Origin of the sequence: Chromobacterium sinusclupearum (assembly GCF_002902845.1) — a bacterium.
GTDB classification, from domain to species: domain Bacteria; phylum Pseudomonadota; class Gammaproteobacteria; order Burkholderiales; family Chromobacteriaceae; genus Chromobacterium; species Chromobacterium sinusclupearum.
In genome coordinates this window covers 91,499-146,562 of the sequence record NZ_PPTF01000078.1, presented here as the reverse complement: position 1 = coordinate 146,562, position 55,064 = coordinate 91,499, and the positions used below count along the sequence as shown (strand labels likewise).

Genomic DNA, 55,064 nt, shown 5'->3' with positions numbered 1-55,064 from the left:
GAGTTTGGCGGCGCGGCTTTCCGGCGCGAAGGCCGGCTCGTGCTGGTAGATGGCAGCGGTCGGCAGCGCCGGCCGGCCGGCGTAGACGGCGTCGATCAGGTCCAGGTCGCTGCGCACGATCACGCCGCGCGGCTCCAGCGCCGCTTGCAGGGCTTTGGCCGCAGCCAGGCTCAACACATCGCCGTCCACCGCCAGCGTCTGGCCTGCTTTTAGCGTATCGGCCAGCCATTGCAGATGCAGGCTGCTGGCGGCGGTGTCTATCTTCATCAAGGTAATGCCGGTGCCGGCCAGTTCTTGTTCCGCCTGCACCCAGTAGCGGCTGTCCGCCCACACGCCGGCGAAGTCCGCGCTGACGATCAGCGTGCCCATCGAACCGGTAAAGCCGGACAGCCAGCGCCGCGCCTGCCAGCGTTGCGGCAGGTATTCCGAAAGGTGCGGGTCGGACGAAGGCACCAGACAGGCGTCTACGCCGGCCTTGGCCATGGCGGCGCGCAGCGAGGCGATGCGTTGCGGGATGGTGTCCAGTTGCGGGGTGGTGGGGGTGTTCATGCCGGCTCCGGAGAAAATATTGTATCCATTCTGTTGCTAAAGCGAAGACCGCGCAAGGGGATGAGCGATGCTTATGCGAGCATGCCCGTCGCCTCGCGCGGGAAACGGTCTTGAGCCGTTGCTGAGGCAGTCAGGGCGCTTAGCGCTGCTTCAGCCGGCGCAGCCCGGGGCGGCCTGCAATATGGCAGAGCTGAACAAAATTATGCAGAAAATGCTTCATCACGGCTCCTGTATTTTTGGAATGCGCCACCATGCTTCTGGCGGCAGGATGAATGATATCGGCATTTAATGCGTTTGTAATGAGGCTGCCAGGCGTTCTTGCCGAGAAATGCGTTTAAGCGCAGCGCATGTGATTTATTCACGATGATTCATTCGTAATGATCTATACTGGACCAGCAGTATCGGATCCTCCGATGCTCAGCAAGGAGCGTGTCATGAGCAAGTCCAGACAAAGCACCAAGGAAGCCAAGAAGCAGCCGCAGATGACCCTGAAGGAAAAACGGGCCGCCAAGCACCAAAAGAAGCATGCGCCGGACGGCGCGCCGATCATCATCCCCCACTAGGCGGGACGATGAAGCCGCCGCAAGCATGCGGCAAGGTTGAGCAACCTGACCGCCCGGAGAGGGCGGATATTCCCGGCCACCAAGCCGGACCAGCGGACAAACCTCCCAGCCCATATCCGGCGGGAGGTTTTTCATTGCGGCCTCAGGTGTTCGCCAGCATGACGCTCAGGGCGGCGTAGTCGTAGCTGGTGATTTCGTAGCCATTGCCGTCCGGGTCCTTGAAGTACAGCGACCATGACAGCTCGTGATCCACGGCCTCCAAAGCCCGGCCTAGCGCTTGTTGCAGGTGGACGCGCCAAGCCATGAAGCCTGCGGCATCCGTCGCCAAGGCGATGGTTGAGGCCGGGGCGATGGCCGCCCGTTCAAACAAGGCCAGTTTGACCCTGCCGGCGGCATCGGCCAGCGTCAACGGCCCGCCGTCCCGGCTCCAGCTCTCCAAATTTTCCAGCCTGGCCAGGCCCAATACCCGGCCATACCAGATTTCTGCGGCGGCGCGATCGCGCACGTAGACATGGATATGGTCTATGCCCTGGGTTGCGGGGATCATGTTGTTGCCTCCGTCTGGAGCTGGTTCAGTTGGCAGGCTAGCCGGGCCACGCGCCGGCCAAGGTGGCGGGCGGTTGCCAAATCGGCTGGATGCAGGTCTGGATTGGCGGTATTGGCGATGGCGCCCCATTGGCTGCCCATGCGGTTCAGACCTTGCGGGCCATGATGGCTTGGGAGGTCCAGGCCGCACCACAACATGCCGTGCTGCGAAGCCAGCATGGCAAAGTAGCTCAAGGTGCCGTGCTGATCGCCGTTCAGTCCCGAGCCGGTGGTGAACCCGGCTGCTATCTTGCTGGCCAGAGCCTGATCGCGCCACAGTTCGCTGCTGGCATCGGCAAACGCTTTGAATTGCGCGGCCGGGCCGCCCATATAAGTGGGGCTGCCAAAAATGATGGCATCCGCTTCGCGCAGCGCTGCGGAGATGCGCTCTATGGGATAGCGGCCATCGACGATGTGCTCGGGCCGGATGCGCAGCAGTTCGGCATGGCCATGCTCCGCGGCGCCTTGGCAGACCGCTTCGGCCAACTGGTGGGTGTTGCCGCTGCCGGAAAAATAGAGGATCAATACGGTGCTCATGTCGGGTTTTTCTGTTGTGGTGGATTTGCTAGTATTCATGTTCAAGTTAACTTGAAGTCAATGCGCATGAATGACACGATCACGATAGGCTACCTGGCCAAACGCAGCGGCGTGGCCGCCAGCGCCCTGCGCTTTTACGAGTCGCGCGGGCTGATTCGCAGCGTGGGAGAGCCTGGCAAGACGCGGCGTTTCCGCCGCGATGCTTTGCGTCGGGTATCGTTTATCCGCGCGGCGCAGACGCTGGGATTGAATTTGCAGGAGATAGGCGAGGCGCTGGCCAGGCTGCCGCAGCAGCGCACGCCGACGGTGGACGATTGGGCCAGGCTGTCCATGGCGTGGAAGCCGCTGCTGCAAGCGCGCATCGATGCCCTGACGCGGCTGCGCGATCAACTGGACGACTGCATAGGCTGCGGCTGCCTATCGCTGCAGAAGTGCAAGCTGTTCAATCCGGACGACGCCGCCGGAGGGCAGGGGTGCGGCGCGCGCTTTCTGCTGGACGAGCCGGCGGCGGAATAGGACTTAGGGCCGCTAACACAACCTCGAAGAGTGCCGGAGCCAAGGAGGCGCAACGCAGGATCAGGGGTTTGGTTAGCGGCTCTTATAACGCCTTGCGCAGGAAGAGGCGGCTGTGACCCGGCGGATCGCATGGGATTTCGCCAAACACCTGCCAGCCGTGCTTTTGGTAAAAGCCGGGCGCCTGGAAGCTGATGGTGTACAGCACGGCATGTTTGCAGCCGCGGCGGCGGCCTTCTTCTTCAAAGGCTGCCAATATCCTGCGGCCCAGCCCCTGGCCGCGTAACGATTCCAGGAGATGGAACAGGTCGAGAAACAGCAGGCCCAGCGAGCTGCGGCCATATGCGCCGCCTAGCACCTCGCCGCTTGCTGGATCGCGCGCCAGCACAGCCAGCGGCTGGCGGTCGTTGTAGCCGGTGATTTCATCGTTGTAACGGTTCAGTCCGTTTTCGATGGCGCTTGCCGCATCGGCGGGAACGTGCTTATGGATGGTGATTTCCGGCGAGATCATGGGCAGGGTTAGAATGATGATTTATGCATTTTAATTATTATGGTTGCTGCGTGGCAATCGCGCCAAGATAAGGGGACAGGTGTTGAGAGAGAATGCATTCCGTTGTTTCGGCAGAACGCCGGACAGCGGCAATCTGGCGCTGGTGTGCCACAGCGAGCATGTGCAAGGACTCAGCGTGGAGCGGCGTCAGGCGCATGCGCGCAACCTGTCCGCGCCGGCTTGCGTATTCGTCGATCCTGGCGTGGAGCCGGACGAGGCGGCCACGCTGGATTACTACTACCCCCATGCGCGCAGCACGCTGTGCCTGCATGCTTCGCTGGCCGCGGCGGCATGGCTGCGGCAGCGCGATGGGCAGTTGCCGGCTTTTTTGCGTACCGCCAGTGGTTTGCGCCTGCAGGTGAGCGAGGAGGGCGGGATTATCCTGTTTCGTTTGCGCGAGCAAGCCGTTGCGGGCGCTTCGCCATCGCAGGCCTGGCTGTCCGATGTTTTGGGCTGCCCGGCCGATGCCTTCGTCTCCACTGCGGCCTTGGCTTCGGCCGGCAGTCCCAAGCTGCTGGTGGAGTTGGACAGCGTGGCGCGCTTGCGGCAATTGACGCCGGATCTGGCTCGCATCGCCGCCTGGGGCAAGGAAGCGGGCGTGAACGGCTGCTATGCCTATGTGCGTTTGGCCGATGGCCTGTATCAAGGCCGCAATTTCAACCATCTTGATCCGGCGCTGGAAGATGCTGCCACCGGCGTCGCCGCGGCGGCGTTGAGCCTGCACCTGCGGCGCAGCCTCACGCTGCATCAGGGCGATGGTTTGGGCAATCCCTGCGAGTTGAGCGCGGTTTATGATGGCGCTGACGTCAGCGTGGGCGGCCGCTGCTGCGCAATCGATGGCGGGGCGGCATGATCCAGGCGGTGTTTTTCGATTTCGACGGCGTGCTGACCACCGATAAATACGGTTCCGATTTCCACGACGACGAGCGCAATGACGTGCAGGCTTTGCGCGGGGAGCTGGAGCGGCGTTTGGGAATACGTTTGGACTGCTAGCGAGAGCCGGTGTCTTCAGGAAAAACAAAACCCGCCGGCAAGAAAACCGGCGGGTTGGTTCATGAGGCTGTCAGGCCGCGCGCTTACGGACGCTCGACTGCCAGCGCCACGCCCATGCCGCCGCCGATGCACAGCGTGGCCAAGCCCTTCTTGGCGCTGCGGCGCTGCATTTCATGCAGCAGGGTCACCAGCACGCGGCAGCCGGAAGCGCCGATCGGGTGGCCCAGCGCGATGGCGCCGCCGTTGACGTTGACCTTGTCCGGACCCCAGCCCAGCTCTTTCGCCACGCCCAGTGCTTGTGCGGCGAAAGCTTCGTTGGCTTCCACCAGGTCCAGGTCTTCCACCTTCCAGCCAGCCTTGGCCAGCGTCTTGCGGGTGGCGGCAACCGGGCCGATGCCCATGATTTCCGGTTCGCAGCCGGTCAGCGCGTAGCCCTTGATGATGGCCAGCGGCTTCAGGCCCAGCTGATCGGCCTTCTGGGTGGACATCAGCATCACGGCGGCCGCGCCGTCGTTGATGCCGGAGGCGTTGCCGGCGGTGACGGTGCCATCTTTCTTGAAGGCGGCGCGCAGCTTGCCCAGGCCTTCGGCGCTGGCGTCATGCTTGATGAACTCGTCGGCGTCGAAAGCCAGCGGGTCGCCCTTGCGTTGCGGCACCAGCACCGGGACGATTTCGTCCTTGAACTTGCCGGCCTTCTGGGCGGCGGCGGCGCGTTGCTGCGATTGCAGCGCCAGCGCGTCCTGCTCTTCGCGGCTGATGTCGTACTTGGCGGCGACGTTTTCGGCGGTGATGCCCATGTGGTAGGCATTGTAGGCATCGGTCAGGCCGTCGTTCACCATGGTGTCCACCAGCTGGGCGTTGCCCATGCGGAAACCGTCGCGCGAGCCCGGCAGGATGTGCGGGGACAGCGACATGCTTTCCTGGCCGCCGGCGATGATGATCTCGGCGTCGCCAGCCAGGATGGCCTGGGCCGCCAGATGCACGGCGCGCAGGCCGGAGCCGCACACCACGTTCAGCGTGGTGGCCGGGGTGGTGACCGGCAGGCCGGCCTTGATCAGCGCCTGACGCGCCGGGTTCTGGCCGCTGCCGGCGGTGAGCACTTGGCCCAGGATCACTTCGCTGACCTGCTCCGGCTTGACGCCGGTTTTTTCCAGCAGGGCCTTGATCACGGTGGCGCCCAGTTCCGGCGCCGGAATCTTGGCCAGCGCGCCGCCGAAGCTGCCGATGGCGGTGCGTTGCGCTGCTACGATTGCTACTTCCATGTCTTTCTCCTGTAATGGACGGTCAGCCATTCGGCGGACCGCGTCTCTGCGGGACTCTATATTCGGTTCAGTTCAAGGCGGCGGCGACGGGAGGCATCGCCTTGGCGAGCACATAGCTGCCCGGCGCCGGCTGCAGCGGTGGGAGTTCCTTGCTGCCCAGCGTCTTGGGTGCCGGAACCTGCTTGCCGGATTGCGGGGCCAACCAGGCGTCCCAGTCTTTCCACCAGCTGCCTGGATGGCTTTGCGCGCCTTCCAGCCATTCTTCCGGATTGACCGGCAGCTGCTCGTTGGTCCAGTAGTTGCGCTTGTCCTTGGTGACCGGGTTGATCGAGCCGGCGATGTGGCCGGATGCGCCCAGGACAAAGCGGCGGCTCGGGGCACCGCTCAGATATTTCAGGCCGGAGTAGGCGGAGCTCCACAGCACGATATGGTCTTCGCGCGCGGCGAACATATACACCGGGATGTCGATCTTGGAGATGTCGATCGGCACGCCGCACAGCGTGATGGCCCCCGGGGTGATCAGCGCGTTGTTGATGTAGAACTGGCGCAGCATGAAGGTGTGCATCGGCAGCGGCAGGTCCACCGCGTCGTTGTTCCAGTACAGCAGGTCGAACGGCGCCGGAGTCTTGCCCAGCAGGTAGTTGTTGACGACGTAGTTCCACACCAGGTCGTTGGCGCGCAGGCTGGCGAAGGTGCGTCCGATTTCCTTGCCGCTGATGATGCCGCCGGCAGCCATTTTGGCTTCGCGGCTGGCTACCAGCGCCTCGTCGATGAAGAATGAGATCTCGCCCGGTTCGGCGTGGTCGATCAGCGACGTCATGAAGGTGGCGGAGTCGAAGTATTTCAGACCCTTGGCCTGGGCCACGCACAGCGCGGTAGTCAGGATGACGCCGCCCACACAGAAGCCCAGCGCGTTCATGGTCGGTTGCTTGGTGATCTTCTGCACCGCTTCGGCCGCGGCGAACACGCCTTTCTCGATATAGGTTTCCCAAGTGAAGTTCTTCATCTCGGGTACGGCAGAGCGCCAGCTGACCAGGAAGACGCGGTAACCCTGGCCGACAAAGTGGCGCACCATGGAGTTGTCCGGCTGCAGATCCATCAGGTAGTACTTGTTGATGCACGGCGGCACGAACAACAAAGGCTTTTCGTGGACTTTTTCGGTGGTCGGCGTGTACTGGATCAGTTCGATCAGTTCATTGCGGAACACCACCTCGCCCGGCGTCACCACCAGGTTCTTGCCGATTTCGAACTTGCTCTCGTCGGACATCGAGATATGGCCCTTCTGGATGTCCTCCATCATGTTCTTCATGCCTTCCACCAGGCTTTCGCCCTGGGTTTCGATGGCGCGCTTGACCACGTCGGGGTTGGTCAGCATGAAGTTGCTGGGCGCCATGGCGTCCAGGTACTGGCGAGTGGCGAAGGACAGCTTGTCCTTGGCGGTTTCGTCGATCTGGGTCTTGTCCACCAGCTCCATCATCCACTTGGAGGTTTGCAGATAGCTCTGCTTGAGGAAGCTGTAGAAAGGATGTTCATCCCATTCCGGCGAGGCGAAGCGGCGGTCGCTCGGCTTAGCCGACGGCGCGGAGGCGTCGTTGCCGGCGGTTTGGCCTAGGAATTGCGTCCACAGGCCCAGTTGCTGTTGGTAGAGGCTGGATTGCAGCTGCAAGAGCTGGTTGGTCTGGCTCATCAGCTGCGACCAGGCGCCGGTCAGCGGATGGGAGGCATCGGCCTGGCCCTGGCCAAGCGACAGGGAATTGACAAACTGCTGCATCCATTGCTGGTTGGCCGCGGAAAGCCCGGCGAAAAAATCTTCCAGCGAGGCGGTGTTATTCTGGGACAAGATGAATCTCCTGATACGTACTTAAATCGTTATCGAAGCCTGTCTGAATCTGTCTGTCTGGAATGCATAGTCAAGCAGATGTACCTGCAAACTGTAACAGGATCGCATGACATTTTCACGCCATACAGCTGTCAAAAACAGTGGCTGGCGGGAAATCGACGGCTTCTGTTGTTGCAATGCACAAGAGTGCCAAAGCGCCTACTGCGCCAAAGTATGGCTTTTGCATCTCGCTGTGGGATAATTGACAGAACAAGTCATGAGGAATTGCAATGGCAAGTGTAAAACTTGGTTTACAGCCTGTTCGGGTGGGAAATATTTTCTGCATCGGCCGCAATTACGCCGCGCATGCCGCGGAGTTGGGCAATGCGGTGGAAAGCGAACCGCTGGTTTTTCTGAAACCCACGTCCTCATTGCTGGATGAATCGTCCCTTATCCGGCTGCCGGCATATTCCCGCGATGTGCATCATGAATGCGAGTTGGTGGCGCTGATCGGCAAGGGCGGCGACGATATCGCGCCGGAGCAGGCGCTGAGCCATGTCGCCGGCTACGGCATAGGGCTGGACCTGACCGCGCGCGACGTACAGAGCGAGGCCAAGAGCAAGGGCCATCCGTGGACCAAGGCCAAGGGCTTCCGCGGCGCGGCATGCGTGTCCACGCTGGTGCCGGCCGCCGGCGTGGCCGATCCGCAGCGGCTGACTTTCGATCTGCGCGTCAACGGCCAATTGCGGCAGCACGGCGATACCGGGCTGATGCTGTTCTCGCTGGCGCAGCAGATCAGCTATCTGTCGCGCCTGTACGGCCTGTCCGATGGCGACCTGATCTTCACCGGCACGCCGGAAGGCGTGGCGCGCATCGTGTCCGGCGACGCGCTGGAACTGGAGCTGCATGGCCAGGTGTCGGCCAGCTGGAAGGTGGCGTGATGGCGCAGCAAGAGCACGATGACGGCAAGGTCCGTCTGGACAAGTGGCTGTGGGCGGCGCGCTTTTTCAAGACCCGCCAGCTGGCGCATGAGGCGCTGGAGCTGGGGCGGGTGCTGGTCAATGGCGAGCGGGTCAAGGCGTCGCGCGTGGTGAAAGAGGGCGACCGGCTTTTCCTGCGCATCAATCAGCTGGAGTACAACGTGGAAGTGCTGCAGCTGGCCACGCAGCGCCGGCCGGCCAAGGAAGCCGTGCTGATGTACCGCGAAGACGAGGCGTCGGTCGCTGCGCGCGCGGAGCGGGTGCTGCTGCTGAAGGCCGAGCATGCCAGCTTCCCGCATGGCGAAGGCCGGCCCACCAAGAAGGCGCGGCGCGAGATCACTCGTTTCAAGTCGTCGTATTAGCCGTATTTGCGGCGCCAGTTCGGCCTGGCGCCGGATGGTGCCAGGCATGGAACCACTAGAAAGATAAAAAATGCAGTCGTTGTTGCCGTTCGCCGGGTTTTACTTCACCTATTTCACTTTCCAGGGCATGTTCAGCCCGTTCTGGGGCCTGTATCTGGAGTCGCTGTCGTTCAGCGCCTGGCAGATTTCCATCCTGATGGCCCTGTCCACGTTTGCCCGGATTGTCGCCCCGGGTTTTTGGGGATGGTTGGCCGACAAGAGCGGCCGCCGCCGCAACATCATCATCACCACGTCCATCCTGTCCGCCGCCAGTTTTTGCCTGGTGGGCCTGCATAACGGCTTCTGGTGGATATTCGTCTGCCTGGCGGTGTCACACTTCTTCTGGGCGGCGGCGCTGCCGTTAGTGGAGGCCAGCACCGCCTATCTCACCCGCGAAAACCCCGGTCGTTACAGCCGGGTGCGGGTATGGGGGTCCATCGGCTTCGTCTGCCTGGCGATGACAGGCGGCTATCTGTTGGACTGGATGGGCATCGCCGCCACGCCATGGATAGTCTCGGTCTTGTTGATAGGCGTGGCGTTGACGGCTTTCAAAGTGCCGGATGTGGTGACGCAGAGCCGATCCAAACCGGCCGGCCCGATATGGGAGACACTGAAGAAGCCGGTGGTGATGGCCCTGTTTGCCTGCTGTTTCCTGCAGGCCTTCGCCCATGGGCCTTACTACACTTTTTACTCGCTGGGTTTGAAGGACTTTGGCTACGACAAGGGCGCGGTGGGCATGCTGTGGGCGCTGGGAGTGATCGTGGAAATCGGCGTGTTCATGCTGATGCCGCGCATCATGCGCCGTTTCGGCTTGGAGGCGCTGATGCTGACCTCTTTGGTCGCCGCGGTGCTGCGTTTCGGCCTGATCGCCACCTGCCTGGCCTCGCCGGCCATCGCCGCCTTTGCCCAGGCGTTGCACGCGCTGACCTATGCCCTGCATCATGCTTCGGCCATCGGCCTGATCAACCGCATGTTCGCCGAGCAGCATCACGGCCGGGCGCAGGGACTGTACATCATCGCCTCATTTGGCGTGGGCGGCAGCGGCGGCGGGCTGATCGGCGGCTTGATCTGGCCGCATGGCGGGGTGCTGCCGACCTTCACGATGTCGGCCGTCGCGGCTTTGATAGGCGTGTTCGTGTGTCTGCGTTGGTTGAGAGCCAAACACTAGGCGCCGAAATGACTATCGCCCTTACTCCGCATCAGGCCTTGGACCAATATAAACGTGCCTTGGCCACGCACGACTGGCGCCAAGTGGCACCCTGGCTGCATGAAGACGCCTGTTTCGTGTTTTCCGATGGCACGTTCAAAGGCAAGGCCGCGGTGTGCGATGCCATCCGCCAGACCTTCGAGTGGATACGCGGCGAAGAATACCGCACTGCCGACCTGCACTGGACGCATGTGGGAGAACACTTCGCCGCCTGCGTCTATGATTTCGCCTGGAGCGGCCTCGTGGATGGGCAGGCGGCGGAAGGGCATGGCCGAGGCAGTTGCGCCTTGATCAAGGATGCGCAAGGCTGGCGGCTGCTGCAGGAGCATCTGGGGCCGCCTGCCTTGTGATCTTTTTACTGCCCTGACGCAGCGTTGTTGACGTCTGTTTGTTCCGCCAATTGCTTATTCGCGTCTTCGATTATGTGGTCTTCAAACATCCAGTTGGCATTGATTCTGACGCGGCCATCCACCTGCTGAGCCATCGCTAGCGAGGTAATACCCATGCCTCGATGGAAGGCGGAGACTTTCTTGCCCGTATTGAGGTCCAGCACGTAAACATCATTCACGCCGTTCTCCATCGTTATGGCAATCGGGCCTTGCGGCGTGTTGTACCAGCCTACTTTCCAGTAGTAATGGCCAAAGTTCGGGCCCAAGTCAGTGTAGAGCGACTCGTAACTGGTCATCGTGCTGCACTCGTTGACTAGAGCATTTTTTTGACGGCAATTGGACATGACACTGCGCATCTTTCCATCAACCTGGATGTTGAGTGGATATAGCTTGCTGTTTTCCAGATTGAACAGGGCATAATCTTCTTTTTTGTTCAGGCCAACCAGTGCGCCCATGCTTTTGACGGTTGAGAAAATATCGCCTAAGCCGCCATCATGAACGTATTGCTTTTCCAATAGGACGAAATTGGTTGCGCCCACATTGCCGCGTTGGAATTGCGCCATTTCCCAGCCGTCCGGGATGGAGGCGGACTTAACGCCCAAGCCTGGTACATAGCGGAAGGCTGAGCTGCCGCGAGATACCATGACGCCCTTCGGAATGGGGGCAATGGTGTTGCCACTGATTTGCTTGCCGCTTGCGGTGGTGACTTGCCATATCCTGCCAGAAGGCTGGGCTGTGGCGATAGTGATGGGCTCAGCAGGGCTGCCGGCGCGCAGGTATTTGTACACCAGTTGCTGGCCCGATTGAACCGAGTAGGTAATGTCTCCAGTCAAGCTGTCGAAGGCATAGTTGCGGATGGCCCCCGAGGGGTCAAGATAGCTGTCCCCATCGATTTTTAGTCCATCTCGTGCCTGAACAATGCTGAAGCCAGTTTTGGGTTTGCCTAGAGTGGCCAATTGCTTAGCCACGGTTTGCTCATTTGAGTTGGATGGCGTTATGGGTTCAGGGCCGGCGGATGCGCTGCCCTGCGATATCTGCCCGCTTGCCATGGCATTGATTTGTGCCGCTTTGACTGAGACATTGAGCATGGTTGCCCGCCATTGCTGCAACATGGCCTGCTCTTCCTGCGGCGTCGGCGCGCGGCCAATTTGTTTGCTGTAGAACTGGCGGATTTGTTGCAAGGCCTGCTCTTCTTGCGGGGATAGACTGTCGGCCATTGCGCTGCCTGCCCCTGCCAGCATGCACAGGGATGTGGCGAGCAGCCATTTTGTTGCAGATGACATGATTTTCCTTTTTCACATTGCCAAACGCCGCGAGCCATGCGGGCGAATGAGTGCAATATGATACATCAACGTCATAACAGCATCACCAGCTTCAGTTCCGGGGCATTGGCCGGCCGCAACGTGATCTGGCGCTTGTGCAGCCGGCCAAGCGCCGGATGATGGAAGGCGCGTTCGCCGCCTTCGCGTTCCAGCACATCCTGTTGCTGCCAGAAACATTCAAAGTCCGCGCTTTCCCGGCGCAGCCTCTCCAGCATGGCCGCCGTTTCCACATTATCCAGTTGCTGGCCCAGGTCTGCCCGCAGCTCCGCCACGATGCGCCGCGCCCGTTCCGGCCAGTTGTCGATGAAGGTCTTCGCCTCCGGCGTCAGGAAGATGAAGTCGAGTTGGCTGCGGCTGGCTTCCGGATTGCCCAGCCAGCCGCAAAACAACTGTTCCGCCGCCGCGTTCCAGGCGACGGCCCGCCAATGGCGGTCCAGCACATAGGCCGGGATGGCGATGTGCGGCAACATGGCTTCCAGGATTTCCCGCGCTTGCGGGTTGGCCTCGGCGCGCTTGTCCTTGGGGTTTTTCAGGCCGGCCAGGTCAAATAGGTAGTCGATTTCTGCCCCGGATAATTGCAGCGCGGCGGCCAGCCGGCTCAGGGTATGGGCCGACACCGACTCGGTACGGCCCTGTTCCAGCCAGGTGAGCCAGGTGGGGCTGATGCCGGCCAGTTGCGCCACTTCCTCGCGCCGCAAGCCTTTGGCGCGGCGGCGCGGGCCGCTGGGCAGGCCAGCCTGTTGCGGCGTCAGTCGTTCGCGGTGGGCGCGCAGAAAGGCGCCAAGCGGCGTGGACGAGGATGATTCCATATGGCGATCCTGTTGGTTTTTATACCAGTATAACGGCTTATCTTGTAACAGGATCAAAGCTGGTCAAAGATGTGTGCAACGACGACCCGAGGAGCCGCAACATGACCGCGCAAACCTTGTACGACAAATTGTGGAACAGCCATGTAGTGCGACAGGAAGCCGATGGCACGGCGCTGTTGTATATCGACCGCCACCTGGTGCACGAAGTGACTAGCCCGCAGGCATTTGAAGGCCTGAAACTGGCCGGCCGCAAGCTGTGGCGCGTGGATTCCGTGGTGTCCACCGCGGATCACAACACGCCGACCGACCACTGGGATGAAGGCATCAAGGACCCGATTTCCCGCCAACAGGTGGAAACGCTGGACGCCAACATCAAGGCATTCGGCGCGCTGGCTTACTTCCCGTTCAAAGACAAGGGTCAGGGCATCGTCCATGTGATGGGGCCGGAGCAGGGCGCCACGCTGCCTGGCATGACCGTGGTGTGCGGCGACAGCCACACCTCCACCCATGGCGCTTTCGGCGCGCTGGCGCACGGCATCGGCACCTCCGAGGTGGAGCATGTGATGGCCACGCAATGCCTGGTGGCCAAGAAGTCCAAGAACATGCTGGTGCGCGTGGACGGCCAACTGGGCGCGGGCGTCACCGCCAAGGACGTGGCGCTGGCCATCATCGGCAAGATCGGCACCGCCGGCGGCACCGGTTACGCCATCGAGTTTGGCGGCGAGGCCATTCGCAGTCTGTCGATGGAAGGCCGCATGACGCTGTGCAATATGGCGATCGAAGGCGGCGCGCGTTCTGGCCTGGTGGCGGTGGACGACAAGACCATTGAATACGTGAAGGGACGTCCGTACGCGCCGAAGGCCGAGCAGTGGGACGCGGCCGTGGCTTACTGGCGCACGCTGCATTCCGACGACGGCGCGCATTTCGACGAAGTGATCGTCCTGCAGGCTGCCGACATCCAACCTCAGGTCACCTGGGGCACTTCGCCGGAAATGGTGGTGGACGTGGGCGGCAAGGTGCCGAATCCGGCGCGCGAAAATGATCCGGTGAAGAAGGCCGGCATCGAGCGCGCGCTGGCCTATATGGGCCTGGAGGCTGATACGCCCATCGATCAGATACCGGTGGATGTGGTGTTCATCGGTTCCTGTACCAACAGCCGCATCGAGGACTTGCGCGAGGCCGCGGCTGTGGCCAAGGGGCGGCAAAAGGCCGCCAACGTCAAGCAGGTGCTGGTGGTGCCGGGCTCCGGCCTGGTCAAGGCGCAGGCCGAGGCCGAGGGCTTGGACAAGATTTTCACCGCTGCCGGCTTTGAATGGCGCGAGCCGGGCTGTTCGATGTGCCTGGCGATGAACGCCGACCGGCTGCTGCCGGGCGAGCGCTGCGCCTCCACCTCCAACCGCAATTTCGAAGGCCGACAGGGGCAGGGCGGGCGCACCCATCTGGTGAGTCCGGCGATGGCGGCGGCGGCGGCGGTGGCTGGCCATTTCGTCGACGTGAGGCGCCTGGCCGCGCAGTGAGCGGCGGCGATGGACCGCCGGCGACTACAGGGTAGAATGCATGTCTGATCAATTCAATCCTGTCGGACAGAAAGGCTGTCCATCGCAATATGGAGCATCGCATCATGAACAAACCGATTGTCTGGCTGAGCCTGGCCCTGCTGCTGGGCGGCTGCAACACCGTGCAAGGCATCAAGACCGACGCCAAGGAAGGCGGGCAGGCTGTGGAGCATGGGCTGCAGAAGGCTGGCAAGGCGATCGGCAACGCGGTGGAAAAAGGCGGCGAAGCGATCAAGCGCACCGCCGAGTAACCCCGCGCCATCCTGAACAGGGAGCGCAATATGAAAGCATTCACCACCTTGCAGGGCCTGGTCTGTCCGTTGGACCGCGCCAATGTCGATACCGACGCCATCATTCCCAAGCAGTTTTTGAAGTCGATCAAGCGGTCCGGCTTCGGCCCCAATCTGTTCGACGAATGGCGCTATCTGGATCACGGCGAACCCGGCATGGACAACAGCCTGCGGCCGCTGAATCCGGACTTCGTGCTGAACCAGCCGCGCTACCAAGGCGCCCAGATCCTGCTGGCGCGGGAAAACTTCGGCTGCGGCTCCAGCCGCGAGCATGCGCCGTGGGCGTTGGATGACCAGGGCTTCCGCGCGGTGATCGCCCCCAGCTTTGCCGACATCTTCTTCAACAACTGTTACAAGAACGGCCTGCTGCCCATCGTGCTGGCGGCGGACATCGTGGACCAGCTGTTCCGCGAATGCGAGGCCACGCCGGGCTATAGCCTGACGGTGGACCTGGCGGCGCAGACCGTGTTCACCCCGTCTGGTCAGGCCTTTCTATTCGACATCACCGAGCACCGCAAGCATTGTCTCTTGGGCGGCCTGGATGAAATCGGCCTGACCTTGCAGCATGCGGACGAAATCAAGGCCTTCGAAGCCAAGCGCCGCGTCGAGCAGCCCTGGCTGTTTGCTTGAATCGATAACTGGTCAGCGCCCGCGCGGTGGGCGCGTCCTGCGAAGGCGCCCGCTCCACCCTGCATGAACCATTGGAAGAGCCACTCCATGCCCAACCGCCTTGCCGCATGCAGCTGCGGCCAGCTCACCGCCCAAGTAACAGGCGAGCTGGTGCGCGTCTCCATCTGCCACTGTCTGGCCTGCCAGCGCCGCACCGGCAGCGTTTTTGGCCAGCAGGCCCGCTTTTACCGCAAGGACGTCGGCATCGCCGGCCATTCCACCGTCTACGTCCGGGTGGGCGATGAAGGCTCGCGCGTCAAATTCCACTTCTGCCCGACTTGCGGCGCTACCGTGTATTACGAGCCGGAAGGGCTGGACGAGTTTGTGGCGATACCGGTAGGCGCGTTTGCCGATCCAGGTTTCCCGGCGCCCAGCGTGTCGGTTTATGAGGAGAGGAAGCATGGGTGGGTGGCGGTGCCGGAAGACGCGGAGCATTTTGCCTAAGGCAAACCTGCATCCCGTAAACCACAATCATTGCTGAGGGAGGCGCGGCATGGGGCAGCGTTATCAGGAGTTGCAGGATTCGCACCACGAGTTCATCGCCGGACAAAAACTGTTTTTCGTCGCTACCGCCATGGCGGATGGCCATGTCAACCTGTCGCCCAAGGGCATGGACTCGCTGCGGGTGCTGGGGCCGAACCAGGTGGCCTGGCTGAACGTGACCGGCAGCGGCAATGAAACGGCTAGCCACATCGAGCATCACCCGCGCATGACCTTGATGTTCTGCGCCTTTGATGGCAAGCCGCTGATCCTGCGCCTGTATGGGCGGGCACGGGCGATTCATCAGGGTGACCCGGACTGGGCCGATTATTACGGCCTGTTCGACCCCTTGCCGGGCGCGCGCCAGGTTTTCCTGCTGGATGTGGAGCTGGTGCAGGCTTCCTGCGGCATGGCTGTGCCTTGCTATCAATACCAGGGCGAGCGGGAGCAGTTGAACGACTGGGCCCGTGCCAAGCGCGCGCCGGGCATACGCGAGTATTGGCGAAACCGCAACGGCGTGAGCCTGGATGGTCTGCCAACCGGCATCGCCCAGAAAAGCGGATTGGTAAGCGTGGATGAAACCAGTCAGGCGTGAGGATGGAGGCGGGAAGGAGGCCGGGGCGCGACGCGGCTGGATGGCCTGGCTGCATCGCCACCCGGCGGCGGCTTTTCTGCTGCTGGGTTTGAGCTTTCTGCTGTTCGGGCTTGGCACCATCAATCTGGCCCTGGTGCTGCAATTGAACCTTAAGCTTTGGCTTGAGGCGGGCTGGCAGGCGGCGATGGATGGCGCGCTGCGCCAGTTGGGTGAATTGTTGCTGTCCGGCTATGCCGCGATGGCGGCCTATATCGTATTCAAGTGTTGCGAAAAGGCGCTGGTGGAGCGGCTGACCCAGCGCGACGAAGACAAACCGAAATCAGACAAACGGGAATAAGGAAAACACCATGAAAATCGCCATTCTGCCGGGTGACGGCATCGGTCCGGAAATCATCGCCCAGGCCGAACGCGTGCTGGACGTATTGCGCCGCGACGGCCTGAAAATCGAGACCGAACACGCGCCCTTGGGCGGCGCGGCTTATGACCAATACGGCGCGCCTTATCCGGAGGCGACGCAGAAACTGTGCCGCGAAGCCGACGCGGTGCTGCTGGGCGCCGTCGGCGGCCCGCAATACGACAAACTGGAGCGTCCGCTGCGGCCGGAGCGCGGCTTGTTGGCCATCCGCAAGGACCTGGGGCTGTTCGCCAATCTGCGGCCAGCCATCCTGTATCCGGAGCTGGCCAACGCGTCCACGCTGAAGCCGGAAGTGGTGGCCGGGCTGGACATCATGATCGTGCGCGAGTTGACCGGTGACATCTACTTCGGCCAGCCGCGCGGCATCGCCGTCAACGAACTGGGCGAGCGCGAGGCCTACAACACCATGCGCTACAGCGAGAGCGAAGTGCGCCGCATCGCCCACGTTGCTTTCGGCATCGCCATGAAGCGCAATAAAAAGCTCTGTTCGGTGGATAAGGCCAATGTGCTGGAAACCACCGAGTTCTGGAAAGAGATCATGATAGACGTGGCGCGCGAGTATCCGCAGGTGGAGCTCAGCCACATGTACGTGGACAACGCGGCGATGCAACTGGTGCGCAACCCCAAGCAATTCGACGTGATGGTCACCGGCAATATCTTCGGCGATATCCTGTCCGACGAGGCCTCGATGCTGACCGGTTCCATCGGCATGCTGCCATCGGCGTCCCTCGACCAGAACAACAAAGGCCTGTACGAGCCCAGCCACGGCTCGGCGCCGGACATCGCCGGCCAGAACCTGGCCAACCCGCTGGCCACCATCCTGTCCGCCGCCATGATGCTGCGCTACAGCTTTGGCGAGGAAGCCGCCGCGCAGCGCGTGGAAAACGCGGTGAAGAAGGTGCTGGCGCAAGGATATCGCACCGCCGACATCTACGAATCCGGTTGCGAGAAGGTCAGCTGCTCCGGCATGGGCGACGCGGTGGTGGCGGCGCTGTAAGCCATTTTCCGATCGGCGATAACCGGCGTGGTTCGCTTGTGCGGACGCGCCGGTTTTGCATTCGGCCGGACGGCGTTAATGAAAGGATGCATTTTTCTGATGTCTGGAGGCGTCGTGATGCGCGTGGCGCCGCGCGAATAAATAAGCAATGTTCTCGGCAAGCGATGTCGCGTATTAACGGCACTCATGCCTGCTCCCAGGCCGGCTGCGGATTGTTCACGTGGCCTGAATCGATTGTTCCGATGACCTTCACAATAAAAACGATTCACCCCATTGCCTGACGCGGTGGCGCACTGCACAATGAGGTAACAAAAATTTCATCGCCGCTCCGCGCAAGACGGGGCGCGATTCACGAATCGGACTTAGGACAGACTCAGGAGATTTACAGTGAGAGTAGGCTTTGTAGGCTGGCGCGGCATGGTCGGTTCCGTGCTGATGCAACGCATGCGCGAAGAAAACGACTTCGCCGCCATCGACGAACCGGTGTTCTTCACCACTTCCAATGTCGGCGGCAAAGCGCCGGACATCGGCCGCGAAGTGCCGGCCTTGAAAGATGCAGGCAATATCGATGAACTGAAGGCGATGGACGTGATCGTCACCTGCCAGGGCGGCGACTACACCACCGAGGTCTACGCCAAGCTGCGCGCTGCCGGCTGGACCGGCTACTGGATCGACGCCGCCTCCACGCTGCGGATGGAAGCGGACTCCATCATCGTGCTGGATCCAGTCAACCAGGGACTGATCGAGCAGGGGCTGGCAAAGGGCGTCAAGAACTACATCGGCGGCAACTGCACCAACTCCATCATGCTGATGGGCATGAACGGCCTGTTCCGCGAAGGCCTGGTCGACTGGGTATCGTCCATGACCTACCAGGCGGCCTCCGGCGGCGGCGCCAACCACATGCGCGAACTGCTCAAGGGCATGGGAGCGATCCATGCTGCCGTGGCTGAGGAGTTGGCCACGCCGTCGTCCGCCATTCTGGACATCGACCGCAAGGTGGCCCAGGCCATCCGCGGAGACGTGCCGACCGAGTACTTCGGCGCGCCGCTGGCCGGCGGCCTGATCCCGTGGATCGACAAGCAGCTGGACAACGGCCAGTCCAAGGAAGAGTGGAAGGGCCAGGCCGAGGTCAACAAGATTCTCGGCACCGCCAGCGTGATTCCGGTGGATGGCCTGTGCGTGCGCATCGGCGCCATGCGCTGCCACAGCCTGGCGCTGACGGTTAAGCTGAAGAAAGACCTGCCGCTGGACGAGATCGAAGCCATCATCAAGTCCGGCAACGACTGGGTGAAGTGGGTGCCGAACGATCGAGAAATCTCGGTCAAGGAACTGACCCCGGCGGCCATCACCGGCGGGCTGCAAGTCGGCGTCGGCCGCGTGCGCAAGCTGAACATGGGCGGCGAGTACTTGTCCGCCTTCGTGATCGGCGATCAGTTGCTGTGGGGCGCGGCCGAGCCGCTGCGCCGCATGCTGCGTATCCTGATCGCGCGCTGACGGGTAGAATAGGCGTCAAGCCTCGCTCCGGCGCTTGCCGGGGCTGACAGAACTCAAGGGCACTTCGGTGCCCTTTTCGCATTGGAATGCCGGCGGCCCGCGCCGTCGGCGGTAACGATAGGAACAAGATATGTCGACTTCTCTGCAAATTGCCGTGGTGGGCGCCACCAGCCTGGTGGGCCAGGCCGTGCTGGAACTGCTGGCCGAGCGCAATTTCCCGGCTGCCCGCGTGTTTGCGGTAGACAGCGCCGAGCAGGACGGCAGCACCGTGTCGCTGGGCAATCTGGAGCTGGACGTGCATCCGGTGGACGAGTTCAATTTCGAGAACGTCGGTCTGGCCATCTTCGCCGCCGGCGGCGACATCTCGCGCCAATACGTGCCGCAGGCGCGCGACGCCGGCGCGGCGGTGGTGGATTTCAGCTCCGCTTTCCGCCACGACGCCGGCGTGCCGCTGGTGGCGCCGGCGATCAACGCCGCCGAGCTGCAAGACCTGGGCCGCGCGCCGCTGGTGGCCGTGCCCAACTGCACGGTGACGCCGCTGGCCCTGGCCCTGGCGCCGCTGCTGCCGCTGGGCATCGCGCGCGTCACGGTATCCACCTACCAGGCAGTTTCCGGCAGCGGCCAGAAGGCGATGGAGGAAATGGCTGACCAGACCACGGCGCTGTTTACGCACCGCGACGCCGAGGTCAATGTCTACGCTAAGCGCATCGCCTTCAACGTGCTGCCGCAGATCGGCGAGGTTGACGCCAACGGCGATTCGGAAGAAGAGCGTTCGGTGCGCGATGAAACCGCCCGCCTGCTGAATTTGCAGCCGCAACAGCTGGAAGTGACCTGCGCGCGCGTGCCGGTGTTTTTTGGCCATTCCTGGGCAGTTCAAGTCGAATTGCATAAAGAGTTTGACCTCGAACAAGTGCAAAATCGGCTCAAGGCAGCAGGATTGCAGGTGGTCGGCCGCGAACAGCACGGCGGCTACATTACGCCGATGGAAGCGACGGGCAACGAAGGGATCTGGATCAGCCGGCTGCGCCGTCATGGCAACGTGTTAAGCTTGTGGCTGTCGGCTGACAACGTGAAAGCCGGCGCGGCCATCCACTGCGTGCGCATCGCGGAGATTCTGGCCGGACAGAGCGCGCAGATGTAATCCCATTCAGGGCAGGCGCAGGGCGCGGCTGTTGTGACATCTGGCTAAACTTGCTGCCAGAGCCTAAGATTGCAGCAGTTGCCCGCCATCCCGGAGGCGGGCTCGCGCCAATAAAATCACATAAATGCGACAATGCCGGAAGGTAGACAGTGAGAAATCAGCGAAAAATCAAGCTTGGCATGCTTTTGATCGGTCTGGCGTGTTCCGCGTGCGCCTGGGCCGGATTGGGGAAGATTTATGTCCGCTCCAATCTGGGGGAGCTTCTGAAGGCGGACATCGAAATGACTGGGGTGACGCCCGGCGAAATGGATGCCGTCCGCGTGGGCCTGGCCGGCATCGAAACCTTTCAGGCCTTGAACGTCGACTATGCCTCCTCGCTGTCGACGCTGCGCTTCGCGCTGAATCCGGGTTCCAATGGCGCGACGATCCGCGTCAGCTCCACCCGCCCCATCAATGATCCCTACCTGCGTTTCGTCGTCGAGGCGCGGGCGCCGTCCGGCCGCTCGGTGCGGGAGTACACCGTGCTGCTGGACCCGGCAAACTACAATCCCGGCGGGCAGAACATCGTACAGGATGTGCCCAGCTATGCCGACAGCGACCAGGCCTCCCGTTATAAGTCCGCCGCGCCGGTCAGACAGGCGCCGGCCGTTCCCACTGAGCTGAGGGTAAAGCAGGGCGCCACCTTGCGTTCGCTGGCGTTGAAAGTCAAACCACGCGGCGCGAGCGTGCGCCAGACCATGGCGGCGCTAGCCCAGGCCAATCCCGACGCCTTTGATCAGGGCGATGTCGACCATCCCAAGCCAGGATCGGTCCTGAAAGTGCCGGCTGCGCGCAAGATCAAGGCGCTGTCGGCCGAGCAGGTCAGCAGCATCCTCGGCCCGGTTGCGAGCACGGCATCGCAGCCGCAGGCGCAGTCGGCCGCGTCGGGCGGCAAGTCAGGCGGCGATGTGCTCAAGCTGGTGCCGGGAGACGGCGCCGACAACGCCAAGCTCAGCGACTTGCAGCAACAGATCAATGCCAAAGAAAAGGCGCTGCAGGATGCGACGGCCCGCATCACGGCGCTGGAGCAGCAACTGAAATCATTGCAAGCGGCTGGCGTGATTCCGCCGGCCAAGACGGCATCGGGCGCGGCGATGGCGCCGGCCCCCATGGCCGCGCCTGCCAGTTCGCCTGTCCCGGCGCCAGCCGCCAGCGCGCCCAAGCCGATGGAAAAACCGGCCGAGCCGCATCCGGCGCCCAAACGCAAGCCCGTTCATCTTGTGCCGCCTCCAACGCCGCCGCAGCCGTCTTTGATGAGCCGCGTGATGGATAATCTGCCGCTGATCGGCGGCGGCGTCGCAGTCGTGGGGTTGTTGGGATTGTTGGGCGTGATGATCGCCAGGCGCCGTGCCGGTGGACGTGACGCCGCTGCGGGAGCTGCTTTGGGGCGCGCCACCGTGATGGGGGCCGGCGCGACTGCCGCTGGCGGCTCCAACTCCTTCATGAGCAACTTCACCCAGGCTGCCGGCGCGATTGACGCAGCCGAGGTGGACCCGGTGGCCGAGGCTGAGGTGTACATCGCCTATGGCCGCGATCAGCAGGCCGAGGAAATTCTCAAGGACGCCCTGTTGAAGGACCCGTCGCGCCATGAAGTGCGGATGAAGTTGATGGAGGTCTATGCGGCGCGGCCCGATACCGCGAGCTTCGAGCGTTTGGCGCGGGAGATGCAAGCAGCCTTCGACGGCCGCGGCGCGATGTGGGCCAAGACGGTCACGCTGGGACGGGCCATCGATCCGGAGAATCCTTTGTATCAATCGGGCGACGACGCCATGCCGGAGATTCCGGCGGCCGCCGCGCCTGGCGAGGCGATCGATCTGGACAAGGAGTTGTTCGCCCCGGATGGCGAGGCGGCTGCCGCCGAAATGACGGAAGCGGCGCCCGCGCCCGAGGCCGACCCCTTGGCGGCATTGTTCGAACTGCCGGCAGACGAATCCAAGCGCGAGGAAGAGCCCAACGTGCTGGACTTCGATCTGGAGGCCATGCTGCCGCCGGAGCCGACGACGGAAGCGGCCAAGCCGGCCGCGGCGGAAGGCAATCTGCTGGACTTCGATTTCAACCTTGATGCCGTGCAGGCCGAGCCGGCCAAAGCGGAGACAGGGCCGGCAGACGCGACGGAAGGATTGGAGTCCCTGTATGCGGACATGCTGGCAGAAACGCCTGCCGAGGCCCCGCCCGCCGCCGGCGCGCAGGCCGAGGGCATGTCTGTGCTGGATGACCCCTTGTCCACCAAATTGGACCTAGCCAAGGTATATCTCGACATGGGCGACCGCGAAGGCGCCCGCGAAGTGTTGCAGGATTTATTGGGCGAAGCCCAGGGGGCGTTAAAAGACGAAGCCCAGGCCTTGCTGGACAAAATCAGCAGCTGAGCCTGGGAGTAATCCGCCGTCGCAAATGGCCGCCCTTGCCCGATTTGGCGCAGGCGGCCATTTTTCATGCCGTATGCGCGCCGATGGCGCATAAATAGATGGCCATCAGGGCGCGGCTCGCTTGCTGGCATCTGCTACGGATAAAAAGCGTTTCGCGGTTTTATGGATTTGCGGCGGTGTTTTTTATGCCTATTTTAATATTGATGACCTTGGCGATTGGAAAGTGACCTAGGATTGCCAATCGAAACTGCTATAAGGTTTAATTGCAATGAATGCTAAGCTCGTCCGCGCGGAGGACGAGAGGGGCCGCGGCGGCGCGTCCGGTTAAAAACAGAACAGGCAAAAGGTTGGGAACGTCCAAGATGGCTGCAAATTTACGCATGGCGAGTTTGGCCCTGCTGCTGGCGGGATTGGGGAGCGCATCCGCTGCGCAGGCGGGCCTGGGGCCCATTCATGTGCTGTCGGCCGATGGCGAGGCGTTTTCCGCCGAAATCCCGGTAGTCAATGAGAACATACAGGATTTTGCCCAGGTCAATCTGGCCGACCGCAATAACTACCCCTTGCTTTCGGCTTACAGCGGCTCTGCGCCGACGCTACAGTTCAGCCTGGTGCGCGGAAGCGACGGCCACTTGCAGAAAGTGCTGGTTAAGGGGCCATCGAGTTTCGGCGAGCCCTTGCTGCGCTTTGCCGTGGAAGTGGGTTGGCCGGATGGCAGACTGGTCCGTGAGTTCGAGGTCGATTACAAGCGGGATGGTCCGCGCCGCAAGGCTCCGGTTCCTGCCGGCGACGACGGCAAGCGTCATGCGGCAACGCCGGATCAGGGGTCGAGGCTGGATGGCGCCGGCCTTGGCGATATACGCGTCAATTCTCGATTGGGCGAACCCCTGATGGCGGAACTGCCCTTGCTGGGCGGGGTATTCGACAAGGCTGAGCAGTTGCAGGTGGCCATCTACGCCGATACCTCCCAGAGCGGCCAGGTCAAGGAATTGCTGCGGCAGGTGTCCTCCATCTCCTATCAGCATGAGCGATCCGCCGATGGCCGGCGCATGTTGACGCTGGCCTCGTCGGTGCCCATCACCCTGCCGCAGTTGGCGTTCCGGGTCGAAGTGGCCGCCGGCAGCGTCAAGGCGCAGAAATCCTATGTGCTGGCTTTAGAAGGCGCGGGTGGCTCCGGCGCCCAAGCCAAGGCTGCCGATCACGCCCCGCAGGCGGCCGAGACGGCCAAGTCCTACAAGGTGCTGAAGGGCGATACGCTGTCCGCCATCGCCTCGCGCATGCATGGCCACGCCAAGGGAGAGGATGTGGCCGCCCGCCTGTTGAAGGATAACCCGGACGCCTTCATCCGGGGCGACGCCAACCGCCTGCTGGCGGGGGCGGATTTACGCTATCCGGCCGAGTGGAAAATGCGAGACCTGGCGCGCAAGGACGCGTCGGAGAAGGCTCAGCCGCCGGCGTCGCCTGGCCCCATGGCCAAATTGCTGGAGCAGGGGCGGCAGGCCGATCAGGTTGGAAAGGGCGCGTCGACCGAAGCCAAGCCCATGGCGAAACCGGAGGCCAGCGCGGCCAAGCCCGCCGCCATCACCAGGCCTGCTTCGTCGCCAGCCGTTTTGGCCGCAGAGCAAAAGATGCGCGACCGCCTGCACTTCCAGGAGCAGGCCTTGAAGGAGACAGAGGAACGCACCCGGGCGTTGGAAGAGAAGATACGAGCCTTGCAGCAAGGCAAGGCGAAGGCCGCGGCCTCCATGCCGATGGCGGGGCAAGCGTCCGCCGCGGCACAGGCGGCCAAGCCCGAGGCGAGCGTCAAGCCTGCCATGCCTTCCGCGCAACACAAGAGCGCAGCGGCAAAGCCGCAGCCGGTTGTGAAGGCGGTGGCTTCGTTGCCGAAGGCGGCCGAGGCTGCCACCCAGCCCATGCTGCACCCGGCGCCTGCGCCGACTCCGGCTCCGGCTCCGGTCAATGCGCCAGCGCCCACGGCGCCATCGCATCCGTTGACGCCGAAGCCAGCCACGGAAAGCGTGATGGATGACGCGCTTGCCGTTTTGGGTGACCGCGACGTACAGATCAAACTGGGCGGCGCGGCGGCGGCGCTCGGCCTGGTGGCCTTGCTGCTGATCCGCCGCAAGCGGCAAGGCAAGCAGGAGGAGGCTGCTGACGAAGCGTCTGCGGGCGGAAGCTCGCGCCTGGCGCTGGGGCCATTGGCGGGATTGATGAGTTCGCTGAAAAAGGATGACGGAGCTGATCTGGGCGCGGTGGACGTGATGGCCGAGGCCGAGGTGTATCTGGCATACGGCCGCTCCGATCAGGCCGTGGCAGTATTGCGCGCCGGTTTGGATAAGGAGCCGATGCGGCAGGATTTGCGCTTCAAGCTGCTGGAGGTGCTGGCGTCCAAGCCGGACAAGGACGCGTTCCTGCAGGAGGCGATGTCGGCCAAGAGCATGTTCAATCCAGACAGCACAATGTGGCAACGCATCTGCGAGCTGGGGCGGAACACGGTGCCGGGCCATGCTTTGTTTGGCGTGGCGGCTGAGCCTGCCGCCGCGGCCAAGCCTGAGCCGGAGATGGCTCCCGCGGCTGTTCCGCCCGCGCCAGCTGCCGCCCCTGAGCCGGCAGCGCCTCCGCCGCAGCCTGCCGCTCCGGCCCCAGCCGCCAAGCCTGCGGCAACGGCCGCCAGGCCGACGCCGCCCATCGCGGCGCCGGATGTGGATATGGAAAAGATGGAACTGGCCAAGCTGTACATGGAAATGGGCGACAAGGAAACGGCCGAGACCCTGATGCGGGAGGCGCAGCACGGCAGGTAAGCGCAGTTTGGCGGTTTTGTCGGCAATGGCACCGGCCTGGATGGCGGTGCCATTCGTTTTTCTGAGGGCAGGGGCGTGGCGCAAACCTGCCGGGATAGGATAAAGTGGGGGTTTTACGGTCTCGCTGGCGGCAATGGCGCGCGAGGCCGGGGAACGAATGGATGATTGGGTATGAGAATCGCGCTCGGCATCGAGTATGACGGCCGGGCGTTTGCCGGCTGGCAAAGTCAGCCGCACGGCAATACGGTACAGGACATCTTGAATCAGGCCTTGGGCCGGATTGCGGGTAACCGCGACATCTCCACGGTGGCCGCCGGCCGCACCGACGCCGGCGTGCACGCGGCGATGCAGGTGGCGCATTTCGACACCGATGCCAGCCGCCCGCTGAATGCCTGGGTGCGCGGCGTCAATGCCTTGCTGCCGCCGGAAGTCGCCGTGGTGTGGGCGCGCGAAGTGGACGATAGCTTCCATGCCCGGTTTTCCGCTTTTTCCCGCAGCTACAGCTATTTTTTGCTGACGCACCCGGTACGTTCCTGCCTGCTGGCGGGCAAGGTGGGCTGGTATCATCAGGCGTTGGATGTCGATGCGATGCGCGAAGCGGCGCAGCGTCTGCTCGGCCGGCATGATTTTTCCAGTTTCCGCGCGTCCGAGTGCCAGGCCAAGTCGCCGGTGAAGGATTTGCAGCGGCTGGACATCGTGGAGGACGGCGGGCTGATCCGCTTCGACCTCGTTGCCGATGCCTTCCTGCACCATATGGTGCGCAATCTGGTGGGCGCGCTGCTGTACGTGGGCAAGGGGGCTTTGGACGCGGCGGGCATGCAGTCGCTGCTGGAAGCGCGCGACCGCACCTGCGCGCCGCCCACCTTCATGCCGGATGGGCTTTACCTGACCGGCGTAGGCTATCCGGAGACGTTTGGCCTGCCGTCGCAATGCGAGGCCGGGCGCTTGAAACTGCGCTAGCACCTAACAGAGAAGAGACAGTGGTCAGAATCAAGATCTGCGGCATCACCCAGCCGGAACACGGCGCGGAAGCCGCCCGCCTGGGCGCCGACGCCATCGGACTGGTGTTCTACGACAAGAGCCCGCGCAATGTTTCCATTGAGCAGGCGCGCGCCGTGATCGCGGCGCTGCCGCCTTTCGTCAGCGTGGTGGCCTTGTTCGTCAATCCGGCGCGCGAATGGGTGGCGCAGGTGCTGGCTGGCTGCGCCATCGATGTGCTGCAGTTCCATGGCGAGGAGAGCGCGGAATTCTGTCGCTCGTTTCAGCGTCCGTATCTGAAAGCCGTGCGGGTGAAGTCGGGTGTCGATCTGCTGCAATGCGCTGCGGCGTACCCGGATGCGCGCGGCCTGCTGACCGACGCCTTTGTCGAGGGCGCGCACGGCGGCACTGGCGCGACGTTTGACTGGACCCTGCTGCCGGACGACCTGCCTTTGCCGTTGATCCTGTCCGGCGGCCTGGACGAACACAATATCGAAGAAGCCGTGCGCCGGGTGAAACCGGCCGCGGTGGACGTCTCCAGCGGTGTGGAGGCGGCCAAGGGAATCAAAGATGCTGCCAGAATGGCGGCCTTCATATCAGGAGCAAGACATGGATCGGTATGATTTTCCGGATGCGCAGGGCCATTTCGGCCCTTATGGCGGTGTCTATGTCGCCGAAACCTTGATGGTGGCGCTGGACCAGTTGAAAGAAGAATACGCTCGCGTGAAGGCCGATCCGACGTTCTGGCAGGAGTTCCGCCATGAACTGAAGCATTATGTCGGCCGCCCCAGCCCGGTCTACCACGCCAAGCGTTGGTCCGAGCAATTGGGCGGCGCGCAGATCTGGCTGAAGCGCGAAGACCTGAACCATACCGGCGCGCACAAGATCAACAACGCCATCGGCCAGGCGCTGCTGGCGCGCCGCATGGGCAAGAAGCGCGTCATCGCCGAAACCGGCGCCGGCCAGCATGGCGTGGCCACGGCCACCGTGGCGGCGCGCTATGGCATGGAATGCGTGGTGTACATGGGCGCGGAGGACGTCAAGCGCCAGTCGCCCAATGTGTTCCGCATGAAGCTGCTGGGCGCCACCGTGGTGCCGGTGGAGTCTGGCTCCAAGACGCTGAAGGATGCGTTGAACGAAGCGATGCGCGACTGGGTGACCAATGTCGATTCCACTTTCTACATCCTGGGCACGGCTGCCGGCCCGCATCCGTATCCGATGCTGGTGCGCGACTTCGTGTCGGTGATCGGCGAAGAAGCCAAGGTGCAGATGCCGGAAGTGATCGGCCGCCAGCCCGATGTGGTGGTGGCGTGCGTCGGCGGCGGCTCCAATGCCATCGGCATTTTCCACCCGTATATCGACGTGCCGGGCGTGCGCATGGTGGGTGTCGAGGCCGGCGGGCACGGCATCGCCAGCGGCAAGCACGCCGCGCCGCTCAGCTCGGATGCCAAAGTGGGCGTGCTGCACGGCGCCAAGAGCTATCTGATGCAAGACGAGGATGGCCAGATCATCGAGACGCATTCGGTGTCGGCAGGCCTCGATTATCCGGGCGTCGGCCCGGAGCACAGCTATCTGAAAGACATTGGCCGCGCCGAATACGTGGCGATCAATGACGACGAGGCGCTGCGCGCCTTCCACGACTGCTGTCATCTGGAAGGCATCATCCCGGCGCTGGAGTCCAGCCACGCGCTGGCCTGGGCCGCCAAGGTGGCGCCGACCCTGGGCAAGGAACAGGTGATCCTGGTCAACCTGTCCGGCCGCGGCGACAAGGACATCAATACTGTTGCCGGTCTCTCCGGCATTACCTTGTAAGGGGGACGCCGCATGTCACGCATAGAAAAACGCTTTGCCGAGCTGGCGGGCAAGAAGGCCCTGATTCCCTTCATCACCGCCGGGGACCCCAATCCCGGCCTGACCGTGTCGCTGATGCACGGCCTGGTGGATGGCGGCGCCGACATCATCGAGCTGGGCGTGCCATTCTCCGATCCGATGGCCGACGGCCCGGTGATCCAGCGCGCCTCCGAGCGCGCGCTGGTGCACAAGGTGGGTTTGCGCCATGTGCTGGAAATGGTGGCTGAGTTCCGTCGCTCGGATGAAGTGACGCCCGTTGTGCTGATGGGCTACCTGAACCCCTTGTGCGCGATGGGCTATACCGAATTTGCCAAGCGCGCCAAGGCCGCCGGCGTGGACGGCGTGCTGACGGTGGATTGTCCGCCGGAAGAGGCGGTCGATCTGCAGGCGGCGCTGGATGCCCAAGGACTGGACACGGTGTTCCTGATCGCGCCCACCACGCCGCCGGCGCGTGTGGCGGAAATCGCCAAACTGGCGCGCGGATACGTTTATTATGTGTCGCTGAAGGGCGTCACCGGCGCGGGACATCTGGACATTGACGACGTAGCGCGTAAAATTGCTGCCCTCAGACAACAATTGCCGCTGCCGATAGGCGTGGGCTTCGGGATTCGCGACGCCGCGACTGCCAAGGCCATCGCCACCGCTGCCGACGCGGTGGTGGTGGGCAGCAGGCTGGTACAGGAAATTGAGGCGGCGACACCCGAAACTGCCAAAGAGCAGTTAACTCGTCTGGTGGCCGAACTAAAGGCCGCCATCCGCTAGAACACCGACGGGGGCCATCGCCCCCGTTCATGCGCCGGGAACCGTCCCGCGCATTTAGATTCAAGGAGTCAGCATGAGCTGGTTGAATAAGCTCCTCCCGCCGAAGATCAAGCGCGAAAACCGCGCCGACAAACCTTCCGCGGTGCCCGAGGGGCTTTGGAGCAAGTGCCCGGAATGTGAAGCCGTATTATATTACACCGACCTGGAGAGCAATCTGCAGGTCTGCCCCAAGTGCAGCCATCACCATCCGCTGACGGCGCGTCAGCGCCTGAACCTGCTGCTGGATGAGGAAGGCCGCCGCGAGGTGGGCGAGGAAGTCAAGCCGGTGGACATCCTCAAGTTTAAGGACAGCAAGAAGTATCCCGACCGCCTGAGCGCAGCCAAGAGCGATACCGGCGAGGACGACGCGTTGGTGGTGATGCAAGGCAGCATCCACTCCCTGCCAGCCGTGGTGGCCGCGTTTGAGTTCCGGTTCATCGGCGGCTCCATGGGCTCGGTGGTGGGCGAGCGCTTCGTGCGCGGCGTGCGCGCGGCAGTGGAGGCTAAGGCGCCGTTCATCTGCGTGGCCGCTTCCGGCGGCGCGCGGATGCAGGAGGGCTTGAACTCGCTGATGCAGATGGCCAAGACCAGCGCCGCGCTGCAACTGTTGTCCGACCACAAGCTGCCGTTCATCTCGGTGTTGACCGACCCGACCATGGGCGGCGTATCGGCCTCGTTCGCCTTCCTGGGCGATGTAGTGATGGCCGAACCCAAGGCGCGCATCGGCTTCGCCGGCGCCCGCGTGATCGAGCAGACCGTGCGCGAGACCTTGCCGGAAGGCTTCCAGCGCGCGGAGTTCCTGCTGGATAAGGGCGCCGTGGACATGGTGGTGGACCGCCGCGAGCTGAAGCGCAAAGTGGCCAGTATGATTACCTTGCTGATGAAGGAGCCGTCGGCAGTCTAACGGCGACGCTCTCTTATCGGATTCCAAGCCCGCTCCGTCACATGACGCGGCGGGCTTTTGCTTGCCGTGCACGCCCGACCTCTGGATTGTCATGACGACTTGAATTCCATATGGCATGATTTCATCATTCAATCATCATGAGGAGTCCAGCCGATGAGCCAATTCAATCTTTATGCGCAGGAGCCAGGCGGCGGGGCGGTGTTTCAATGGATTTTCGCTTAAAGCATTTTCTTCAGTTGTAATCGGCGCCGTCAGGCAGCCGCTCCCCGCTCTTCCTCTTCCACCGCATCCGCGCGGTGACTTAAGCCTGCTCGTCAGGCGCATTTTCCCTATGCATCTCCTCGCGCTAGCCTGCCAGCTGTTTTCCCGTGTCGGGCGGCATGGTCATGGCTGCGGGTAGTTTGGCTGGCGCTTGGCGCGTGAATCTCAATCAGGAAGTTTGTATGCAACAACTGGATATTTCGGCAATCGGCACGGCTGTCCTAAGCGAACGACTTTGCCTGGAACCTTTGCAGGCGGAGCATGCGACGGCATTGTTTCCCTTGTTCCAGCATCCGCGCATCTACGACTGGATATCGATGCGGCGGCCGGCGTCTATCGAAGCGCTGGCAAAAGCCTGGCGCGATCTGCCGTTTAAAGCGGCGGGCGAGCCTGATGAGTATGGGTTCGGATGGGCGGTGAGGCGGTTGGAGGACGGCGCATGGCTCGGCAAGATGGATGCCGATGTCCGCGCCGATGGCATCGCCAGCAATGTCGGCTATTGGTTTGCCCCGGATTACTGGGGGCAAGGCCATGCCAGCGAGGCGGTCTCGGCTTTGGCGCATCATCTGGTATTGCATGGGGTATATGAGCAACGGGCCACCGTGACGGTGGGCAATGAGGCTTCGATACGTGTGCTGGAGTGAGCCGGTTTTGTCCGGGGCCGGGTGTTGCCGGATAACGATACCGTGGGCGGACGCTTGGTCGACGATGTCGAGCTGGTTCGTTTCGCTTGAGGGTTGAGCGATGCGCGAGATTCGCGCGGGTGGGAATGAAACGGATTGCGGCCGGGCGTGAGCCGGCGGCAATCCGTTTGTCTGCGGCTTTGCGCGGAACGGCGCGTCCCGGGATTGCCGGGACGCGTGTTCATCAGGGCTGCGGTGACGGCTGTCCGGCTTGCGCGGTCTTCTGTGCGCGCGGCGGGGCGTTTTTCACGTACTTGTCGAACCAGTTGAGCATTTCGTACACCAGTTGCTCGTTGGATTCGCGCGCGGCGTACCAGTGCGGCTCGTGCGGCAGCATCACCAGCCGGGTGGTGCCGCCATTGCCGCGGATGGCCTCGAAGAACTTGGAGGCCTGCAGCGGCGTGGTGCCGGGGTTGGCGTCGTCGGTGCCGTGGACGATCAGAATCGGCGTCTTCAGCTTGTCGGCGTAGAAGAAGGTGGACACTTTGCGGTAGACATCCGGCGCTTCCCATACCGAACGGCGCTCGCTCTGGAAGCCAAACGGCGTCAGCGTCTTGTTGTACGAGCCGCTGGTGGCCGCGCCGGCGCGGAACAGGTCGGTATGCGCCAGCAGGTTGGCCGTCATCAGCGCGCCGTGGCTGTGGCCGGTGACGGCCACGCGGTCCGGATCGACTACGCCCAGTTTTACCGCCTCATTCACGGCGGCCTCGGCATCCATCTTCAGCTGGTCCAAATAGCTGTCGTAGGCGGCCTTGGGGTCGCCCACCACCGGAAACGAGGCCTGGTCGATGATGGCGTAGCCGGCCAGCAGCAGGTATTTGTACTGGTACAGGCGGGTGAAAGTCTGCTGCGAACCGCTGACCTGGCCGGCGCTGGCGGCGTCGGCGTAGTCCAGCGGGTAGGCGTTGAGGATGGCCGGGATGCGGGTGCCTTCCTTGTAGCCAGGCGGCGTATACAGCGTGAACGACAGTTCCAGCCCGTCGGCGCGCTTGTATTTGACCAGCCGCTTCTTGATCTGGCGCAGTTCCGGCGTTGGGTCGACGATGTGGGTGACCACGGCCGGCGTGGACGAGAAAACGGCTTCGCCCTTGTCGGCGCTGATGGGGCTGCCCAGTTTGCGCAGGAAGGCGTTGGGCGCTTCGGTCGGCGTCTGGCGCCAGGTCAGGAAGCTGCCGCTTTGACCGGACAGGCCGATGAAGCGCTCATAGGCGGATTTGTCGCTGCGGAACAGGCGCTGGCTTTCTCCGGTTTTCAGGTTCAGCTTGTCTAGGAAGGGACGGTTGCCTTGCGGGGAGGCACCGGCGCCGGCCAGATAGATGGCGTCGCCTTCCAGCTGGATCACCCGTTCGCCATTGGCCAGGGTGCGGTGCACCGGGCTGCCCGGATCGGCGTACTTGTTGTCGAAGGACATGTCCCACAGCAGTTTGCCAGCCTGTTTCGCATCATCGATGTTGACGATGCGGGTCTGCCGCCAGTGTTTGTTCAGATCGATCTCATGCACCAGCGCGGTGTCGGCGCGCTCGGTCCAGTCTATGCCGGCGAAGCGCTGAGTGGTGCGCAGGATTTCCACCGGCGCGGCGGTGAACGGCGCTTTTTGCATCATCACCTTGTCGCGCGCCGGCACGGTGTTCTGCCAGTCGCCGCCATCCAGCGCCTCGGCCCAAAGCAGGGTGGCCGGCTCGGTGGCGCGCCAGAAGAAATCGCGCGGGCCAAGCGGTTCGCCATGCACCGGCACGCGGTCGGCCAGCGGCAGGGAGGCGACGGTATGGATGGCGATGCGGCCAGGCTTGGAAATATTCCATACCTGCACTTCATGCGGGAAGCGTTCGTAAGTGGTGACGTAGGAATAAGGCTTGCGCACGCTGCTGACCAGGATGTGCTTGCCGTCCGGCGCCGGCGCCACGCCATCGTACAGGGCCGCTTGGCCAAGCGGAGTGGCTTTGCCGCTGGCGGCGTCCACCAGCAGCAGCTGCGAGGCGGCATAGTAGTCGAACAGCGCTTCGTCGTGCGGGCTGTTCAGCGTATCGCGGGTTTCATAGGTGCTGCTCTGGCCCTTTTCGCCATCGGCTTCCTGCACATTGGGGCCTTCCGGGCCCGCATCCTTCACCGGCGGCGGTCCCAGTTTGGCCGGCACGGCCTTGACCAGCAAGGTTTTCTGGTCCGGCATCCATTGCAGTTCATCGTTGAGCATCGGGTTCAGGCGGATGCCGGGGATCTTGCGGATCTGGCCGCTCGCGACATCGCCCACCCAGACTTCTACCGCATTTTGGGTGGTGTTGGCGAAGGCGAAGCGTTTGCCGTCGGCCGACCAGATCGGCGCATCCGGGCAGGCGCCGGCCGGCAGCGCGATCGGCGTTTCCTTGCCGCCGGGAATGGCCACCAGCTTGAAGCTTTCGGCGCACGGCGCGATGCCGTAGCCGCCTGGCGTGTCGTGCTTGCTGCGATTGGCTGGCTCGACGCGGGTGCCTGCCAGTTTAAGGTAAGGCGCGGCCACGCGGGCGATGGATGGATACTCCTGCCAGGCAACCAGCAGCATGTTGTCCTTGGTGGGGCTGATGCTGGGGCCGGGCAGCGACGGCGCGCGCATCACTTTGAGGATGTTGGCCGGCGGTTGCTGATAACCGGCAGCGGATGCGGCGGCGGGCAGCATGGCGCAGGCCGCCAGCGTGGCGGCGGCGATGCCCTTCAGAGCGTGCAATGGAAACATGGTCATCCTTGTAGACATCTTGTTGTGGTGATTGTCCGTTCATCAAGCGCCAACGGGAGGCTGCTGACGCGGCCTCCCGTTGGAAAGACACAATGACAAATTTATCACATGTCATATGTGTTGGGGTGATGGTCTTGACCTGTTCAATTCACCGTATGAAAGTATTTGACGATGCTGGAGAAGTCCAGCTTGCCATGGCCCTGATGCACATGCTCTTCATACAGATTGCGCGCCAGCGCGCCCAGCGGATTGGCGGCATGACTTTGCAGCGCGGTTTCCTCGGCCAGCCCCAGGTCCTTCAGCATCAGCTCGGACATGAAGCCGCCGGCGTAGTTGCGGCTGGCCGGGGCATTTTCCATCACGCCGGGCCAGGGGTTGTAGAGTTCGGTAGCCCAGTTGCGGCCGGAGCTTTTGCTGATGATTTCGGACAAGACTTTCGGGTCCAGACCGTTTTTCACCCCCAGGGCCAGCGCCTCTGCGGTGCCTGCCATCAGGATGCCCAGCAGCATGTTGTTGCAGATCTTGGCGGTCTGGCCGGCGCCGGCGCCGCCGGCGTGGAAGATGTTCTTGCCCATCGCTTCCAGCACCGGGCGGGCGCGGGAAAGGTCATCCGCCGCGCCGCCGACGATGAAGGTCAGGGTGCCGGCCGCCGCGCCAGCGGTGCCGCCGGACACCGGCGCGTCCAGCATGGACAGGCCGCGCGCTTGCGCGGCTTCCGCCACTTGGCGCGCCGTGCCGGCGTCTATGGTGCTGCAGTCTATGATCAGCGTGCCCTTGGGCAGCTTGGCGAACAGGCCTTCATCGCCCAGGTACAGGCTGGCTACATGTTTGCCTGCAGGCAGCATGGAGATCACCACCCCCGCGTCCTTGGCCGCGTCGGTGGCGCTGGAAGCGGCCCGGCCACCGGCCGCGGCTACCTTGGACAAGGCTTCGGGCGACAGGTCGAAGGCGTCGACCTTGAAGCCCTTGTTCAGCAGGTTGACGGCCATCGGGCCGCCCATATTGCCCAGGCCGATGAAGGCGATGTTTTCCATGCTGCTCTCCTCTGTTTGGTTCTGTTTGTTTTATTTCAGCGCGGCCAGGGGGTGGTCCCCATCGCGCCATGGCGATTCGAAGTGCCCATCCACCCAGGCCTGGTCGATGTCCGGCAACTGGCGGCTCCAATGCGGATTGCGGTCCTTGTCCACCAGCAGCGCGCGCACGCCTTCCGGGAAATCAGAACGCGCGCAAAAGTTGACCGACAGCACCAGCTCCATCCGCAAGGCCTCGGCCAGCGACATGTGTTTGGAGCGGTTCAGGATTTCCCAGCTGACGGCGGCGGAGGTGGGGCAGCCATGGGCGAAATTCTTGGCGGCGTCGGCGAGCCACGGGTCTTCGAACGCCGTTTGAGTCAGCGCGGCGGCGACGGCGGCCAAGTCGCCCTTGTTCATCAGCCGGTGCACCGCCAGAAGATTGCGTTCGACGTTGGAGGCGGGCAGGGCATCGCCCAACTGGCCTTCCAGCTGGTTCAGCAGCGCGCTGGCTACCGCCGGGTGGCCATGCGCGTCGCCGCTCCAGTCGGCCTGCTGCAGCGCTTGCAGCAGCGCCGGATACGCGTCTGCGGCCAGCACATGATCGGCCAGATTGGCGATCAACGCGTCGTGGGCGTTCAGCGGCGCGCCGGTCAAGGCCAGGAACAGGCCCAGGTGCGCCGGCATGCGTTGCAGGAACCAGCTGCCGCCCACGTCCGGGTACAGGCCGATGGTGATTTCCGGCATGGCGATGCGGGTGGCGGGTGTGACCACGCGGTGGCTGGCGCCGGCCATCAGGCCCAGGCCGCCGCCCATGACGATGCCGCCGCCCCATACAATCAAGGGTTTCCTGTAGCGGTGGATGCGGTAGTCGAGCGTGTACTCCTCGGTGAAGAAAGCCACCGCGTGCGGATGCGGGTAGTGCGGCTCGGCTACCAGTTTTTCGCGCAGGCTGCGCACATCGCCGCCGGCGCAGAAGGCGCGTTCGCCGGCGCCGCGCAGCACCACGGCGACGATGCCTGCATCGCGCTCCCATATGGTGAGGCGCGAATCCAGCAGCCGGATCATGTCCAGCGTCAGCGCGTTCAGCGATTTTTCGGCATTGAGGGTGGCGATGGCGATGCGATGGCCATCGCCGGTAGGTAGTTCGTCAAACAGCACCACGTCATGCATGGGGAGGCTCCGGAAAGGCTGTTGTTAACCACGAAAGACTGCAGGAAGGCGGCGAGCCGCCGCCGCCGTTGATCCGGGGGCGCGGCTCGCCGCTTTCGCGGTTTTCGTGGGGTTTGTGGCCATGTGTTTTGAGCTCAGGCGTTCTTCCAGTTCGGCGCGCGCTTTTCCAGGAAGGCGCGCGTGCCTTCGCCTTGATCGTAGGTGTCGAACAGCTTGATGAAGGCCTCGCGTTCCTTGATCAGGTTCCAGGCCGGCGGCTGGGTGCGGGCGGCCTGCACCAGCTGCTTGCACACGCCGACCGACGACGGCGACTGCTTGGCCACGCCCTCGGCCAGCTTGATGGCGGTTTCCAGCGCCTCGCCCTTGGCCACCACCTGCTCCACCAGGCCGATGCGCTCGGCGGTGGCGGCATTGACGCGCTCGCCGCACAGGATCATGCGCTTGGCCCAGCCTTCGCCCACCAGCCACGGCAGGTTCTGGGTGCCGCCGGCGCAAGGCAGCAGGCCGACGCCGGCTTCCGGCAGCGCCATCTGGCTTTGTTCTTCGGCGATGCGGATGTCGCAGGCCAGGGCGCACTCCAGGCCGCCGCCCATGGCGTAGCCGTTGATGGCGGCGATGCTGACGCCGCGGAAGCCGGACAGCGCCTCAAAGGCTTCGCCGAACAGCATGGTCATCTCGGTGGCCACCTTTTTGTCGCCGTCGGCGAACAGATTCAGGTCCGCGCCGGCTGAGAAGAACTTCTCGCCCTGGCCGGTGATGACCAGCGCGTAGATGTCGCGGTCGGCGTTGAGATCGGCCACCAGCTGTTTCAGCGCGGTCAGGCTGGCGCGGTTCCAGGTGTTGGCCGGCGGATTGTCTATCGTCACCACGGCGGTGTGGCCGCGTTTTTCCACGTTCAGGTGGGCGTAGCTTTGCATCTGAATTCCTTTTCTTCTGCCACGAAAACCACGAAAAGACACGAAAGAGACCGCTCTTGCCGTGGCCGCAAGCAGGAGGCGTGATCCGAAAGCGCGATAGTTCGTGTTCTTTCGTGGTTTTCGTGGCGGCCAAATAAGCTGTTAACGCAGCGTTTCCAGCGCGCCGTCCTGCAGCATCTTGCGCGCGATTATCATCCGCATCACCTCGTTGGTGCCTTCCAGTATCTGGTGCACGCGCAGGTCGCGCACATGGCGTTCCAGCGGGAAGTCTTGCAGATAGCCGTAGCCGCCGAACAGTTGCAGCGCGTTGTTAGCGATATTGAAACTCAAATCGGTGGCCAGCCGCTTTGCCATCGCGCAATAGGCGGTGGCGTCGGCGCTGGCATTGTCCAATTTCCAGGCGGCCAGGCGCACCATCTGGCGGGCGGCCACCAATTCGGTGAGCATGTCGGCCAGGCGGAACTGCACGGTTTGCAGCTCGGCCAGCGGATGGCCGAATTGCTGGCGCTCCTGCACATAGCGCTGCGCGGCGTTCAGCGCGGCCTGGGCGGTGCCGACGGCGCAGGTGGCGATATTGATGCGGCCGCCATCCAGCCCCTTCATGGCGAAGGTGAAGCCCTGGCCTTCTTCGCCCAGGCGATTGGCTACCGGGATTTCCACGTTGTCGAACGTGATGGCGCGGGTGGGCTGGCTGTTCCAGCCCATTTTCTTTTCCTTCTTGCCGTAGCTGACGCCAGGCGCGTCGGCCGGCACCACGAAGGCGGAAATGCCCTTGGGGCCGGGGCCGCCGGTCCGGGCCATGACCACCAGCACCTGAGTGCTGCCGGCGCCGGAGATGAACATCTTGCCGCCGTTCAGCACGTAGACTTCGCCCTTGCGTTCGGCGCGGGTTTTCAGCGAGGCGGCGTCGGAGCCGGCGCCTGGCTCGGTCAGACAGTAGCTGCCCAAGACTTCGCCAGTCACCATTTTCGGCACCCACTGCTCGGCCAGCGCCTTGCCGCCAAAGCTGGCGATCATCCAGCTGACCATATTGTGGATGGTCAGGTAGGCGGCGGTGGAGGTGCAGCCGGCGGCCAGCTCCTCGAACACGATGGCGGAGTCCAGCCGCGACAGGCCCAGGCCGCCGTAGGCTTCCGGCGTGTAGAGGCCCAGAAAGCCCATGTCGCCGCTCTTGCGGATCACGTCCAGCGGGAAGATGGACTCGGCGTCCCATTCGGCCGCGTGCGGCGCCAGTTCGCGCTCAGCGAAATCGCGGGCGCTTTGTTGGAAGGCGACCTGATCTTCGTTCAGTTCGAAATTCATTTACAACTCCTGTTTGCCACGAAACCCACGAACAACACGAAACCAAGGCGTCGATCATTCAAGGACCGGCGCTCGGCCGTCATTCTTTTGTGTCATTCCGTGGCCAGTAAAACCGGTTCAACGCAGCGAGATGGTGGTGTGCACTTTGCCGCTGCTGGCCTCGTCGTCGAACCAACGGCTGGTGACGGTCTTGGTCTGGGTGTAGAAGGCCACCACCTGCTTGCCGTAAGGGCCGAGGTCGCCCAGTTTGGACGCGCGGCTGCCGGTAAAGCTGAACAGCGGCACCGGCACCGGAATCGGCACATTGATGCCGACTTGGCCGACGTCGATTTCCTCCTGGAATTTGCGCGCCGCCGCGCCGCTCTGCGTGAACACGGCGGTGCCGTTGCCGTTGGGGTTGGCATTGATGATGGCGATGGCTTCGTCCAACGTGTCGGCGGCCATCAGGCACAGCACCGGGCCGAAAATTTCCTGGTGATAGATCGCCATCTCGGGTTTGACGCCGGAGAAGATGGTCGGGCCGACGAAGTTGCCATGTTCGAAACCGGCGACTTTGACATCGCGGCCGTCCAGCTCCAGCTTGGCGCCTTCCTCCACGCCGCGGGCGATCAGGCTCTTGACGCGGTCCAGCGCGGCGCAGGAGATCACCGGGCCGAGGTCCGGATTGTCCTTGCCGGGGCCGACTTTCAGGCCCTTGGCCTTGGCCACCAGTTCCGGAATCCATTGCTGCGCCTCGCCCACCAGCACCGCGACGGATAGCGCCATGCAGCGTTGGCCGGCCGCGCCGAAAGCCGCGCCGGCCAATTGGTTCAAGGCCTGTTCCTTATTGGCGTCCGGCAGCACGATGGCGTGGTTCTTGGCGCCCATCATGCACTGCGCGCGCTTGCCGCTGAGGGTGGCGCGCTGGTATACGTGGGTGCCTACCTTGGTGGAGCCGACGAAGGACACGGCCTGGATGTCCGGGTGGTCACAGATGGCATCGACGACGGACGCCGCGCCGTGCACCACGTTCAGCACGCCCTTGGGAATGCCGGCGTCCAGCGCCAGTTCCACCAGGCGCATCGTCACCATCGGGTCCTGCTCCGATGGCTTCAGCACAAAGGTGTTGCCGGTGGCGATGGCCATCGGGAACATCCACAGCGGAATCATGGCCGGGAAGTTGAACGGAGTGATGCCGGCGCACACGCCCAGCGGTTGCTGCACGGTGTAGGTGTCCACGCCTCCGGCAACGTTTTCGGCGTATTCGCCCATCTGCAGGGTGCCGATATTGGCGGCGTGCTCCACCACTTCCAGGCCGCGGAAGATGTCGCCCTCGGCGTCGGCCAGGGTCTTGCCTTGCTCGGCGGTGAGGATGGCCGCCAGCTCTTTCATGTTTTCGCGGATCAGTTGCTGGTATTTCAGAAAGATGCGGGCGCGGGCGCCGATCGGCGTCTTCTTCCAGGTTTTGAACGCGTCCTTGGCGGCAGCGACTGCGGCGTTGACCTCGTCGGCGGTGGCCATCGGCACGCGCGCCAGCACTTCCTGGGTGGCCGGGTTGACGATGTCGCGCCATTCCGTGGTTTTGGACTCGACGAATTCGCCGCCTATCAACAGCTTGATATTTGGTACTGACTGGCTCATGGCACTGCCTCCTCTATTTGTTCGGGCTGATGGCGCTGCTCAGTTGTAGCTGTAGAAACCCTTGCCGCTCTTGCGGCCGAGATGGCCGGCCTGCACCAGTTGGGCCAAGAGCGGGCAGGCGCGGTATTTGCTGTCGCGGAATTCGTGGTACAGGATGTCCATGATGGATAGGCAAGTGTCCAGGCCGATCAGGTCGGCCAGCGCCAAGGGGCCGATCGGGTGGTTCATGCCCAGCTTCATCACGGTGTCGATGTCCTCGGCCGTGGCCAGATTTTCATACAGCGCGAAAGCGGCCTCGTTGATCATCGGCATCAGTACGCGGTTGGAGACGAAACCGGCGGCATCCTTCACCGTGACCGGCGTCTTGCCCAGCGCTTGGGATAGGTGGAAGACGGTCTGGTAGGCTTCGTCGCCGGTCTGCAGCGCGCGGATGATCTCCACCAGTTGCATCACCGGCACCGGGTTCATGAAGTGCATGCCCACCACGCGCTCCGGGTGGCTGACCCAGCTGGCGATGCGGGTAAGGGAGATGGACGAGGTGTTGGAGGCGAGGATGCACTTTTCGCCGACTGCGGCGTCCAGGTCGCGGAAGATTTGTTCCTTGATGGCGGCGTTCTCGGTGGCGGCTTCGATCACCACGTCGCAGCCGGCCAGGTCGGCCAGCTTGGTGGTGGCGCGGATGTGGGCGACGATGCCGGGGATGTTGGCTTCGGCGATCAGCTCCTTCTTGGCCATGCGCTGCAGGCTGATATTGATATTGGCCATGCCCTTGACCAGGGCCGCGTCGTTGACGTCGGCCAGCACCACCTCGAAGCCCTTCATCGCGAAGACCTGGGCGATGCCGTTGCCCATGGTGCCTGCGCCCACCACGCCGATTTTCTGGCTCATCTGTTTCTCCTGGACTGTTTGCTCTAACTTTTGATCACGATAACTTGACGTTTACGTCAACGTCAACAGACAATGAGCACAAATGCAGGCGACTGTGGCGCGCGTGGCCGCAGCGGGAGAATCGGGGTACAGACATATGGGCGAGCAGGTTTTCAATATCACGGAATTGGCGCAGGAATTCGACGTCACCACCCGCGCCATCCGTTTCTACGAGGATCAGGGCTTGCTGGAGCCGGCCAGGGCCGGGCAGCGCCGCATCTACAACCGGCGCGACCGCGTGCGGCTGATGCTGATCCTGCGCGGCAAACGCATAGGCCTGTCCCTGCAGGAGATCCGCGAGCTGTTCGCGCTGTACGACGCGGCGCACGACGACGCGCCGCAGTTGCAGGAATTCATCCGCATCCTGGCGCGCAAGGAGCAGCAGCTATTGGAGCAGATGGAAGACATCAAGGTGGTGCTGACCGAAATCGGCCAGCTGCGCGCCCAGTGCGAAAAAACGCTGGGCAAGCGCAGCAACGGCCACAATCGAGCAAAGGAGTTGTGATGCAACAACAGGAAATCGTGATTGTGGGCATGGCCCGCACCGCCATGGGTGGCTTCCAGGGCGCGTTGTCCGGCCTGACCGCCAGCCAATTGGGCGCCGCGGCCATCCGCGCCGCCGTAGAGCGCGCCGGCGTAACCGCCGGCGAGGTGGACGAGGTGATCATGGGTTGCGTGCTGCCGGCCGGCCAGGGACAGGCGCCGGCGCGCCAGGCTGCGCTGGGCGGCGGCTTGCCGCTGGCTACGCCGTGCACCACCATCAACAAGATGTGCGGCTCCGGCATGAAGGCCATCATGCTGGCGCACGACCAGCTGTTGGCCGGCAACGGCAATGTGGTGGTGGCCGGCGGCATGGAAAGCATGAGCAACGCGCCGTATCTGGTGCCCAAGGCGCGCGGCGGCCTGCGACTGGGCCATGGCGAGATCAAGGACCACATGTTCCTGGACGGCCTGGAAGACGCCTACCAGAAAGGCACGCTGATGGGCGTGTTCGCCGAGCAGTGCGCCGAGAAATACGGCTTCAGCCGCCAGGACCAGGACGAGTTCGCCATCGCCTCGCTGACCCGCGCGCAGCAGGCGATCAAGGGTGGTCAGTTCAAGGACGAAATCGCGGCGGTGACGGTGCCGGGCCGCGGCGGCGACACCGTGGTGGATACCGACGAGCAACCGCTGAAGGCCAACCTGGACAAAATCCCTACTTTGAAGCCGGCGTTCAAGAAAGACGGCACGGTCACGCCGGCCAATTCCAGCTCCATTTCCGATGGAGGCGCCGCGCTGGTGCTGATGACGGCGGCCGAAGCGGCCGAGCGCGGCCTGAAGCCCATCGCCCGCGTCGTCGGCCACAGCAGCCATGCTCAGGAGCCGGGCTGGTTCACCACCGCGCCGGTGGGCGCGATGCAGAAGTTGCTGGCCAAGACCGGCTGGAAGGCAGATGAGGTGGATCTTTATGAGATCAACGAAGCCTTCGCCGTGGTGACGATGGCGGCGATGTACGACCTGAAGCTGCCGCACGACAAGGTGAACGTGCACGGCGGTGCCTGCGCGCTGGGCCACCCCATCGGCGCGTCCGGCGCCCGCATCGTCATCTCGCTGCTGTCGGCATTGAAGCAGCGCGGCGGCAAGCGCGGCGTGGCCAGTCTGTGCATAGGCGGCGGCGAAGCGACCGCGCTGGCGGTGGAACTGGTGTAAGGCGTAGTCGAAAACCGCAATTGCAGGCCGCCGGCATGTACCGGCGGCCTGTTTTTTTGCAGCGCATCAAGCCGTGCTTGCATTGCCCGGAATCTTGATGGATGGTGATAGCAAGCCTGGGCGGCTGGCGCATCGTCGCCGGCTGCTTTATCATCGCCCGCCTTTAGCCCTGCAAACGAATGCCGCCATGACCGATACCATCGAAGCGCTGCCGCCCGAGATCCAACTCGACGATTATCTGGCGGAACACAACGCCACCATCGTCACCACCGAGGGCAGCCATGCGGTTTCGGTGCATGGCGAACTGGAGCTGGAAGGCCACCGCATCCCCTATCACTTGGTGCCGGACGAGGGTTTCCTCGGCAAGAGCGGCAAATGGCGCAAATTGGATGCAGAAGCGCGGCTGGCGCTGGTGAAAGAACGCTGGAACGACGCCGCGCGGCAGAAGCTGGAAGCGCAGTTGATGGCTTGCGCGCGCGATGTCTTCGCGGTGGAGGGCATCGAGCCGCTGCGCGTGCTCAGCGCCTTCATGGCCAAGTACGAGCGCGCCAAGGTGCGTTGCACCATCGCCCAGGACCGGGTGGCCGCCGCGCGCAGCCGGCAAAGCGCCGACAAGGCCGCCGCAAAGACGCGCGACGCGGTCAACCTGTCGCGCTATCCCGAGTCGTTCGCCACGGCTTATGCGATGCAGCGCCATTTCATCGCAGTATTGGGGCCCACCAACTCCGGCAAGACCCATGCGGCGATGGAGCACTTGCAAAAGGCCAAAAGCGGCGTCTATCTGGCGCCGCTGCGCCTGCTGGCGCTGGAAAACTATACCCGGCTGCAAGAGGCCGGCATTGCCGTCAGCCTGATCACGGGCGAGCAGCGCAAGCTGCATCCGGACGCCACCCACGTCGCCAGCACGGTGGAAATGCTCAATCCGGAGCGGCAGGTGGAAGTGGCGGTGATCGACGAGATTCAGCTGCTGGACGATCCGGATCGCGGCGCGGCCTGGACCGCCGCCGTGTGCGGCGTGCCGGCGCAGACCGTTTACCTGGTGGGCGCGCCGGAAGCGCGCGAGGCGATCGAGTCGCTGGTGGCGCGCGTGGGCGGCACGCTGGAAGTGCGCACGCTGGAGCGCAAGACCGCGCTGCAAATGGACAAGGCGCCGCTGCTGTCCTTGAAGAATCTGAAGCCGGGCGACGTGCTGATCGCCTTCTCCCGCCGCGAGGTGCTGAACTGGCGCGACAAGGTGATCGAGCAGGGCTTGAGCGTATCGGCCATCTACGGCAACCTGTCGCCGGAAGTGCGCCAGGCGCAGGCCGAACGCTTCGTTTCCGGCGAAACCCAGGTGGTGGTGGCCACCGACGCCATCGGCATGGGGCTGAACACGCCGGCGCGACGCATCATTTTCACCACTGCCAGCAAGTGGGACGGCTACGCCGAGGGCATCATCGCCGCCCCGCTGGCCAAGCAGATCGCCGGCCGCGCCGGCCGTTTCGGCAAGCATGAAACCGGCTATGTGGCCGGCTTCGACGGCCTCACTCACAAGACCATAGGCGCGCTGCTGCGGCAAAAGGCCGAGCCGCTGCCGAACAACGGCTTCTTCGTCGCGCCCAGCCTGAAGTACCTGGAAGCCATCTCCCTGGCGACGGGGGAGGTCAGGCTCAAGGCCTTGCTGGGCTTGTTCGCCAAGCATATCAATGTGCACGACGAATTCTTCCTGCCGGCCAATTTGTCCGACCAAATGGAAAAGGCCGAGTGGTTGGACGCCTTGCCCCTGAGCCTGGCCGATCGCTACACCTTCAGCCTGTGCCCGATCTCGACCAAGATTCCGATGCTGGAGAGCGCGCTGCATGACTGGGCCGAGCACCGCGCCCGCGGCAAGGCCGCTCCGCTGTTGCGGATGATGGGCACCGGGGGGCGCAACGAGCTGCAATACCTGGAAGACAGCTGCAAGCTGTATGCCGCTTACGCCTGGCTGGGCTATCGCATGCCGGACACCTTTCCGGATGGCGAGATGGCGCAGCTGCTGATGCAAAGCACCTCGGAACGCATCGATGCCTTGCTGCAAGTGCAGAACGCGCAGAAGCGCAAGAGCGGCAAGGGAAATGGCTTCGAGAGGCGCAAGCCGGGCGTCCGCCGCCGCAGTTGATGCTGCGCAATAAAGCCAAATCCCCGCGTGCTGCGCGGGGATTTTTATTTCACATCGCCAGAGGCGTTAGGCCTTGGTGGAGATATGGGTGGTGGAGACGCTGGGTTCCAGCAAAGACTGGGTAGCCTGATACTGCGCCAAGTCTTGCCTGCCGCTGCCAATCAGCTGTTGAGCCCGGCTGACGCTCTGCGTGGCCAAGGTGGCTGGCGCGGTAGCAGTCTGCGCCGGAGTGGGCGGCGTAGCGGCCTGTTGCGTCTGGGCCGGTTGGTTGGCGGCGCGGGTGGTTTGCGTGGCGGCGGCGGTCGCGCCATTGTTGTTGGCCGCATTGCTCTGGGCCGGCGCAGCAGTCGGAGCGGTATTGCCGTTGACCGCGGGCGCGATGGCGGCGGCGGTGGCCGGCTGCGGATTGGTCGCCAGAACGGCCGCAGTGTTATTCACCTGAGTGGGGTTAACCTGAGGCGCAGCCGGGGCCCTGGCTTGCGGGGTGTTGGCATTCGCCGCCTGTGCCGTTTGTGCCGCCTGGTTTTGTTGAGCGCGTTGCGTTTGCTGAGCGCTCTGCAGCGCCTGCTGGCTGCGGCTATTGGTCAGCTGTTGTTGCAGTTGCTGTTCCACACGGGCGGTGTCCGGGTTCTGCCGGACCGCGCTCTGCGTTTGCGGTTGGGTGGTGGCTTGCTGGACAGCGGGCTGGGCAGTGTCCAGCGACGACTGCACCTGCCGTGTGTTCGACACGGCATAGAGCGGTTGCGTCGTCGTGTTGCCAACGCTGGCGATGTTTGCCATGGCTACAGTCCCAATGTTCCTATATCGCTGATATTAGTACATTTTTCGACTGATGGCGTGATTTCTTTACTGTCTATTCGGTTAGCACCAGCTGCAGCATGTGCCGAGCCAGATCGTCGACGCTGAGTTCGCCATCGCGGCGATACCATTGCACGGTCCAGTGCAAGCTGCCCAGCAGCGTGCGGCGCAGCAGGCGGGTATCTTGCTTGACCAGTCCGGCGGCAGCGGCCTCGTCCAGCACTTGTTGCCATAGCGCTTCGTAGCGGTCGCGCAACACTATCAGTCCGGGTTTCGCGGTTTCCGATACGCTGCGCCATTCGTACAGCATCACCTCCAGCGCGGCCTGGTTGTCGCCCAGCAGGGAGTTCAGGTGCACACGGAACAGGGCGGCCAGCTTGTCGCGCAGCGAGGCGGCCTCTGCCAGCGCCGCGGCCAGTTGCTCGGTGGTGCTGGTAATGCCCAGCGCCATCACCGCCACCAGAATCTCTTCCTTGGTGCGGAAATGGTAGAACAGGCTGCCGGATTGCATGCCGACGGCGCTGCCCAGGTCGCGCACGGTGGTGCGCTCGTAGCCCTGGTCGCGAAACAGCACGGCGGCGGCGCGCACCAGCGCCATGCGGCGGTTGTTTTCTTCGGGCGGTCTTGGGGGTTCCACTACGCTCATATCATTCCTGGGGGGCGGTCAAAGCCGGCAGCAGAGTCTGCGACGCCTGCCAGACCATGTCGGGTTGCATTTTTTCCAGACAGTCGGTGTGTCCGTACGGACAGCTGCGCTCGAAACAGGGGCTGCAGTCCAGATTCAGCGACACGATGGCGGCGCGGTCGGACAGCGGCGGCGTGAAGTCCGGGCTGGATGAGCCGTACAGCGCCACCAGGGGCTTGTCGAGCGCCGCGGCGACGTGCATCAGGCCGGAATCGTTGCAGACGGCTAGCGTGGTCAGCCCGATCAGGTCGATCGCTTCCTCCAGGCCAGTCGCGCCGCATAGATTGACCGCGCTGCCGGCGGACAGGCGGGCGATTTCGTCGCCGATTTCTTTATCTTTGCCGGAGCCGAACAGCCATACCGCGTAGCCTGCGGCATCGAAGCGGCGCGCCAGTTCGGCGAAGTGGCGAGCGGGCCAGCGCTTGGCCGGGCCGTATTCCGCGCCGGGGCAGAAGGCGATGGCCGGGCGCGTCAGGTCGAGACCCAGGCGCGCCGCGACCTGGCGCTGGATGGCTGGATCGGTGCTCAGCTGCGGATTGGGAATGGGGCGCGGCAGCGCCGAGCGCTTGTCTTCGGCCAGCGCGCAGAAGCGCTCCACCATCATCGGCAGCGCCTGCTCGTCCAGCTCGCGCGCGTCGTTCAAGAGGCCGTAGCGCGATTCGCCGAGAAAGCCGGTGCGCAGCGGAATGCCGGCAAACAAGGGGATGAGCGCGGATTTCAGCGAGTTGGGCAGCACGATGACCTGGTCGAAGCCTTCCTTCGCCAGCTGTCGCGCCACTTTCCAGCGCTCGGCCAGCCGCAGCGCGCCGTGGCCGAACGGATTCAGATGCGACTTGGCCACTTCCGGCATCCGCGCCAAGAGCGGCAGGGTCCAGGATGGCGCGAACACATGCAGTTCCAGCTGCGGGTGGCGCTGGTGCAGGCGGCGGTACAACGGTTGAGCCATCACGCTGTCGCCGACCCAGGACGGGCCGATGACGAGGATTTTCTTTTTCATGCGGGGTGCTTCCGGTTCCAAACGCAAGCCGGCTGGGGCAGCGCGGCTTGCGTTTGGCGGCGGCAAGCAAAAAAGGGGTGGCCCGCGCCACACCCTTTGCCGTCGATGCGGGCGATGGCCTCAGTGGTGATGGCCTGCCGGGCCGATCAGCTTGTACTGGGTGCCGCAGTAGGGACAGAGCGCCTCGCCGGTCTTGGCCACCGGCAGGTAGACGCGGGGGTGGGAGTTCCAGGCCTTCATGTCCGGCATCGGGCAGTGCAGCGGCAGGTCGTGCTGGGTGACTTCGATGTAGCGTGCGGTGTTTTCTTTCAGTTCTGCCATGGTCGTTCCTTGTTGCAGCGAGCGGGCTTCCGACAAAAGCGCCGCCAGCAGGACGGCCGGAGGGCCGCTCGCTGCTGGCGCGCGAGATGCGGATTCTACCGCTTATTTTACGTAAGTGAGCCAATGCCGGTGTTCGGCATCCTGGCCCTTGACGATGCTGAAGTAGCGCTTCTGGATTTCGGCGGTGATCGGGCCGCGGCCGCCGTCGCCTATCGGGCGGCGGTCCAGTTCGCGGATCGGGGTCACTTCGGCGGCGGTGCCGGTGAAGAAGGCTTCGTCCGCGCTGTAGACTTCATCGCGGGTGATGCGCTTTTCCACCAGTTGCAGGCCCATTTCACTGGCAATTTGCACCACGGTGTCGCGGGTGATGCCTTCCAGCGCGCTGGTCAGGTCCGGAGTATATAGCTTGCCCTTGCGAACGATGAAGATGTTTTCGCCGGAGCCTTCGGCCACGAAGCCATCCACATCCAGCAGCAGGGCTTCGTCGTAGCCGTCCGCCGTGGCCTCGTTATTGGCCAAGATGGAGTTCATGTAATTGCCGTTGGCCTTGGCCTTGCACATGGTGATGTTGACGTGGTGGCGGGTGAAGGAGCTGGTCTTCACGCGGATGCCTTTTTCCAGGCCCTCGTCGCCGAGGTAGGCGCCCCACGGCCAGGCGGCCACGATCACGCGCACGTCGTTCTTCATCGGCGCCACGCCCAGCTTGCCGGAGCCGTAGAAGGCCATCGGGCGGAAATAGCAGGATTTCAGGCCATTGGCCTTCACCACGTCCAGGTGGGCCTGGTTGATCTGTTCCGGAGTGAATGGCAGGTCCATGCCCAGGATCTTGGCGGAGCGGAACAGACGGGCGGTGTGATCCTGCAGGCGGAAGATCGCCGGACCGTCAGCGGTTTCGTAGGCGCGCACGCCCTCAAATACGCCCATGCCGTAATGCAGCGTGTGGGTCAGGACGTGGGTGGTGGCGTCGCGCCAGTCCACCAGTTTGCCGTCATACCAAATATATCCGTCGCGATCAGCCATCGACATCTCGGTTCTCTCCTGTGTTGTGCTTTGTCCGGGCGCGCGGCCCGCGTCTTGCCATGGCGGCCTGTCGCCGCCTGTTTAATGGATCAGTGTATACCGCAGCGCGCGGCTTTGTGAACCGACTGTCAGGAAAAATCGAGCGCTTGCTCGAAAACCTGTTGCCAAAGCTGCTTGCCGCATTGGTAGGCGGCAAGCAAGGCGGCGTCCACGTCCACATTCTGCCTGTCGTTGAGGCGGGCCGCGTGCTGCAGGCGGCGGAACAGGCGGTAGGCGTCGCGCGCTTGTTCCGCCTGTGCCGGGTCTATCAGTCCGGCCTGCGCCGCTACGGCCAGCAGGGCGATATTGCCGGTGTTGCCGGTGAAGGCCGGCAGATGGTGGGCGTGGGCCAGGATCAAGTACTGCACGATGAACTCGATGTCTATGATGCCGCCGCGGGCGTTCTTGACGTCGTCGTCGCGCGCGGGATGGCTCTCCAGCATGCGCTGGCGCATGGCCAGGACTTCATCGCGCAGCTTGGCCGGCTCGCGCCGCAGCGTCAGGATGGCGTGGCGCTCGGCCTCGAACTGCGCGCCGATGTCCGTATCGCCGGCGACGAAGCGGGCGCGCGTCAGCGCCTGATGTTCCCATACCCAGGCCTGGTTTTCCTGGTACTGGCGGAAGGCGGCGATAGAGCTGACCAGCAAGCCGCTGGCGCCGTTGGGGCGCAGCCGCAGGTCGATATCGTACAGCACGCCGGCTGCGGTGGCGCTGGTCAGCCAGGTGGAGAGCTTGCGCGCCAGGCGGGAGTACAGGTCAGGCGCATCGGGGTGCGGGTCGTCGTACAGGAAAATGATGTCGAGGTCCGAGGCGTAGCCGAGTTCCTTGCCGCCCAGCTTGCCGTAGCCGATCACCGCGAAGCGCGGCGTGTCGATGTGGCGGGCCGGAATGTCGCGCCAGGCGTGGCGCACCGCCGCGTCCAGCACCAGGTCGGCCAGCCGCGACAGCTCGTCGGACAGCGCTTCCAAGGTCCACATGCCGGCCAGGTCCTGCGCCACCAGGCGGAAGGTCTGGGCATGCTGGAAGTGGCGCAGCGCGTCCATTTTGGCTTCGACGTCGCCCTCGGCCTGGTCCAGCTGCGTTTCCAGCTGGGCGGCCAATTGCGGCCAGTCCGGCGCGGCGTACAGCACGCGCACGTCGAGCAACTCGTCCAGCAAGATGGGGTGGCGGCTGAGGTAGGCCGATACCCAGGCGCTGGCGGAATACAGCGAGGCCAGCCTTTGCAGCGTCTGTGGGTATTCGGTCAGCAGCGCCAGGTAGGAAGCGCGGCGGCTGATGGCTTCCATCAAGCCGATGATGCGCGCCAGCGTGTCGTCGGCGTTGGGGAAGCGCGAGGCCACCTCGATCAGCGCCGGCATCAGCGCGTCCAGCTTCTTGCGGCCGGACAGCGGCATCTGCAGATAGCGCTGGCTCTGCGCCAGGCCCTTGAGCTGGCGGGAGACCGCTTGGGGATCGGCATAGCCGAGTTCGGCCAGCTTCTGTTCCGGCGCCTGCTCCGACACGTCCAGCCATAGCTCGGACAGCGGATGGTCCGGGCTGTCCTCGCTGGGCAGGATGAATACCTGCTCAAAGTGGCGGCTGACCTTGGCGCGGACCGCAGCCAGCGCCTCCTCAAAGGCTGGCCAATCGGCAAAGCCCATGCTGGCGGCGATCTTCTGCCGGGTGTCGGGCGCGGTGGGCAGGGTCTGCGTCTGCTGGTCGTCCAGATACTGCAGGCGATGCTCCAGATTGCGCAGGAAGGCGTAAGCAGCCTGCAGCTCCTCCACGGCGTCCGGCTCCAGCAGCCGCAACGCGGCCAGCCGGTCCAGCGTGGCGCGGGTGCCGCGCAGCTGCAGGGTGCGGTCGCGGCCGCCGCGGATCAGCTGGAACACCTGGGCGATGAATTCGGCTTCGCGGATGCCGCCGGGTCCGAGCTTGATGTTGTCCGCCATATCGCGCCGCGCCACTTCGCGGCGAATCTGCGCGTGCAGTTCGCGCATCGCGCCGTAGGCGTTGTAGTCCAGATATTTGCGGTAGACGAAGGGCCGCACCAGCTGGTTCAACGCCTCGGCGTCGCCCGTCAGCGCCTTGGCCTTGATCCAGGCGTAGCGCTCCCACTCGCGGCCCTGGCTGAGCAGATAGTTCTCCAGCGCGGCGAAGCTCATCACCAGCGGGCCGGAGTCGCCGTAGGGACGCAGGCGCATGTCGACGCGGAAAACCTGGCCATCCGGCGTGATGTCGTTGAGCAATGCGATCAATCGCTTGCCCAGTTGGGTGAAGTACTCGTGGTTGCTGATGCGGCGGGCGCCGTCGGTTTCGCCGCTTTCCGGGTAGATGAAGATCAGGTCGATGTCCGAGCTGACGTTCAGTTCGCCGCCGCCCAGCTTGCCCATGCCGATGACGATGAGCTGCTGCGGCTCGCCGCTGTCTTCGCCTATCGGCTGGCCATATTGCGTCAGCGCGGCCGCGGCGCAGGCCAGCGCCTGGCGCACGGCGAATTCCGCCAGCTGGCTGATGGTGCTCATGACTTCATCCAGCGAGGCCAGGCCGTTCAGGTCGCGGCAGATCAGTCGCGCCATGACCGCCTGGCGCAGCTGGCGCAACGCCGGTCCCTGCTGCTCCGGCGCGGTTAGCGCCGGCCAGTCGACGAAAGTCTGCATTTCGTCCAGGGTGAAGGGCTGCTGCCATTTCTGCTGCAGGCGCTGGGCTTGCTCGGGGCGGGCGCTCAGCAGACGGTGTAAATACTGGGAAAACTCGCAACTGCGGGCAATGGCATCACTCGTGTTTGCTGGCATAATAGCTCCGACGGCTTGGCGCGTGGCCGGGTGACGGCGGCGCCAGGGGCGGGCTGCAGCCGGTTTCGCGCCGTATCTCTCACTCATGCCATTGTAACGGTTTGCCATCGTTGAAAAAGCCCTTGTCGCCGTTGTCCCATATTCATGTGCTGCGCCTGTTGAAGCGCGGCCTTTTGCTGTTCGCGGCGGCGCTGGCCGTCGCCGGCAGCTTGCTGTGCGCGGCGTTTGCCATCTTTACCTTCTGGCTGCTGCCGCGTCTGGATCATTACCGTCCGCTGCTGGAGAACAGCCTGTCCGCTTCGCTCGGGCATAAGGTCGGCATCGCCAGGCTGTCCGGCCAATGGGACGGCGTGGCGCCGCGGTTTGAATTGAATGGCGTGTCCATCGCCAATCCGGTTTCCGGCCAGGCGCTGACCTTGAGCGCCGTGACGGTGCAACCATCCTGGACCTCCTTGCTGGCGGGGGAGCCGCGGCTGTCGGTGCTGGCCGATGGGCCATCGGTGGAGTTGCGCCGCGATCCTAACGGCGTCATCTATCTGAACGGCTTCGATCTGAGCAGCGGGCCGTCGCACGACAACGCCCTGGGCAACTGGCTGCTGCGCCAGCCTTCGCTGGAAATCCGCAATGCCCGCCTGAGCTGGGTGGATGAGCGCCTGGGCCTGCCGCGGCTGGATCTGCAGCAGGGCCGGCTGTTGCTGGAGCGCACGCTGCTGGGACACAAGCTGCAATTGTCCGGTTTGCCGGCCGCCACGCTGGGCAAAGGCTTCGAGCTGAGTGCCGGCTGGCGCGGCGACGACATCGACCACTGGCAGGACTGGTCCGGCACGCTGCGCGTGGCCCTGAACGGCGCGCGCGCCAGCGTCTGGTCGCGTTATATGCGCGATCTGGGCGTGCTGCGCAGCGGCGAGGGCGACGGCACCTTGGAAATGGCGTTTTCCGATGGCTCCATCAGCAGCCTGCAGGCCGATGTCAGCGTGCGAGACGCGGCCTACACGCCGCCCAGCGCGCGCGAGCTGGTGTTGCCGCAATTGCAGGGCAAGCTGCAGCTGGATCGGCAGTCGGGCGGCAGCTACCGCATCGCGGCCAGTGATTTAACCTTGGCCAGCGCCACCGGGCTGGCCTTCGACAAGTCTTCCATCAAGGGCGAGTGGCGTCCCGGCGCGCAAGGCGGCGGCGAATTGACGCTGGATAATGTCGATGTCGGCAATCTGAACCCCTTCATCCATGCCCTCGGGCTGGACCGCAACCCCTTGTTCGCCCGCTTCGCGCCGCGCGGCGCGCTGCATGACCTGACCGTGGGCTGGCAGGGCCCGGTGGAGGCGCCGCACAGTTTCAAGCTGAAGTCCCGTTTCGAAAAGCTGGCCTGGCAGCCGTTTGCCGATGTGCCGGGCGTGTCCGGCGTCAGCGGCAAGGTGGCGTTCGACGAGCATGGCGGCCGCCTGCAATTGGATACCGGCCAGTCCGAAGTGGTGTATCCGGAATTGTTCGGACACAGCTTGCCGTTTGACAAGCTGGTGGCGGACGTTGAGTGGACGCAGAAGGGCGCAGGGCTGGATATCGCGTTGCGCAAAGTAGTCTTCGCCAATGCCGACCTGAACGGCCAAGTGAGCGGTAGCTACCATTATCCCGGCAACAGCGCCGGCCTGATCGACCTGAGCGGGACGATAGACGCGGTCAAGGCGACGCGCATCCCCTCCTATTTGCCGCATCAGGTGGGCGAGCGCACCACAAGCTGGCTGAGCAAGGCGCTGCAGGATGGGACGGCGAAAAACCTGACGTTGAAGCTGAAGGGCGATCTGGAAAAATTCCCGTTTGCCGGCGGCAATGGCGGCGAGTTTTTGGTGGAGGCCGATGTCGAAAAAGCCAAGCTGCTGTATGAAACCGGCTGGCCGACGATAGACGACATCGACGCCAAGCTGCGCTTCCACAACGAATCGATGCTTGTGGAAGGCAAGCGCGCGTCCACGGTGGGCGTGCCGCTGCAGGATGTGACGGTGGCCATCGATCAACTCGGCGCCGACGTGCCGTGGCTTAAGATCAATGGCCGGGCGGAAGACCGGCTCGACCGCATGCTGGCTTTCACCACCAAGAGTCCGGTCGATGGCTGGCTGGGAGGCTTTACCGGCCAGATCAAGGCGGAAGGGCCGGCCGGCCTGAAGCTGCAACTGGCGGTGCCGTTGGATGGCGATGAATCCACCCGACTGCGCGGCGACCTCGAGTTCAAGCATAACGCATTGCAGTTCAAACGATTGCCGCTGCCGGCGCTGGAGGGGGCGCAGGGCGTGCTGACCTTCACCGAGCGCGGCGTGGACAGCAAGGGCCTGACCCTGCATGCCTTTGGCGGTCCGCTGAAGCTGACCGCGCATACCGGTGCCGACAAGCGCATGCGCTTCGCGCTGAGCGGCGAGGCGGACGGCAAGGCGCTGATGCAGCAATATTTGCCGTTGGCGGCGCCGCTGGTGTCCGGCCGTATGCAGGTTGATGGACGCTTCGTCGTGCACGATGGGCTGGAGAGCCTGCAGCTGGACAGCACCTTGCAAGGCGTGGCGCTGGACGCGCCGGCGCCGTTGGGCAAGACGGCGAATAGCGCCATGCCGCTGCAACTGCAGTTGCAGCCGGCGCCGGCCCGTTTTGGCGGCGGGATGCGGCTGGAATTCGACCTGGGCGGCGCGCTCGCAGGCAAACTGCGGCTGAATGATGATGGCGATTTGCAGACCGGCGCGCTGGGTTTGGGCCGCCGGCCGGGCGAGTGGCCGTCTTCCGGACTGGCTGTGCGGGCGCAGTTGCCCAAGGTGGCGCTGGACGAATGGTGGAGCGGTTTGTCGCGGCTGGACGCGCATGGCGGCGACAAGCCGCTCGGCATGCCCTTGCAGCTGCAACTGAATACTCCGGAATTGAGCTTCGCCGGCTTCGTGCTGCACCAAGCCGACGCCCAGGTTTCGAACAATGGACAGAGCGGCCTGTGGAACGTGGGTTTGCGCTCGCGCGAGGCGGATGGCGCCGCCAGCTATCAGTTGGGGGACGGCGCCGGCCTGCTGCAGGCCAATCTGGAGCGCCTGGCCTTGAGCTGGCCTTTGCGCGCCGAGGGAACGCCAAGCGCCGCCAGCGCCCAGCAGCAGTTGCCGGCGATGAAGGTGCATATCGGCGAACTATCCTTGCAGAACCGCAAGATCGGCCAACTGGACATGACGGCGCGGCGCAACGGCAGCGTCTGGTTGATGGACCCCTTGCGCCTGAGCGCGCCGGAAGGCACGCTATCCGGCAGCGCGCGGGTGGATGAGCAGGGCGTAGGCCGGGTGGAGACGCGTTTCCAACTGGACGTATCGAATGCCGGCAAATTGTTGGAGCGCTTTGGCCAAGTCGATGTGTTCCGCAATGGCCAGGGCAGTTTGTCGGGGCAGTTGAGCTGGCCGGGCGGCTTGAGCGATTTGGACGCCGCGCATCTGTCCGGCCAGATGGCGCTGGATTTCAAGAACGGACGCTTTGCCAAGGTGGATCCCGGCGTGGCGCGTTTGCTCGGGGTGCTGAGCCTGCAATCGCTGCCGCGGCGGATTCGGCTGGACTTTACTGATGTCTTCAGCGACGGTTTCGCCTTCGATGCGCTGCAAGGCAAGGCCAGCGTGCGCGATGGCGTGTTCCGCTCCGACAAGGTGGAGATGCGAAGCCCTGCGGCCGAGGTCGGCATCGCCGGCAGCGTGGACCTGGGCCGCGAGACGCAGACCCTGCAAGTCAAGGTGGTGCCGCACGTCGCCGAAAGCGTGGCCCTGGCGGCCGGCGCCGCCTTGCTGAACCCGGTGGTGGGCATCGCCACCCTGGCGGCGCAAAAGGTTTTGCAGGATCCGGTGGGCAAGATACTCACGCTGGAATATTCTGTGACAGGATCGCTGAAGGACCCGCAGGTGAAGCGGGTGAATGTCGGCGAGCCGGTCAAGTTCAGAGGAAACCAACCATGATGCAGAAATTCATCGCCGCTGCGGTGCAGATGGTGTCCGGCCTCAACGTAGAGGCCAATCTGGCCAAGGCTGACCAGCTGCTGGCCGAGGCGGCCGCGCGCGGCGCGCAACTGGCGGTGCTGCCGGAATATTTTTGCCTGATGGGCGCCAAGGATACCGATAAAGTGGCGCTGCGCGAGGCCTTTGGCGATGGCCCGA

Annotated in this window: 51 protein-coding genes (1 of these 51 cut by a window edge); 30 read left to right on the top strand and 21 right to left on the bottom strand. The window is 63.7% G+C overall.

The window, feature by feature from the left end:
* The coding region (locus C2134_RS18765; protein ID WP_233196513.1) for an aminopeptidase P family N-terminal domain-containing protein at positions 1–549 on the bottom strand (549 nt) is incomplete at its 3' end.
* Between the two features lie 434 nt (positions 550–983).
* On the opposite strand from C2134_RS18765, the gene C2134_RS22080 reads away from it, so the two are divergent.
* Positions 984–1,112 (top strand): hypothetical protein, encoded by a 129-nt coding sequence (locus tag C2134_RS22080; protein WP_255408125.1) that lies wholly within the window; start codon positions 984–986, stop codon positions 1,110–1,112.
* Positions 1,113–1,254: 142 nt separating this feature from the next.
* On the opposite strand, the gene C2134_RS18760 is transcribed toward C2134_RS22080, so the two are convergent.
* Both C2134_RS18760 and C2134_RS18755 read right to left on the bottom strand, forming a co-directional pair.
* Positions 1,255–1,659, bottom strand: a complete 405-nt coding sequence (locus tag C2134_RS18760; protein WP_103321609.1) for a VOC family protein — start codon at positions 1,657–1,659, stop codon at positions 1,255–1,257.
* Positions 1,656–2,234, bottom strand: a complete 579-nt coding sequence (locus C2134_RS18755; protein WP_103321608.1) for a flavodoxin family protein — start codon at positions 2,232–2,234, stop codon at positions 1,656–1,658. The genes C2134_RS18760 and C2134_RS18755 overlap by 4 nt, the downstream gene beginning before the upstream one ends.
* 66 nt (positions 2,235–2,300) lie before the next feature.
* Between C2134_RS18755 and soxR the strand changes: the two genes are divergently transcribed.
* Positions 2,301–2,750: a redox-sensitive transcriptional activator SoxR gene (gene soxR, locus C2134_RS18750; RefSeq protein ID WP_071108254.1), complete on the top strand. Its 450-nt coding sequence runs from the start codon at positions 2,301–2,303 to the stop codon at positions 2,748–2,750.
* Between the two features lie 82 nt (positions 2,751–2,832).
* Here the strand turns inward: soxR and C2134_RS18745 are convergent, their stop codons facing one another.
* Positions 2,833–3,258: a GNAT family N-acetyltransferase gene (locus C2134_RS18745; protein WP_103321607.1), complete on the bottom strand. Its 426-nt coding sequence runs from the start codon at positions 3,256–3,258 to the stop codon at positions 2,833–2,835.
* Between the two features lie 82 nt (positions 3,259–3,340).
* On the opposite strand from C2134_RS18745, the gene C2134_RS18740 reads away from it, so the two are divergent.
* Together C2134_RS18740 and C2134_RS21610 are read left to right on the top strand one after the other, a co-directional pair.
* Entirely contained in the window at positions 3,341–4,150 is an 810-nt protein-coding gene (locus C2134_RS18740) for a PhzF family phenazine biosynthesis protein (protein ID WP_158248819.1), read from the top strand.
* Positions 4,147–4,290, top strand: coding sequence for a hypothetical protein (locus C2134_RS21610; RefSeq protein ID WP_158248818.1), 144 nt, complete (start codon positions 4,147–4,149; stop codon positions 4,288–4,290). Before C2134_RS18740 ends, C2134_RS21610 begins: the two co-directional genes overlap by 4 nt.
* An 83-nt stretch (positions 4,291–4,373) precedes the next feature.
* Here the strand turns inward: C2134_RS21610 and C2134_RS18735 are convergent, their stop codons facing one another.
* Positions 4,374–5,552 carry an acetyl-CoA C-acetyltransferase gene (locus tag C2134_RS18735; protein WP_103321605.1) on the bottom strand — a complete coding sequence of 393 codons (1,179 nt, stop codon included), beginning with the start codon at positions 5,550–5,552 and terminating at the stop codon, positions 4,374–4,376.
* Between the two features lie 67 nt (positions 5,553–5,619).
* Positions 5,620–7,323, bottom strand: coding sequence for a PHA/PHB synthase family protein (locus C2134_RS18730; RefSeq protein ID WP_103321615.1), 1,704 nt, complete (start codon positions 7,321–7,323; stop codon positions 5,620–5,622).
* A gap of 338 nt (positions 7,324–7,661) precedes the next feature.
* Between C2134_RS18730 and C2134_RS18725 the strand changes: the two genes are divergently transcribed.
* The 4 genes from C2134_RS18725 to C2134_RS18710 all read left to right on the top strand — a co-directional run bounded on the left by C2134_RS18725 (position 7,662) and on the right by C2134_RS18710 (position 10,309).
* Positions 7,662–8,312, top strand: a complete 651-nt coding sequence (locus C2134_RS18725; protein ID WP_103321604.1) for a fumarylacetoacetate hydrolase family protein — start codon at positions 7,662–7,664, stop codon at positions 8,310–8,312.
* Positions 8,312–8,713 carry an RNA-binding S4 domain-containing protein gene (locus C2134_RS18720; RefSeq protein ID WP_103321603.1) on the top strand — a complete coding sequence of 134 codons (402 nt, stop codon included), beginning with the start codon at positions 8,312–8,314 and terminating at the stop codon, positions 8,711–8,713. The genes C2134_RS18725 and C2134_RS18720 overlap by 1 nt, the downstream gene beginning before the upstream one ends.
* Positions 8,714–8,783: 70 nt before the next feature.
* Positions 8,784–9,920, top strand: coding sequence for an MFS transporter (locus C2134_RS18715; RefSeq protein ID WP_103321602.1), 1,137 nt, complete (start codon positions 8,784–8,786; stop codon positions 9,918–9,920).
* A gap of 8 nt (positions 9,921–9,928) precedes the next feature.
* Positions 9,929–10,309, top strand: coding sequence for a nuclear transport factor 2 family protein (locus tag C2134_RS18710; protein ID WP_103321601.1), 381 nt, complete (start codon positions 9,929–9,931; stop codon positions 10,307–10,309).
* 5 nt (positions 10,310–10,314) lie between these two features.
* Here the strand turns inward: C2134_RS18710 and C2134_RS18705 are convergent, their stop codons facing one another.
* On the bottom strand, positions 10,315–11,631 hold the full coding sequence (locus C2134_RS18705) for a hypothetical protein (RefSeq protein ID WP_103321600.1): 1,317 nt from the start codon (positions 11,629–11,631) through the stop codon (positions 10,315–10,317).
* Positions 11,632–11,702: 71 nt separating this feature from the next.
* Positions 11,703–12,479, bottom strand: coding sequence for a helix-turn-helix transcriptional regulator (locus C2134_RS18700; protein WP_233196512.1), 777 nt, complete (start codon positions 12,477–12,479; stop codon positions 11,703–11,705).
* Positions 12,480–12,580: 101 nt separating this feature from the next.
* On the opposite strand from C2134_RS18700, the gene leuC reads away from it, so the two are divergent.
* The 17 genes from leuC (at position 12,581) to C2134_RS18615 (ending at position 30,758) form a co-directional block, all read left to right on the top strand.
* On the top strand, positions 12,581–13,996 hold the full coding sequence (gene leuC, locus C2134_RS18695) for a 3-isopropylmalate dehydratase large subunit (RefSeq protein ID WP_103321598.1): 1,416 nt from the start codon (positions 12,581–12,583) through the stop codon (positions 13,994–13,996).
* Positions 13,997–14,100: 104 nt separating this feature from the next.
* Positions 14,101–14,286 carry an entericidin EcnAB gene (locus tag C2134_RS18690; protein WP_103321614.1) on the top strand — a complete coding sequence of 62 codons (186 nt, stop codon included), beginning with the start codon at positions 14,101–14,103 and terminating at the stop codon, positions 14,284–14,286.
* A gap of 30 nt (positions 14,287–14,316) precedes the next feature.
* Positions 14,317–14,955: a 3-isopropylmalate dehydratase small subunit gene (gene leuD, locus C2134_RS18685; RefSeq protein ID WP_103321597.1), complete on the top strand. Its 639-nt coding sequence runs from the start codon at positions 14,317–14,319 to the stop codon at positions 14,953–14,955.
* Between the two features lie 87 nt (positions 14,956–15,042).
* Positions 15,043–15,438 carry a GFA family protein gene (locus tag C2134_RS18680; RefSeq protein WP_103321596.1) on the top strand — a complete coding sequence of 132 codons (396 nt, stop codon included), beginning with the start codon at positions 15,043–15,045 and terminating at the stop codon, positions 15,436–15,438.
* A 49-nt stretch (positions 15,439–15,487) separates the two neighbouring features.
* A complete protein-coding gene (locus tag C2134_RS18675; RefSeq protein ID WP_103321595.1) occupies positions 15,488–16,069 on the top strand; it encodes a pyridoxamine 5'-phosphate oxidase family protein in 582 nt (193 codons plus the stop codon).
* Between the two features lie 40 nt (positions 16,070–16,109).
* Positions 16,110–16,406: a hypothetical protein gene (locus C2134_RS18670; RefSeq protein WP_103321594.1), complete on the top strand. Its 297-nt coding sequence runs from the start codon at positions 16,110–16,112 to the stop codon at positions 16,404–16,406.
* Between the two features lie 10 nt (positions 16,407–16,416).
* Entirely contained in the window at positions 16,417–17,481 is a 1,065-nt protein-coding gene (gene leuB, locus C2134_RS18665) for a 3-isopropylmalate dehydrogenase (protein ID WP_103321593.1), read from the top strand.
* Between the two features lie 387 nt (positions 17,482–17,868).
* Entirely contained in the window at positions 17,869–18,975 is a 1,107-nt protein-coding gene (gene asd / locus C2134_RS18660; RefSeq protein WP_103321592.1) for an aspartate-semialdehyde dehydrogenase, read from the top strand.
* 130 nt (positions 18,976–19,105) lie between these two features.
* Positions 19,106–20,116 (top strand): aspartate-semialdehyde dehydrogenase, encoded by a 1,011-nt coding sequence (locus C2134_RS18655; protein ID WP_103321591.1) that lies wholly within the window; start codon positions 19,106–19,108, stop codon positions 20,114–20,116.
* Positions 20,117–20,295: 179 nt separating this feature from the next.
* On the top strand, positions 20,296–22,521 hold the full coding sequence (locus tag C2134_RS18650) for a motility hub landmark protein FimV (protein ID WP_233196511.1): 2,226 nt from the start codon (positions 20,296–20,298) through the stop codon (positions 22,519–22,521).
* Between the two features lie 380 nt (positions 22,522–22,901).
* Positions 22,902–25,319, top strand: a complete 2,418-nt coding sequence (locus C2134_RS18645; RefSeq protein WP_103321590.1) for a type IV pilus assembly protein FimV — start codon at positions 22,902–22,904, stop codon at positions 25,317–25,319.
* Positions 25,320–25,490: 171 nt separating this feature from the next.
* Entirely contained in the window at positions 25,491–26,279 is a 789-nt protein-coding gene (gene truA / locus C2134_RS18640) for a tRNA pseudouridine(38-40) synthase TruA (protein WP_103321589.1), read from the top strand.
* Positions 26,280–26,299: 20 nt separating this feature from the next.
* Entirely contained in the window at positions 26,300–26,920 is a 621-nt protein-coding gene (locus tag C2134_RS18635) for a phosphoribosylanthranilate isomerase (protein WP_233196510.1), read from the top strand.
* The gene (gene trpB, locus C2134_RS18630; protein ID WP_103321587.1) at positions 26,907–28,109 is read left to right on the top strand and encodes a tryptophan synthase subunit beta; all 1,203 of its coding nucleotides are present in this window, start codon (positions 26,907–26,909) and stop codon (positions 28,107–28,109) included. The genes C2134_RS18635 and trpB overlap by 14 nt, the downstream gene beginning before the upstream one ends.
* A gap of 12 nt (positions 28,110–28,121) precedes the next feature.
* Positions 28,122–28,910, top strand: a complete 789-nt coding sequence (trpA, locus tag C2134_RS18625; RefSeq protein ID WP_103321586.1) for a tryptophan synthase subunit alpha — start codon at positions 28,122–28,124, stop codon at positions 28,908–28,910.
* 73 nt (positions 28,911–28,983) lie between these two features.
* Positions 28,984–29,853, top strand: coding sequence for an acetyl-CoA carboxylase, carboxyltransferase subunit beta (accD, locus tag C2134_RS18620; RefSeq protein WP_103321585.1), 870 nt, complete (start codon positions 28,984–28,986; stop codon positions 29,851–29,853).
* A 443-nt stretch (positions 29,854–30,296) separates the two neighbouring features.
* Positions 30,297–30,758, top strand: a complete 462-nt coding sequence (locus tag C2134_RS18615) for a GNAT family N-acetyltransferase (RefSeq protein ID WP_158248817.1) — start codon at positions 30,297–30,299, stop codon at positions 30,756–30,758.
* Between the two features lie 223 nt (positions 30,759–30,981).
* Here C2134_RS18615 and C2134_RS18610 read toward each other — a convergent pair whose 3' ends face one another.
* From C2134_RS18610 to C2134_RS18580, 7 genes are all read right to left on the bottom strand, one after another.
* Positions 30,982–33,504: an alpha/beta hydrolase family protein gene (locus C2134_RS18610; protein ID WP_103321612.1), complete on the bottom strand. Its 2,523-nt coding sequence runs from the start codon at positions 33,502–33,504 to the stop codon at positions 30,982–30,984.
* A 143-nt stretch (positions 33,505–33,647) separates the two neighbouring features.
* Positions 33,648–34,538 (bottom strand): 3-hydroxyisobutyrate dehydrogenase, encoded by an 891-nt coding sequence (gene mmsB / locus C2134_RS18605; RefSeq protein WP_103321583.1) that lies wholly within the window; start codon positions 34,536–34,538, stop codon positions 33,648–33,650.
* A gap of 30 nt (positions 34,539–34,568) precedes the next feature.
* Positions 34,569–35,687 carry an enoyl-CoA hydratase/isomerase family protein gene (locus C2134_RS18600; protein ID WP_103321582.1) on the bottom strand — a complete coding sequence of 373 codons (1,119 nt, stop codon included), beginning with the start codon at positions 35,685–35,687 and terminating at the stop codon, positions 34,569–34,571.
* Between the two features lie 134 nt (positions 35,688–35,821).
* Complete coding sequence (locus C2134_RS18595; RefSeq protein WP_103321581.1) at positions 35,822–36,604, bottom strand: enoyl-CoA hydratase; 783 nt, start codon at positions 36,602–36,604, stop codon at positions 35,822–35,824.
* Between the two features lie 141 nt (positions 36,605–36,745).
* Positions 36,746–37,906, bottom strand: coding sequence for an acyl-CoA dehydrogenase family protein (locus C2134_RS18590; protein ID WP_103321580.1), 1,161 nt, complete (start codon positions 37,904–37,906; stop codon positions 36,746–36,748).
* Positions 37,907–38,023: 117 nt separating this feature from the next.
* Positions 38,024–39,526 (bottom strand): CoA-acylating methylmalonate-semialdehyde dehydrogenase, encoded by a 1,503-nt coding sequence (locus C2134_RS18585; RefSeq protein ID WP_103321579.1) that lies wholly within the window; start codon positions 39,524–39,526, stop codon positions 38,024–38,026.
* Positions 39,527–39,565: 39 nt separating this feature from the next.
* Positions 39,566–40,414 (bottom strand): 3-hydroxybutyryl-CoA dehydrogenase, encoded by an 849-nt coding sequence (locus tag C2134_RS18580; RefSeq protein WP_103321578.1) that lies wholly within the window; start codon positions 40,412–40,414, stop codon positions 39,566–39,568.
* An 82-nt stretch (positions 40,415–40,496) separates the two neighbouring features.
* On the opposite strand from C2134_RS18580, the gene C2134_RS18575 reads away from it, so the two are divergent.
* The 3 genes from C2134_RS18575 (at position 40,497) to C2134_RS18565 (ending at position 44,279) form a co-directional block, all read left to right on the top strand.
* Complete coding sequence (locus C2134_RS18575) at positions 40,497–40,958, top strand: MerR family transcriptional regulator (RefSeq protein ID WP_233196509.1); 462 nt, start codon at positions 40,497–40,499, stop codon at positions 40,956–40,958.
* Positions 40,958–42,142, top strand: a complete 1,185-nt coding sequence (locus tag C2134_RS18570; RefSeq protein ID WP_103321576.1) for an acetyl-CoA C-acyltransferase — start codon at positions 40,958–40,960, stop codon at positions 42,140–42,142. The genes C2134_RS18575 and C2134_RS18570 overlap by 1 nt, the downstream gene beginning before the upstream one ends.
* A 187-nt stretch (positions 42,143–42,329) precedes the next feature.
* Positions 42,330–44,279, top strand: coding sequence for a helicase-related protein (locus C2134_RS18565; RefSeq protein ID WP_103321575.1), 1,950 nt, complete (start codon positions 42,330–42,332; stop codon positions 44,277–44,279).
* 66 nt (positions 44,280–44,345) lie between these two features.
* Here C2134_RS18565 and C2134_RS18560 read toward each other — a convergent pair whose 3' ends face one another.
* The 6 genes from C2134_RS18560 to glnE form a co-directional block, all read right to left on the bottom strand.
* A complete protein-coding gene (locus C2134_RS18560; protein ID WP_103321574.1) occupies positions 44,346–45,059 on the bottom strand; it encodes a hypothetical protein in 714 nt (237 codons plus the stop codon).
* A 73-nt stretch (positions 45,060–45,132) separates the two neighbouring features.
* On the bottom strand, positions 45,133–45,723 hold the full coding sequence (locus C2134_RS18555) for a TetR/AcrR family transcriptional regulator (protein WP_103321573.1): 591 nt from the start codon (positions 45,721–45,723) through the stop codon (positions 45,133–45,135).
* Between the two features lies 1 nt (position 45,724).
* Positions 45,725–46,759, bottom strand: a complete 1,035-nt coding sequence (gene waaF / locus C2134_RS18550) for a lipopolysaccharide heptosyltransferase II (RefSeq protein WP_103321572.1) — start codon at positions 46,757–46,759, stop codon at positions 45,725–45,727.
* Between the two features lie 120 nt (positions 46,760–46,879).
* The gene (locus C2134_RS18545; protein WP_043624705.1) at positions 46,880–47,080 is read right to left on the bottom strand and encodes a zinc-finger domain-containing protein; all 201 of its coding nucleotides are present in this window, start codon (positions 47,078–47,080) and stop codon (positions 46,880–46,882) included.
* A gap of 102 nt (positions 47,081–47,182) precedes the next feature.
* A complete protein-coding gene (locus tag C2134_RS18540) occupies positions 47,183–48,106 on the bottom strand; it encodes a branched-chain amino acid transaminase (protein ID WP_103321571.1) in 924 nt (307 codons plus the stop codon).
* 122 nt (positions 48,107–48,228) lie between these two features.
* Positions 48,229–50,913: a bifunctional [glutamate--ammonia ligase]-adenylyl-L-tyrosine phosphorylase/[glutamate--ammonia-ligase] adenylyltransferase gene (glnE, locus tag C2134_RS18535; RefSeq protein ID WP_103321570.1), complete on the bottom strand. Its 2,685-nt coding sequence runs from the start codon at positions 50,911–50,913 to the stop codon at positions 48,229–48,231.
* Between the two features lie 122 nt (positions 50,914–51,035).
* On the opposite strand from glnE, the gene C2134_RS18530 reads away from it, so the two are divergent.
* Both C2134_RS18530 and C2134_RS18525 read left to right on the top strand, forming a co-directional pair.
* The gene (locus tag C2134_RS18530; protein ID WP_158248816.1) at positions 51,036–54,866 is read left to right on the top strand and encodes a YhdP family protein; all 3,831 of its coding nucleotides are present in this window, start codon (positions 51,036–51,038) and stop codon (positions 54,864–54,866) included.
* On the top strand, positions 54,866–55,064 hold the beginning of the coding sequence (locus tag C2134_RS18525) for a carbon-nitrogen hydrolase family protein (RefSeq protein ID WP_439646999.1). The gene runs 608 nt beyond the window's last position; only the first 199 of its 807 coding nucleotides appear in the window; the start codon lies at positions 54,866–54,868; its stop codon lies beyond the right edge, outside the window. The genes C2134_RS18530 and C2134_RS18525 overlap by 1 nt, the downstream gene beginning before the upstream one ends.

Coding starts and splice junctions, on each gene's coding strand:
- C2134_RS22080 (WP_255408125.1), top strand. CDS start 984: ATGAGCAAGTCCAGACAAAGCACCAAGGAAGCCAAGAAGCAGCCGCAG.
- C2134_RS18760 (WP_103321609.1), bottom strand. CDS start 1,659: ATGATCCCCGCAACCCAGGGCATAGACCATATCCATGTCTACGTGCGC.
- C2134_RS18755 (WP_103321608.1), bottom strand. CDS start 2,234: ATGAGCACCGTATTGATCCTCTATTTTTCCGGCAGCGGCAACACCCAC.
- soxR (WP_071108254.1), top strand. CDS start 2,301: ATGAATGACACGATCACGATAGGCTACCTGGCCAAACGCAGCGGCGTG.
- C2134_RS18745 (WP_103321607.1), bottom strand. CDS start 3,258: ATGATCTCGCCGGAAATCACCATCCATAAGCACGTTCCCGCCGATGCG.
- C2134_RS21610 (WP_158248818.1), top strand. CDS start 4,147: ATGATCCAGGCGGTGTTTTTCGATTTCGACGGCGTGCTGACCACCGAT.
- C2134_RS18735 (WP_103321605.1), bottom strand. CDS start 5,552: ATGGAAGTAGCAATCGTAGCAGCGCAACGCACCGCCATCGGCAGCTTC.
- C2134_RS18730 (WP_103321615.1), bottom strand. CDS start 7,323: ATGCAGCAGTTTGTCAATTCCCTGTCGCTTGGCCAGGGCCAGGCCGAT.
- C2134_RS18725 (WP_103321604.1), top strand. CDS start 7,662: ATGGCAAGTGTAAAACTTGGTTTACAGCCTGTTCGGGTGGGAAATATT.
- C2134_RS18720 (WP_103321603.1), top strand. CDS start 8,312: ATGGCGCAGCAAGAGCACGATGACGGCAAGGTCCGTCTGGACAAGTGG.
- C2134_RS18715 (WP_103321602.1), top strand. CDS start 8,784: ATGCAGTCGTTGTTGCCGTTCGCCGGGTTTTACTTCACCTATTTCACT.
- C2134_RS18710 (WP_103321601.1), top strand. CDS start 9,929: ATGACTATCGCCCTTACTCCGCATCAGGCCTTGGACCAATATAAACGT.
- C2134_RS18705 (WP_103321600.1), bottom strand. CDS start 11,631: ATGTCATCTGCAACAAAATGGCTGCTCGCCACATCCCTGTGCATGCTG.
- C2134_RS18700 (WP_233196512.1), bottom strand. CDS start 12,479: ATGGAATCATCCTCGTCCACGCCGCTTGGCGCCTTTCTGCGCGCCCAC.
- leuC (WP_103321598.1), top strand. CDS start 12,581: ATGACCGCGCAAACCTTGTACGACAAATTGTGGAACAGCCATGTAGTG.
- C2134_RS18690 (WP_103321614.1), top strand. CDS start 14,101: ATGAACAAACCGATTGTCTGGCTGAGCCTGGCCCTGCTGCTGGGCGGC.
- leuD (WP_103321597.1), top strand. CDS start 14,317: ATGAAAGCATTCACCACCTTGCAGGGCCTGGTCTGTCCGTTGGACCGC.
- C2134_RS18680 (WP_103321596.1), top strand. CDS start 15,043: ATGCCCAACCGCCTTGCCGCATGCAGCTGCGGCCAGCTCACCGCCCAA.
- C2134_RS18675 (WP_103321595.1), top strand. CDS start 15,488: ATGGGGCAGCGTTATCAGGAGTTGCAGGATTCGCACCACGAGTTCATC.
- C2134_RS18670 (WP_103321594.1), top strand. CDS start 16,110: ATGGCCTGGCTGCATCGCCACCCGGCGGCGGCTTTTCTGCTGCTGGGT.
- leuB (WP_103321593.1), top strand. CDS start 16,417: ATGAAAATCGCCATTCTGCCGGGTGACGGCATCGGTCCGGAAATCATC.
- C2134_RS18655 (WP_103321591.1), top strand. CDS start 19,106: ATGTCGACTTCTCTGCAAATTGCCGTGGTGGGCGCCACCAGCCTGGTG.
- C2134_RS18650 (WP_233196511.1), top strand. CDS start 20,296: ATGCTTTTGATCGGTCTGGCGTGTTCCGCGTGCGCCTGGGCCGGATTG.
- C2134_RS18645 (WP_103321590.1), top strand. CDS start 22,902: ATGGCGAGTTTGGCCCTGCTGCTGGCGGGATTGGGGAGCGCATCCGCT.
- truA (WP_103321589.1), top strand. CDS start 25,491: ATGAGAATCGCGCTCGGCATCGAGTATGACGGCCGGGCGTTTGCCGGC.
- trpB (WP_103321587.1), top strand. CDS start 26,907: ATGGATCGGTATGATTTTCCGGATGCGCAGGGCCATTTCGGCCCTTAT.
- trpA (WP_103321586.1), top strand. CDS start 28,122: ATGTCACGCATAGAAAAACGCTTTGCCGAGCTGGCGGGCAAGAAGGCC.
- accD (WP_103321585.1), top strand. CDS start 28,984: ATGAGCTGGTTGAATAAGCTCCTCCCGCCGAAGATCAAGCGCGAAAAC.
- C2134_RS18615 (WP_158248817.1), top strand. CDS start 30,297: ATGCAACAACTGGATATTTCGGCAATCGGCACGGCTGTCCTAAGCGAA.
- C2134_RS18610 (WP_103321612.1), bottom strand. CDS start 33,504: ATGTTTCCATTGCACGCTCTGAAGGGCATCGCCGCCGCCACGCTGGCG.
- mmsB (WP_103321583.1), bottom strand. CDS start 34,538: ATGGAAAACATCGCCTTCATCGGCCTGGGCAATATGGGCGGCCCGATG.
- C2134_RS18600 (WP_103321582.1), bottom strand. CDS start 35,687: ATGCATGACGTGGTGCTGTTTGACGAACTACCTACCGGCGATGGCCAT.
- C2134_RS18595 (WP_103321581.1), bottom strand. CDS start 36,604: ATGCAAAGCTACGCCCACCTGAACGTGGAAAAACGCGGCCACACCGCC.
- C2134_RS18590 (WP_103321580.1), bottom strand. CDS start 37,906: ATGAATTTCGAACTGAACGAAGATCAGGTCGCCTTCCAACAAAGCGCC.
- C2134_RS18585 (WP_103321579.1), bottom strand. CDS start 39,526: ATGAGCCAGTCAGTACCAAATATCAAGCTGTTGATAGGCGGCGAATTC.
- C2134_RS18580 (WP_103321578.1), bottom strand. CDS start 40,414: ATGAGCCAGAAAATCGGCGTGGTGGGCGCAGGCACCATGGGCAACGGC.
- C2134_RS18575 (WP_233196509.1), top strand. CDS start 40,497: ATGCAGGCGACTGTGGCGCGCGTGGCCGCAGCGGGAGAATCGGGGTAC.
- C2134_RS18570 (WP_103321576.1), top strand. CDS start 40,958: ATGCAACAACAGGAAATCGTGATTGTGGGCATGGCCCGCACCGCCATG.
- C2134_RS18565 (WP_103321575.1), top strand. CDS start 42,330: ATGACCGATACCATCGAAGCGCTGCCGCCCGAGATCCAACTCGACGAT.
- C2134_RS18560 (WP_103321574.1), bottom strand. CDS start 45,059: ATGGCAAACATCGCCAGCGTTGGCAACACGACGACGCAACCGCTCTAT.
- C2134_RS18555 (WP_103321573.1), bottom strand. CDS start 45,723: ATGAGCGTAGTGGAACCCCCAAGACCGCCCGAAGAAAACAACCGCCGC.
- waaF (WP_103321572.1), bottom strand. CDS start 46,759: ATGAAAAAGAAAATCCTCGTCATCGGCCCGTCCTGGGTCGGCGACAGC.
- C2134_RS18545 (WP_043624705.1), bottom strand. CDS start 47,080: ATGGCAGAACTGAAAGAAAACACCGCACGCTACATCGAAGTCACCCAG.
- C2134_RS18540 (WP_103321571.1), bottom strand. CDS start 48,106: ATGTCGATGGCTGATCGCGACGGATATATTTGGTATGACGGCAAACTG.
- glnE (WP_103321570.1), bottom strand. CDS start 50,913: ATGCCAGCAAACACGAGTGATGCCATTGCCCGCAGTTGCGAGTTTTCC.